38 protein-coding genes, 1 tRNA gene and 2 pseudogenes are annotated in these 46641 nt (G+C 41.1%); 21 read left to right on the forward strand and 20 right to left on the reverse strand.

Annotation, left to right across the window (positions count from 1 at the left end):
- Positions 1-66: 66 nt before the first annotated feature.
- The 3 genes from H6G86_RS30145 to btpA form a co-directional block, all read right to left on the reverse strand.
- Positions 67-279 carry a hypothetical protein gene (locus H6G86_RS30145; protein WP_520449338.1) on the reverse strand — a complete coding sequence of 71 codons (213 nt, stop codon included), beginning with the start codon at positions 277-279 and terminating at the stop codon, positions 67-69.
- A gap of 915 nt (positions 280-1194) precedes the next feature.
- The gene (locus H6G86_RS30150) at positions 1195-2178 is read right to left on the reverse strand and encodes a vitamin K epoxide reductase family protein (RefSeq protein WP_190937394.1); all 984 of its coding nucleotides are present in this window, start codon (positions 2176-2178) and stop codon (positions 1195-1197) included.
- A gap of 96 nt (positions 2179-2274) precedes the next feature.
- The gene (gene btpA, locus H6G86_RS30155) at positions 2275-3123 is read right to left on the reverse strand and encodes a photosystem I biogenesis protein BtpA (protein ID WP_012410840.1); all 849 of its coding nucleotides are present in this window, start codon (positions 3121-3123) and stop codon (positions 2275-2277) included.
- A 673-nt stretch (positions 3124-3796) separates the two neighbouring features.
- Between btpA and rimO the strand changes: the two genes are divergently transcribed.
- From rimO to H6G86_RS30170, 3 genes are all read left to right on the forward strand, one after another.
- Positions 3797-5116 (forward strand): 30S ribosomal protein S12 methylthiotransferase RimO, encoded by a 1320-nt coding sequence (rimO, locus tag H6G86_RS30160; protein ID WP_114082744.1) that lies wholly within the window; start codon positions 3797-3799, stop codon positions 5114-5116.
- 262 nt (positions 5117-5378) lie between these two features.
- Entirely contained in the window at positions 5379-6908 is a 1530-nt protein-coding gene (locus H6G86_RS30165; protein WP_190937395.1) for a DEAD/DEAH box helicase, read from the forward strand.
- A gap of 197 nt (positions 6909-7105) precedes the next feature.
- Positions 7106-7684 (forward strand): Uma2 family endonuclease, encoded by a 579-nt coding sequence (locus H6G86_RS30170; RefSeq protein ID WP_190937396.1) that lies wholly within the window; start codon positions 7106-7108, stop codon positions 7682-7684.
- 21 nt (positions 7685-7705) lie between these two features.
- On the opposite strand, the gene H6G86_RS30175 is transcribed toward H6G86_RS30170, so the two are convergent.
- From H6G86_RS30175 to H6G86_RS30195, 4 genes and pseudogenes are all read right to left on the reverse strand, one after another.
- Positions 7706-8653 (reverse strand): aldo/keto reductase, encoded by a 948-nt coding sequence (locus H6G86_RS30175; RefSeq protein WP_190937397.1) that lies wholly within the window; start codon positions 8651-8653, stop codon positions 7706-7708.
- A gap of 264 nt (positions 8654-8917) precedes the next feature.
- Positions 8918-9142 carry a hypothetical protein gene (locus tag H6G86_RS30180; RefSeq protein ID WP_100901136.1) on the reverse strand — a complete coding sequence of 75 codons (225 nt, stop codon included), beginning with the start codon at positions 9140-9142 and terminating at the stop codon, positions 8918-8920.
- Between the two features lie 596 nt (positions 9143-9738).
- A pseudogene (locus H6G86_RS40040) lies at positions 9739-11444 on the reverse strand (AIPR family protein).
- Between the two features lie 145 nt (positions 11445-11589).
- Positions 11590-13941 (reverse strand): hypothetical protein, encoded by a 2352-nt coding sequence (locus tag H6G86_RS30195; protein WP_190937399.1) that lies wholly within the window; start codon positions 13939-13941, stop codon positions 11590-11592.
- Between the two features lie 295 nt (positions 13942-14236).
- On the opposite strand from H6G86_RS30195, the gene H6G86_RS30200 reads away from it, so the two are divergent.
- Entirely contained in the window at positions 14237-14860 is a 624-nt protein-coding gene (locus tag H6G86_RS30200; RefSeq protein WP_190937400.1) for a hypothetical protein, read from the forward strand.
- A 484-nt stretch (positions 14861-15344) separates the two neighbouring features.
- On the opposite strand, the pseudogene H6G86_RS30205 reads toward H6G86_RS30200, so the two are convergent.
- Positions 15345-15605: pseudogene (locus tag H6G86_RS30205) on the reverse strand (DUF2887 domain-containing protein); the annotation flags it as partial.
- A gap of 243 nt (positions 15606-15848) precedes the next feature.
- Between H6G86_RS30205 and H6G86_RS30210 the strand changes: the two are divergent.
- The 4 genes from H6G86_RS30210 (at position 15849) to H6G86_RS30225 (ending at position 19991) form a co-directional block, all read left to right on the forward strand.
- On the forward strand, positions 15849-17282 hold the full coding sequence (locus H6G86_RS30210) for a BCD family MFS transporter (protein ID WP_190937401.1): 1434 nt from the start codon (positions 15849-15851) through the stop codon (positions 17280-17282).
- A gap of 75 nt (positions 17283-17357) precedes the next feature.
- On the forward strand, positions 17358-18164 hold the full coding sequence (locus H6G86_RS30215) for an inositol monophosphatase family protein (protein WP_190937402.1): 807 nt from the start codon (positions 17358-17360) through the stop codon (positions 18162-18164).
- 214 nt (positions 18165-18378) lie between these two features.
- A complete protein-coding gene (locus H6G86_RS30220) occupies positions 18379-18951 on the forward strand; it encodes a hypothetical protein (RefSeq protein ID WP_190937403.1) in 573 nt (190 codons plus the stop codon).
- A gap of 86 nt (positions 18952-19037) precedes the next feature.
- Complete coding sequence (locus H6G86_RS30225; protein ID WP_190937404.1) at positions 19038-19991, forward strand: MDR/zinc-dependent alcohol dehydrogenase-like family protein; 954 nt, start codon at positions 19038-19040, stop codon at positions 19989-19991.
- An 87-nt stretch (positions 19992-20078) separates the two neighbouring features.
- Here H6G86_RS30225 and H6G86_RS30230 read toward each other — a convergent pair whose 3' ends face one another.
- From H6G86_RS30230 to petP, 4 genes are all read right to left on the reverse strand, one after another.
- A complete protein-coding gene (locus tag H6G86_RS30230) occupies positions 20079-20366 on the reverse strand; it encodes a hypothetical protein (RefSeq protein WP_190937405.1) in 288 nt (95 codons plus the stop codon).
- A gap of 80 nt (positions 20367-20446) precedes the next feature.
- Positions 20447-21493: a chlorophyll synthase ChlG gene (gene chlG, locus H6G86_RS30235; RefSeq protein ID WP_190937406.1), complete on the reverse strand. Its 1047-nt coding sequence runs from the start codon at positions 21491-21493 to the stop codon at positions 20447-20449.
- A 191-nt stretch (positions 21494-21684) separates the two neighbouring features.
- Entirely contained in the window at positions 21685-22785 is a 1101-nt protein-coding gene (locus H6G86_RS30240) for a Get3/ArsA fold putative tail anchor-mediating ATPase NosAFP (RefSeq protein ID WP_190937407.1), read from the reverse strand.
- Positions 22786-22905: 120 nt separating this feature from the next.
- Entirely contained in the window at positions 22906-23094 is a 189-nt protein-coding gene (petP, locus tag H6G86_RS30245; RefSeq protein WP_114082757.1) for a cytochrome b6f subunit PetP, read from the reverse strand.
- Between the two features lie 448 nt (positions 23095-23542).
- Between petP and H6G86_RS39695 the strand changes: the two genes are divergently transcribed.
- From H6G86_RS39695 to rfbD, 11 genes are all read left to right on the forward strand, one after another.
- Positions 23543-23674 (forward strand): hypothetical protein, encoded by a 132-nt coding sequence (locus tag H6G86_RS39695; RefSeq protein WP_277883687.1) that lies wholly within the window; start codon positions 23543-23545, stop codon positions 23672-23674.
- Between the two features lie 236 nt (positions 23675-23910).
- The gene (locus H6G86_RS30250) at positions 23911-24756 is read left to right on the forward strand and encodes an ABC transporter permease (protein ID WP_190937422.1); all 846 of its coding nucleotides are present in this window, start codon (positions 23911-23913) and stop codon (positions 24754-24756) included.
- A gap of 156 nt (positions 24757-24912) precedes the next feature.
- A complete protein-coding gene (locus H6G86_RS30255; RefSeq protein ID WP_190937408.1) occupies positions 24913-26259 on the forward strand; it encodes an ABC transporter ATP-binding protein in 1347 nt (448 codons plus the stop codon).
- Positions 26260-26288: 29 nt separating this feature from the next.
- The gene (locus H6G86_RS39920; RefSeq protein WP_190937409.1) at positions 26289-29663 is read left to right on the forward strand and encodes a rhamnosyltransferase WsaF family glycosyltransferase; all 3375 of its coding nucleotides are present in this window, start codon (positions 26289-26291) and stop codon (positions 29661-29663) included.
- 64 nt (positions 29664-29727) lie between these two features.
- Positions 29728-30462, forward strand: coding sequence for a class I SAM-dependent methyltransferase (locus H6G86_RS30265; RefSeq protein WP_190937410.1), 735 nt, complete (start codon positions 29728-29730; stop codon positions 30460-30462).
- 130 nt (positions 30463-30592) lie between these two features.
- Positions 30593-31522, forward strand: coding sequence for a glycosyltransferase family 2 protein (locus H6G86_RS30270; RefSeq protein ID WP_190937411.1), 930 nt, complete (start codon positions 30593-30595; stop codon positions 31520-31522).
- A gap of 29 nt (positions 31523-31551) precedes the next feature.
- A complete protein-coding gene (locus H6G86_RS30275) occupies positions 31552-32439 on the forward strand; it encodes a glycosyltransferase family 2 protein (RefSeq protein ID WP_190937412.1) in 888 nt (295 codons plus the stop codon).
- Positions 32440-32441: 2 nt separating this feature from the next.
- On the forward strand, positions 32442-33509 hold the full coding sequence (locus H6G86_RS30280) for a glycosyltransferase family 4 protein (RefSeq protein WP_190937413.1): 1068 nt from the start codon (positions 32442-32444) through the stop codon (positions 33507-33509).
- 97 nt (positions 33510-33606) lie between these two features.
- Entirely contained in the window at positions 33607-34683 is a 1077-nt protein-coding gene (locus H6G86_RS30285) for a glucose-1-phosphate thymidylyltransferase (RefSeq protein WP_190937414.1), read from the forward strand.
- Positions 34684-34799: 116 nt separating this feature from the next.
- A complete protein-coding gene (rfbC, locus tag H6G86_RS30290; RefSeq protein ID WP_190937415.1) occupies positions 34800-35345 on the forward strand; it encodes a dTDP-4-dehydrorhamnose 3,5-epimerase in 546 nt (181 codons plus the stop codon).
- 165 nt (positions 35346-35510) lie between these two features.
- Positions 35511-36401, forward strand: coding sequence for a dTDP-4-dehydrorhamnose reductase (rfbD, locus tag H6G86_RS30295; RefSeq protein ID WP_190937416.1), 891 nt, complete (start codon positions 35511-35513; stop codon positions 36399-36401).
- 76 nt (positions 36402-36477) lie between these two features.
- Here rfbD and H6G86_RS30300 read toward each other — a convergent pair whose 3' ends face one another.
- A complete protein-coding gene (locus H6G86_RS30300; RefSeq protein ID WP_190937417.1) occupies positions 36478-37218 on the reverse strand; it encodes a 2-phosphosulfolactate phosphatase family protein in 741 nt (246 codons plus the stop codon).
- Positions 37219-37553: 335 nt separating this feature from the next.
- Between H6G86_RS30300 and H6G86_RS30305 the strand changes: the two genes are divergently transcribed.
- Both H6G86_RS30305 and H6G86_RS30310 read left to right on the forward strand, forming a co-directional pair.
- Positions 37554-37973 carry a BlaI/MecI/CopY family transcriptional regulator gene (locus tag H6G86_RS30305; protein WP_094329782.1) on the forward strand — a complete coding sequence of 140 codons (420 nt, stop codon included), beginning with the start codon at positions 37554-37556 and terminating at the stop codon, positions 37971-37973.
- Complete coding sequence (locus tag H6G86_RS30310; RefSeq protein ID WP_190937423.1) at positions 37973-38812, forward strand: M56 family metallopeptidase; 840 nt, start codon at positions 37973-37975, stop codon at positions 38810-38812. The genes H6G86_RS30305 and H6G86_RS30310 overlap by 1 nt, the downstream gene beginning before the upstream one ends.
- Positions 38813-39253: 441 nt before the next feature.
- On the opposite strand, the gene H6G86_RS30315 is transcribed toward H6G86_RS30310, so the two are convergent.
- The 7 genes from H6G86_RS30315 to H6G86_RS30345 form a co-directional block, all read right to left on the reverse strand.
- The gene (locus H6G86_RS30315) at positions 39254-41638 is read right to left on the reverse strand and encodes an ATP-binding protein (protein WP_190937418.1); all 2385 of its coding nucleotides are present in this window, start codon (positions 41636-41638) and stop codon (positions 39254-39256) included.
- Between the two features lie 2 nt (positions 41639-41640).
- Entirely contained in the window at positions 41641-42717 is a 1077-nt protein-coding gene (locus tag H6G86_RS30320) for an AAA family ATPase (RefSeq protein WP_190937419.1), read from the reverse strand.
- A gap of 275 nt (positions 42718-42992) precedes the next feature.
- Positions 42993-44168, reverse strand: a complete 1176-nt coding sequence (locus tag H6G86_RS30325; protein ID WP_199338476.1) for an aminotransferase class V-fold PLP-dependent enzyme — start codon at positions 44166-44168, stop codon at positions 42993-42995.
- A gap of 24 nt (positions 44169-44192) precedes the next feature.
- Positions 44193-44264: transfer RNA gene (locus H6G86_RS30330), tRNA-Asn, on the reverse strand.
- A gap of 145 nt (positions 44265-44409) precedes the next feature.
- Positions 44410-44961: an NYN domain-containing protein gene (locus tag H6G86_RS30335; protein WP_114082779.1), complete on the reverse strand. Its 552-nt coding sequence runs from the start codon at positions 44959-44961 to the stop codon at positions 44410-44412.
- Positions 44962-45230: 269 nt separating this feature from the next.
- Entirely contained in the window at positions 45231-45908 is a 678-nt protein-coding gene (locus tag H6G86_RS30340; RefSeq protein WP_114082780.1) for an ABC transporter ATP-binding protein, read from the reverse strand.
- A gap of 13 nt (positions 45909-45921) precedes the next feature.
- Positions 45922-46194 carry a UPF0367 protein family gene (locus H6G86_RS30345; RefSeq protein WP_012410874.1) on the reverse strand — a complete coding sequence of 91 codons (273 nt, stop codon included), beginning with the start codon at positions 46192-46194 and terminating at the stop codon, positions 45922-45924.
- Positions 46195-46641 lie beyond the last annotated feature (447 nt).

Below are 46641 nucleotides of genomic sequence, written 5' to 3' on the forward strand. Positions count from 1 at the left end.
CAGAGAAGGGAAAATATAGTACACAGCGTATAAGATTTAACTCCAATTCTTCTGCTTAATTTTTTGTTACATACTTATAAATTTTTCCCACGGCTTACTTAAACGAAACAATTGATCCAAAGCTGCAAACTCCAAAGATTGCAATAATCCAATGGAGTGCAACAGCACGACGCAGACTGCAACGCTGACGGCAGTAATCAATTCTCTGTGTCCTCGACTAAGCGATTGTTTTAGTCCAAAGATTAACTTTACAAAACGCTTGCCTAGCTGCTGATTCATTCCCATTACCTAGTAGGGAGAAATATTCTCTGTTTCCTATAGCTATTAACTATCGGACTAACATATTTTAAGGGGGAGCTAAATAGAGTTTCTAAGAGTTTTTTCAACTCAGCAAGTTTTTTCAAGACATTCTGGCATTTGTGAATGTAATAACATATATTGAGGCTGATTTTCTGACAAACGGCAACTGGGAGTTTTGTGGCTATCAGCACAGATTAATAAATCTGTTGAAAGGGAGTTTCAGGGAATTTAACACCCAAATGCTTGTCTGGCAGAGCTTATTCAATTCAAGTCGCACATTTGTAATTAATTAAGTATTTTACTTAGAATTCTGGTAACTTTTAACTTCTAACAGACACACCTTTAGGTTTGGTGCTGACATGATTACATCCCAAGTAGCCCACAAGTGCTGTAAAAAAATTAAAGTGTACATCAAATTAAAGTAAATATACTTGATTAATTTCCTTAAACTTTAAAATATTTTTGGACAAAAGCTACAGGAAAACTGGTAATTGGCTATTGGACAAGACCTATTATCTATTACCAAAAACAAAACAGGCAACTGGAAACAGACTTTGCTCTATTCATCCAGTTGACTATACTCGGCGCTGTAGCGGTAGTGGGGCGTTTATTCTATTTTGAGTGACAAAAAGCACCCCATAATTACGTGAACTCCACGTAGGTAAACCTCAAGTAAAACAAGTGGTGTGACAGTCTTTTAACTCAGCACTATTCATTCTTATGGGATATGTTACCACTAGTAGTCTGGCAACCCAAAAATGCTGCGTGATGGCTGGGGAAAGGTGAAGGGGTAAGGGGTAAGGGATTTGAAACCTTTCCCCCTTCCCCTTTACCCTTTACCCCGCCAAGTCACGAAAGCGAACTACTAGCTTGATCTAGCCTTCTTGAAGACAATTACTTGAAATATTTAAAGTTGCGAGGCCCTGTGTAACCAGAAACTTTTGCTAGTTCATTTAAGTTTTGGACTCCGCTATAACTTTGACCATTGATGATCCAAGTGGGGAAGCCTTCAATTTTTGCGGCTTTACACAGTTCTGTTTGAGCTTTGAGCCCATCGGGAGCGCACTCTACCTTAACATCTTTGTTAATTATTTCCTCGGCTTCTTTACCAAAAAGCTGCTTTTGTTCATGGCAGTGAGGACACCAGTAAGCGCTGTATTCCTTTGCGCCTACCTTTGCTAGATGGCTTGCTAAGGCTATTTCTGCCTCGCCAGAAGTAGTAGTAACTTCCCAACCAAAGGCTGGGTTCGGGTCTCCTTTGGAATTAAAGGTAATTTTAACGGGTTGTCCTGGAGTTCCAGATGTAACATCTGATTTATTTACGCCAGCATAAATGCCTAAAGTGCCAATGAGCGTTACCATACCCACAATTAGGGCAGTAAAGAAGATTTGTCCAATATCCTCCCAAGTGCGACCCATAATTGTTAGTACTAAAAGACTCACAGAAAACAAAGCTGAACCGATACAGTAAGGACAAATAGCTTTGATTTGAGATGTCAGCACATACATTAAGTAGCCGCTAAAGACAGACATCGCGATCGCACCCACCAGCAGCAACCACCACGTCAAATTTTCCAATTGTTTGCGGCTATTGTTTTCCCCTGAGTTGAATACCAAGGGAGCTAAAGCCAATATCACCATACTGATGTATGCCAAAAGCCCAAACAAAGCTAACGGCTGACCAAAAATTGTTGCCCAAGGACTGGAAAGCACATCATTACAACCCTTAGTGCCAGCCTCTGCCACACAAGCTGCACTTCCTCCTGTTAACTTTTCTATGGTGAGATAACCTGTGATCAGGGCACCACATCCAGCGATCGCGGCAATCAATGACCGTGACCATTTATGAATCCAAGGAGTAGAACGACGGCGAATCATAAATATTGGGGAATGGGGAATGGGGAATGGGGAATGAGGAATGGGGAATGGGAAATAATTGTTCGCTTGCTCCCCCTACTCCCCACTCCCTACTTTCTAAGAATGTAATTTTACTTGTTCTGCTGATTTGCTTTCACCTTTGGAGTTCCAACTGCGACGGGCGGCTTCGACAAATTGACTGACGCGAATTGGGTCAATTGGTTGCTCAATACGTCCGTGACGTTTCAGAGAACTGGAAACTATTACACCATCTGCTGCCTGCATCAATGTATCAATATTTTCCCAATTTGCCCCACTACCAATAAACACTGGCGTGCCAGATGCTGCATCACAAGCTAGTTCCAAATCTTCTAAGTTAGGTGGACTACCAGTAGCCCAGCCTGACAAAATCACCCCGTCTGCTAAACCCCTTTCAATGGTGTCTTTCACGGCGACTGTGAGATTTGGAGAACTCAAAGGACGGGCGTGCTTCACCAAAACATCGGCCAGAATTTTAACATCGCAGCCTAACTCCCGTCGATAGCGGAGTAGGTGATGGGCTTCTCCTTCAATTAATCCCTGATCGGTTGCCATTACTCCCGTGAGAACGTTGACGCGGATGAATTGCGCCTGCACACAGCTAGCGATCGCCATTGCACTTTTGCCGTCGTTTCGCAAAACATTTAAGCCTATTGGCAAAGTCACCAAGTTTTGTATCCGTTGCACCACAATGGTCATGGCACTCACAACCACGGGATCGACTTGGTTTTTGGTAAAGGGCGCGTCGAAAAAATTCTCCACAATCAGACCGTCAACCCCTCCGCTTGCAAGGGCCGCGGCTTCTTGTTCAGCTCGGTCAATCACCGCTTTTAGGCTACCTCCCCAACGGGGTGAGGTAGGTAGTGGTAGCAGGTGAACCACGCCAATAATCGGTGAGCGAGTTTTAAATAATTGATATAAGTCCACGTCTTTAATCCGCCTCGCGGAGTCCAGAGTCTAGAATTTTTTGACTATTGATTATATGACCCTTGACTCTTGACTTTTCATTAACTAGTCAAATGTGTTTTATGATAGTCGGTTTATTGCCTCCTTCCTCAGATGGAAATTGGCGTGAAACCTCCCATAAGATATGTTAAGATAAAACCTGGCTACAAGAGGAGTTTGCCACTCACTAGACGCAAGGCAGCTTTCCGTGGTTTAGGCATCTTGTCCGCGAACAGTCGTAGGACTTGCCAATCGCCAGGGTAGTATTACTGCTTTATAGGCGTAGTCGCTTTCGTCGATTTCCCTGAGGGTAGCGACTTCTCACAACAAGCCCTTTGGGCGGCTTCCCGATGGGTAGGTTAACAACGCACACGCTGTGGTAATGTAAAATACCAATAGGCGAATTGTTAAAAAAGATTACAAGTGTCAAAAGTACCCAAAGACACTTCAATTTACCCTGGGGAACAGATTGATAGGAATATCATAACATGACCTCTATTTTTATTTATTAATAGGGTTGTGAGTCCACGGACAGTTAAAAACAGTGGGAATTTGCCACTGTAGTGTTTCCATGAGGATGCTGATAGCAAAAAAGCGAAGTTAGCGCCGGAATGTTTGACAACAAGAAGAAAAAAAATGAAGATATTTTCAAAATATGGGTGACAAGCCAACAATTGCCATTTCTCACCTGGGCTGCGAGAAAAATCGAATTGATACAGAACACATGTTGGGAATGCTCGTAGAAGCAGGCTACGGTGTAGATACAAATGAAGAGTTAGCAGATTACGTTATTGTTAATACTTGTAGTTTTATTGAAGCAGCCCGGCAAGAATCTGTCAGAACTTTGGTAGAACTGGCAGAGGCAAATAAAAAGATCGTAATCACTGGCTGCATGGCGCAACACTTTCAAGAACAACTTTTGGAGGAGTTGCCCGAAGCAGTAGCCGTTGTCGGCACAGGCGATTATCACAAAATTGTTAATGTAATTGAGCGTGTTGAACTTGGCGAACGGGTTAAACAGGTTAGTATCGAACCAACCTATATTGCCGACGAAACTACACCGCGCTATCGCACTACAACCGAGGGCGTAGCTTACCTCAGGGTTGCCGAAGGTTGTGATTATCGTTGTGCATTTTGTATAATTCCTCATCTTCGAGGGAACCAGCGATCGCGTACTATTGAATCTATAGTCGCCGAAGCCGAGCAGTTAGTTAGTCAAGGGGTAAAGGAAATTATTCTAATTTCCCAAATCACTACTAATTACGGTTTGGATATTTATGGTAAGCCAAAATTAGCCGAATTACTTCGCGCTTTGGGGAAAGTAGATATACCGTGGATCAGAATGCATTACGCTTATCCCACGGGACTGACCCCAGATGTGATCGCGGCGATTCAAGAAACACCAAACGTCTTGCCTTATCTGGATTTGCCCTTACAGCATTCTCATCCAGATATTCTCCGCGCCATGAACCGTCCTTGGCAAGGGCGGGTAAATGATGGGATTATAGATCGCATCAAAACGGCGCTACCAACAGCCGTACTGCGGACAACATTTATTGTTGGTTTCCCAGGAGAAACACAAGAGCATTTTGAGCATCTACTAGAGTTCGTTCAACGGCATGAATTCGATCATGTTGGTGTCTTTACCTTTTCCTCTGAGGAAGGAACCCCAGCTTACAAGCTACCAAATCAGTTGGCCCAAGAAGTGATGGACGATCGCCGATACCAACTGATGGAACTCCAGCAACCGATTTCTCAAAAGAAAAATCAACAGGAAGTAGGCAAAATCGTCGATGTCCTGATTGAGCAAGAAAATCCTGAAAGTGGTGAATTAATAGGTCGTTCAGGTAGATTTTCCCCAGAGGTTGATGGCCTGGTGTATGTCAAAGGCCAGGCAAAGTTAGGAACCATCGTGCCAATAGCGATTCACCACGCTGATACATACGACCTCTATGGTCAAGTAGTCAATAACTAAATTGTCCTTTGTCTTTTGTCCTTTGTCCTTTGTTAAATGACCCTTACAGATTTACCCTTATTTTAAGGTCAACGCTGCATTAATGGCAGTTTTCATGAGGGTTTACCTGAAGTTCGCGGACTCTTTGGCATAGTCTCTCAAAGACTTGAGGCTTCGCTACCGCCCTTGGCTTACTAATAACTAATGACTAATGACTAATGACTAATGACTAATGACTAAATGGCTAATCCAAGAATCCTTACATAAAATTTAGGACGAATTAATGACTCTTTCATTCCAAGAATTAGGCATTTCCCAAGAACGTGTTGCACAACTAGAAAAAATTGGTTTTACCGAACCAACTAACATTCAAGTCCAAGCAATTCCCCAATTGCTGGGTGGTCGTGATGTAGTAGGTCAATCTCAAACTGGAACAGGCAAAACCGCAGCATTTTCACTGCCTATTTTAGAGCGGCTAGATATTAATCAAAAAGCCGTACAAGCCATAGTTTTAACACCAACTCGTGAATTAGCAATGCAGGTTCACGATGCGATCGCCCAATTCATCGGCGATGAAGGATTGCGGGTGTTAGCAATCTATGGTGGTCAATCAATTGACCGCCAAATGCTACAACTCAGACGTGGCGTTCACATGGTTGTGGGCACTCCAGGACGAGTAATTGATTTACTCGATCGCGGCTGTTTAAAGCTCGATCAAGTAAAGTGGTTTGTGTTGGATGAAGCCGATGAAATGTTGAGCATGGGCTTTATCGACGATGTGATAAAAATCCTCTCACAAGCGCCCGTAGATCGCCAAACAGCTTTATTCTCGGCAACAATGCCACCATCGATTCGGATGTTGGTAAACAAGTTTTTGCGATCGCCTGCAACTGTTACTGTTGAGCAACCAAAAGCCGCTCCCAACAAGATTAATCAAGTAGCTTACTTGATTCCACGCCACTGGACAAAAGCCAAAGCTTTACAGCCGATTCTGGAAATGGAAGATCCAGAAACAGCTTTAATCTTTGTTCGCACCAGACGCACAGCCGCCGAACTCACCAGTCAGTTACAAGGCGCTGGTCACAGTGTAGATGAATATCACGGTGACTTGTCGCAACAAGCACGGGAACGGTTATTAGTCAGATTCCGTAACCGTCAAGTCCGTTGGGTAGTAGCAACTGATATTGCAGCACGAGGGTTAGATGTCGATCAACTCTCCCACGTAATCAACTTCGACTTACCCGATAGCGTAGAAACCTACGTCCACCGTATTGGTCGTACTGGTCGTGCTGGTAAAGAAGGAACAGCAATTTCTTTAGTACAACCATTTGAGCGGCGCAAACAGCAAACATTTGAACGTCATAACCGTCAAAGTTGGCAATTGCTGACCATTCCCACACGCGCACAAATTGAAGCGCGGCACATCCTGAAACTGCAAGAACAGGTACGGGAAGCTTTGACTGGTGAGCGTTTAGCTTCATTCTTGCCAATTGTTAGCGAACTAATTGAAGAATATGATGCTCAAGCGATCGCCGCAGCCGCATTGCAAATCGCTTACGATCAAACCCGTCCCGCTTGGTTGAGTTCAGATGTAGAAATTCCCCAAGAGGAATCCTCTGCTCCCAAACCAAGATTGGGCAAACGTCGTGAATCTTCTAGCGATCGCCCCCGTTCTGCATGGAAATCAGATAGTAACAATGGTGAAGAAAGACATTCTTCTCCCAAGCCAAAACTGCGGACAAGTGGGAATGAGTCTTCTGCATCCCCCAGTAAAAAGATAGGTTCACCTACAGCTAGAGAATCAGCTTCTTAGTCAACAGTTAGAAGTTAATTAATTTTGGATTTTAGATTTTTAGATTTTTTCTTCAATCCAAAATCCAAATATAAAATTGGAGAGTTGAGAGTTAAGAGTCAAGATTTTGGCTTTGGCTCTTGACTTTTTGGCTTTTAGGTAATTTCTTCTACCTCTTTGTAGGAAGATAAATTCAAAGATGCATTCTTCGTGGTCTTATGTTCACTATCCCAGACTTAGAGCAACTACAAGCAGAGCATCCAGAATGGCAGATGGAGCTGGTAGACGGAAATATAGTTGTTATGGGCCCATCAGATTATGAGTCAGAGGAAATAGGCGCTGAGTTAGCTAGATTACTGGGTAACTGGGTACGCCCACAGAGGCTAGGACGGGTAACTGGTTCTAGCGCTGGTTTCATTTTGCCTACATTAGAGAGTGAAAACGGGAAAGAAGCTGATAACGAAAAGCGAAATCTTCGCGCTCCCGATGTATCTTTTGTGCGTGCTGATAGACTTAAAACAAGCAAGCGCGACTTTGTGGAACTTGTACCTGACTTGATGGTAGAGATAAAATCTAAGTCAGACCGGATTAAACCACTGGTAGAAAAGATTCAGCTATTTCTACAACTTGGATGTACGGTTGGTATTTTGATCGATCCTGACAAATTGACGCTTACAGTTTATCGACTTAATCAAGAACCAATAGTTTTGCAAGACAACGACAAACTGACACTACCAGACTTACTACCAGGTTGGGAGCTAGTAGTGTCAGAAATTTGGCCTCCTGTATTTGAGTAGAGACGTTGCATTGCAACGTCTCTACAGCCAAGGACGACTAACTAGTTCTAACTCTCCAATTTCATCGTTGCTCAATCTCCAGCCTAAAGCACCAGCATTCTGCCGTACTTGTTCGGCTGTCTTTACCCCAGCAATGGGAATAACGTCCCCCTGAGCAATTAACCAGTTGAGAGCAACTTGAGCAGGGGTGCGATCGTATTTTTCTCCAAACTTGCGTAGCAAAGATATGACTGGGGCAATTTTTTGCAAACCTTCTTTGTTAAATCGCGGGTCTATTTTTCTCGCACCAGTGGGGATTTCAGCATTATTAATACTGTACTTACCTGTAAGTAATCCCTGTGCTAAAGGACTATAAGCCAAAATAGTCACACCCAACTCACGGGCAGTTGCAATAACACCTTTGCTTTCAACTTGACGAGTAAGTAAAGAATAGCGCACTTGGTTCACAGCCAAAGGCACTCCCCGCGCCGCCAATATTTGATGCGCGTCTCGCATTTGCTCTGCTGAGTAATTGCTCACACCGACTGCGGCAATTCTGCCCCGCTTCACTTCATCGGCTAGGGCATTCATCAAAGTTTCTTGGCTTAAAAAGAAAGCAAAAGGCCAATGCACTTGATACAGTGCAATTCGCTCAAGTTGTAGCCGTTTGAGGCTGGCTGTTAAAGCATCCGAGACAGATTGGGCTGTAAATCGCCACGGTACGGGGCCAAATTTTGTGGCGATTTGTACAGGTTGTTGTGTCTGTTGCAGAAATTGCCCTAAAAATTCCTCGCTCTTTCCCATTCCATAGATTTCGGCAGTATCAAAGAAGGTAATACCAGCGTCTAGGGCTGCGGTAAAGGCTTCTTGTAACTGTTCTGGGCCGTAGCGATCACCATAATTCCAAAATAGTTTATCACCCCAAGCCCAAGTGCCTATGCACAAGGGTGTAACAAATGGGCCATTTTGCCCCAATGTGATGTTTTCCACGGTTGCAAAATTTAGTTTATTTACATTTCTTTACTTTTATAGTGTATCGTTACAGGCAAGATTGGGTGCGATCGTCACCACTTGGCTGCAAATCTTGTTGTAGGTAGGCGTAGCCCGTCGTAGACGCGCCTTGCATAAAAATTTAAAACCTGAATCAAACGCGCATAAACAAGATCCCCGACTTCTTCAAAAAGTCGGGGATCTGCGGGCTGCAATTCTCACAAATCAAATAGGATTGCTATAGTTGAGTGTATTTACTTGTAATTATGAATTAGATGGTTTCTCCTGCTTGACTTTTTTGATTAATTGCATGTAGACATTAATTTCACTAATTTCTACATCATGCTCAACTCTGGTTACTTTCCATTTCTCTTTTTTTAGGTAAACTTCCTCTCCTACTCTGGGAGTAAATTGGAGATCATAGAACTTTTTGAGAAAATCTTTTTGATTTTCTTCCCATAATATTACTTTGACTGGTTCTTGACTCATTGCTTATGCCTTTTTGATTACTAGATGAAGCTAAGTAGTTTGATGACATACATACGGCAAGTTTATCTTACTAATTCAATGGAATAGCGTAGTTAAAACCACATTTTCACATTGATATTTTTATTTGGTTTGATTGTGTCCGATAAAGTTACGGAACAATACCAGAACTTTAGTAAATATTACTATTAGGTTTACTATAAAATATTTTTTAGTGCTGTTTTTGCTGATATCAGGCTTGTATTAAATAGTCCTCATTAACTGGTACTTTCTTTGTAGTCGCTGGAGTGCGATAGTTCTTGATAAATGCTCTGATAAAGCTTTGTTCAAGCTTTTTGACTTTTATAATATATCATCACGGGCAAGACTGGGAATAAGGCATTGACATTAAAAATTTAGCCCGTCATTTTTGATAATTTTAATAAATCAAAACTAAGAAACGCTTGTGGTATCAAAGTTAAAAGTACGTTACCACAAGAGTTATTTGAACTAACCTTGCCTAAGTTCCTTGCTCGGTTGTAGCTTCAAGAGATTCCTTTGCTGGAAGACACAATATATTTGGTAGAGTTTATGTGTGGCCAGCTTTTAGAGAATTGGTATCACTTGCTCATTTTACCTTTATTCTCACCTTTAAAGGCTGTCCACTGCTCAGATATACTTTTTGCTTTTGCCCGTTTCAGGTCTTTTTCATAATCTTTTAAGAGTTCTACGCACAATTTTTGCAATTCTGTTGTGTTTTTAGATACTTTTTTGTAATCAAAATTAGAATTTATTTCGTCTTTCAAAAAGTAATTTAAATCTACAATAATATTATTTCTCAGGATATCAGTTATTATTCTCTTAAATTCATTTAAATCTTTAGAATCTAACACAAGTTTATTTGTATATACATCTTTACCAACTTTATCGTTTTGCATAATTTTAGAAATAACATATAGTAGAAAATACTTTGTTGCCGAATAATAAGCATATTGTTTATGGTCAATTTGATCTAGTTGTTCTTCAACAACAGATAAGATTTCATATACAAGAATTATTCTTTGGGCATTAACTGCTGGCCTACCGAATATTTTTGAATAATACTCATCAAAAATCTGCGATTTTTGGTGTGAGTTCCAAGGTTCATTCAGATCAAATGTTAATAGCATTCTTCCAGCATCTTCGTTGCTTATTACCTTACCTTCATCCAAGATTTCTCCCCTTTTTACGGCAAATTCATAACCATCAATGCTTTCAAATTCTTTTTTTAGCCTTTGTTGTATAGTTTGATTTGATTGTAAATCTCTAGGCTTGATAGCATTCTGATTATTGCTATTAGTCGTAATTTTTTTACAAGACTTACATCACTAGTATTAAGTTTAATGATCTTAGTAAGTATTTTTAAATTCTCAGTAATATTTTTCCTTTGATTATAGAGAGTAGTAATACTCTGAGCACCATTCACTACCACATAGTTATTTATAATAATTTTTTCATTTTCATGTTTAGCTGAGTCACAAATTATGGTAATTCCATTGTGATAAAGTTGAAATTTAACATGTTCATTTGGATCTAAGATACTTTTTTTAATTGCTTTGTTAACTTTTGTTGAGCCTAAAGCCAGTCGTACATTTTGTTGAAATAATGAAGCATCTTCAATTCCAGACATTTTTACTAAATCGCTTGCAAAAGCAGTAAATACCCATACCTCTGCGATGTTGTCGAGAGTAGAAAAGTTTAGAGGGGTTACGTGAGAACAGTCAAATACAAATTCATCATTAACTCCACCTTGTTTCTCAAAATCTATATGTACTTCTACTATCTTTTTCTTGTCAAAAAGCTTAATGCTCTCGTTAGAAGCCAAATATTGTGCTGCATTTTGATCGGCTGATGCATTAGTTATAAAAATACCTTTTACGATAAATCCATTTGTAACCTTGTTTTTCAACTTTAGGTCTACTACGAGCTTTTTTAGTATTTCATTAGCATTTCCCTTCTCTATAAGCTCAATGTTTTCAATAGTTGAAAGCTGGTTAAGAGTTCCTGCAAATTCTTTTAAATTTGTATCACCAATAGTTTTGTTTGCACTTTCAACAGTTTTGGATTGAAAAACTATAATTTCTTCATTTAATTCATCAACGTATATTGCATCTATACCTTTGTCCTGGCTACCATCACAAATTGCATCGTCAGCAGATGTATCATCCATGCCAAAAATATTTTCTAAAAACCAATTTAGAAATGATCTACTGACACTCCTTCCTTTTTTCCTGTAGGATGACAATAAGTCAGATAAATTTGAGTATTCCAGTTCTGACTCTTGCATAATAATTACTTATATTTTTACGGTTACTTGTGGTGTACTGTATCACATTTTGGCACGAGCGCTATTTTTTAGCTAATTCCTACTCAATCTTGATTACACTTCTTATAGGGGTTCTAAGTTGAGTAAGGTCATAGCAATCAAAGCACTAAATCAGTTTTGGTATTACTTTATAAACATGATATTTAGTAGTTTCCAAGACGCGAGTTTTTATATTTTTCCCCGTGTTTACATCAACAACTAATGAATCACCAGGAAGGTTAAAATTAAAGTTTTGGAAAGCCCAAATTACTTGGTAATCATTCCCACGATACATAACACCTTTCTCATCGGAAAGAATTTCGCGGTTAAGCATCAAATCATTAACTTGCTTAAACACCTTTAATAGAGAAAGATGCCATTCATTCGGCTGGTCGTAATCACCACGAATACTACCGTAGTTGAAGCTTAGTTCTTCGCGCTGAACATCCCAATAAATGAACCACATCATTCGATAAGCTAAAGCTTTGAAGAATATGTCGTCTGGTTCTGCTCCTGCTTTCTGTATAGCTGGCACATCGAACATGGCAAGACACTCTCCCCAAAGCGGCAAACTTTTGAGTCTGGTTTCGATGGGTGGGCCACTGCGGTGGATGCCAAATACGCCAATATCTTCACCACAGTAACGGTATCCCATCTTCTGCATCTGAGTCATTAATTCCAAATGGCTGCGGTACTGCGAGAGAATGGCTGATGGCGGTTCTTGTGCAGGGCGATAGTTACCAAAAGCACCGATCGCAGTATTCTTTAAACCAGCATCAGGAAAGTGAATGAAGTGGAACTTATCGCTGGAAAGGTTGGCTGAACTGTCGAGGAAGATGCCTTCTAGACCGATTTTATCGTGAGCATATTGCCAACGCTGGAGCCAGTATTGCCGTATTACTGGATCTCGCATATTAAGCACAGCAAAAACTGGCGCGTAGTGATCAGCTTCGATCGCATTTGAGGGATTACGGACAAACGGATCGTGCGATCGCTCTATAACTTCCATAATCGACCCGGCTTTTGGTAGATAATGGATACCGTTGGATGTACCATTGCGCTCCCATTGTTTCAAACCAAAGGTCGAAAGCGCTGTATTACCCCACATTTCCACCTTTGTACCATCTGCTTTAGCTCTGTTACAGAAAGCACGCACATTATCCTCACCCACTGAATCCGCTATTTTCCAGTCAACGGTGCAAGCCATGTTGCTAACCCCAAAGGTATTCATATTGTTCTGGAAATGGTTTGCCAGAAACACCGTTTTCACCCCTGCGGCCAGTAGCTTCGGTAATCCAAATTTCGTATAACGTTTGAAATCAGCGTTATCCCACTGCTCAATTACTCCGTAAGTAGTTATCCGCTCACGACGCATACCTAGTTCAGTATGCAGAGTTTGGTGTACCAATTCTCGCACCGCTTCGTAAGCATTGGCTCGTTCAACACGATCCAAGTCACCTGCTGCCCACAGTACCTCAACTGGTGATGTGACTAATTCTTTGCCCAGATCGTTACAGTGTTCGTGCCAGTGAACGATTTCATCTACACCGCGCGGTTTTTCAAATAGCGATCGGATATGGCTTACCTTCGTCGCCCAAGTTACCAGTGTTCCGGCTTTTGTAGTAGTGAACGTAAAACCTTGCAATGCAGTTTGTAGTGGCAGAAATTGAAACCCATTCGGATTTGCTGCCGAAGGCAAATACCATTCAGTGGAATAAAATTGTTCTATCGAATCAATCGGAGTTATAGACGGTACAAAAGGGTTACGCAGCCAAAACTCACTACCCACAGCCTGTCCGCTTGGTTCCCAAGTACCTCGATCAAGAATCTTGTAAATGGCAATGCTTTTACTTTGATAGCGGTACTGGTAGCTAAAACCAATATATTTAAGGTTGCCAATCTGACGTATAACTGGACGAATTTCAAGCCACAATTTAGTATCAGTAGCTGGTTTAGGTTCGGCAGTCCAATCAGCCGTGTTGTAACGATTCCGAACAGAATGAACCATCCAATCCATCAGTCCGCCTTCGTGGTAGTGCATGGAGAATTCGAGTAAAACCGAGTTGTCAGTAATCTGCTTGCTTGTGATGGTGTAATTGCAGAAAGTAATTCCGCTAGGATTACGGATTTCTAAAAACATTGGTCTTCGTCCATTACGTAACGGAACATTTCCAGCAGTAATCAGACCAAAGCCAAGAAATTCATTATTTTGCATTACCATCTCTAAAGAGATGCCGTTGGCTAACTTAATAACTTCCCCAGAAAACGAAGCGGGCTTGTTAGATTTAAAGGTGGTTGGTGCAGCAGATGTAAGCGGCGATCGGTTGAACATTCCTATCGCACTGCCAACAGTAGCCGAAAGTGTCCCAACTAGGAACCCACGACGACGAATATTGAATAAGAAGGAGCCAGGACGCTTGTTAGATTTACGGAATTTAAGTGCATGTAAGTGAGGTATTAGGAATTCAATTATTTTCATGTATCTTAGATTCCGCAGGTAAGTGAAGATATTGATGGTATTTTTGATGAATTACATTATTTTTATCAGAAATAAGAGTACAAGATATTGACCATTGTGGAATATTGTGTGGTTTTGACCATAATTGACCAAAAAGGTCAATTTATGGTTGACAACGTGGGTGGCCACATAACAACTGAAAAAATTTAAAGTCAAGTTATGGTAGAAAATTTTGACTTTTGTTCTGATCGTGATAATTCAACCTGATTTTACGGGAATACTTATAAATAGTTCTATCTTCTCTAAATAACTAAATATGGATGTATTTAACAAATTTGCAGCAACGTTTGAGGAGTCTAGACAATTTCTAAAAAGAAGTCTAGAAGAATACATAATGTTTAGCTCAGAATCTAAACAGTTGACTTTGACAAAAAAAATGGTTTTACTTCTCTGTCAGCAAGCCGAATCTAGAGTTGAACAATTAAAAAGCTTAGAACCACACTCTGAAGAGGGACTGATTGCGACAATAGAGTACAATAAAATTAAAGTAAAACTACATTTTACTCCTGAAAAAATAACTCTTAACAAAGATTACATTGAAGGGGAACTTCGCTTATTGAACCCCCCTGAGTTTGAGGCTGAATCGATAGTTTACTGTTACCTCATTGCAGGTTGGACAAGATTTTTGGGAGGTAAATTTCCCAATGGAACTTTACCAAAAGAGGTTAGAATTGAAAATAATAAGGTTTATTATACTCTTCCTCGAAATCAATTGCAGCTTTTAGATTCCCTTTTCCATAGTCTTGAAAATGGTTCTGCTTTGATGACTAAGCTTAAACAAGGAGAATTAACTATTGAAACTTCAGTAGCTTTAAGTTGGAATAATTTTAAGCTTAAAAATCTACTTCAAGTTCTGAATCTGAAATATGAAGGAAAATAGAGAATTAAAAGGAAAATAGAGAATTAATTTGTAATTTACTTTTAATAACAGGCACACCTGAGTAATAGAAATGCAACGTATTGGCTCAATACTTTATCCATAGGGACAATTCGTGAATTACCCCTAAAACGTGTAGTTTTACGTAAGTTCTAATGGTAATCAAAGTAAAAATTTTTGTGCGGTAGTTTCTTAATTTCGGGTTTTTCAAAGTATTTTTTAATTCTGCTGCTTTGAGGCGATCGCTCTCCTACCTCCTACAGAATCAAGTCTATAGACTAATACAATTTAGTTAAGGCTAAAACTCTTTGCCAAAGTCAATTTTTAACGAACCGCAAAGGACGCAAAGGACGCAAAGAGAAGAAAGAAATGCTTAACTCAAGCGTATTGGTCTATGGACCATAAAAGGGCAATCGAGGATTTTAATCAAGCTCTCGTCATTTTGCAAAAATCTGACAACAGACATGAAATGTCCATTCTATGTGTTTTACTGTGCGGCAATCTGGACAGCTTCTATATCAACATTGAGGTGTTGAGCAATCTGCTCCACACTCATCCCTGTTTGTAGTAACAGAGGTACGGTAAGTTTCAACATTTCAGCTTTCTGTTCTTCTCGACCCTCAGCTTTCGCTTCCTGATAAACCCTTGTTTGTTCCAAAGTAAGTCCTAACATAGCTTCAACTTCTTCTCTACTCAACGAAGAAAACTTATAAACGGCGATTGTGGTTATGATGTCCAGTATTTCGTGACATCGCGCATTACAACCAAGCCATAATGATTAATCCTAACTTGACTAAAGCTTATGCTAATCGAGGTGTATAATTGCTTGCCAAATAACTGCGATGCCTGTAGCGGGCGTTCGCGTAGCGTCTCGAAGAGAAGCCATCGCATCGCAACTTCCATTTTTCGTTCGCTGATTTTGAGCGGGTAGGGTTTATCTTTATTTAAATAGAGAGAGATTAAATTCTATAAAGCATACGAGAAAGTAGCTATGGCAAGCGGTGAAGTATTTGATACCAAAACAAAATCCCTATCTGTGCCAAGGGTAAACCTGCTGACCATGTTCCGGCTGGGTTTATTTCAGATGGGGTTGAGCATGATGTCCATTTTGACTCTGGGGGTACTTAACAGAGTCATGATTCAAGAAATAGCAATTCCGGCGACGCTGGTTTCAATAGTTCTAGCACTGCCTTTATTTGTTGCTCCTTCGCGTGTCTGGTTTGGACAGATTTCCGATGCCAAGCCGTTATGGGGATACCACCGCACAGCTTATGTTTGGGTGGGCGCGGCAATATTTGCGATCGCAGCATTTTTAGCTGTACAAGTAATGTGGCAGATGAATATGGCTGGAAATAGTGCAGGTACTTGGGTATGGACAACCCAAACAATCGGTTGGACAGCACTTTTGGCTTTAATTTTCGCTGTCTACGGTCTAGGAATTTGTGCTAGCGGTACTGCTTTTGCTGCTTTGTTGGTGGATATATCTGAAGAAGATAACCGTTCCAAAGTAGTCGGTGTGGTTTGGTCGATGCTAATGGTGGGGATTATTGTTGGCGCGATTATTAGTGCCAGCTTGCTGAAACAGTTAACGCCAGAAGCAACTGTAGAAACCTTGCAGCCAGCAATTAACCGATTGTTTTTGATTGTCCCAGCAATTGTATTTGGTTTAGCGATCGCAGCAACATTCGGCGTAGAAAAAAAATACTCTCAATACTTAACCCGTTCCACACTGGTAAACCGGGAAGACAGCATTACTCTAGGCAATGCTTGGAAAATCTTGACAGCTAGCCCACAAACAGGTATATTTTTCACTTTTTTATTGGTGATGACTATCAGTTTGTTTATGCAAGACCCGATTTTGGAACCTTATGCTGGTCAAGTTTTTAAAATGCCCCTAGCAGAAAGTACCAAATTAAATATTTTTTATGGAACCGGTCTACTGATTGCCTACGGCGTTACTGGCTTTTATATTGTCCCGCGTTTGGGTAAGCGCAGAACTGCCCGGCTAGGCTGTATGTTGGTAGCATTCTGTGCAATATTGCTCGGTATCTCAGGATTCACAGCTAATGCAGCAGTTCTCAAACTAGGTTTGTTCTTTTTCGGTTTAGCCGCAGGTTTCTTAACTACAGCAGCAATTAGCTTGATGTTGGATCTCACCGCAGCCGAAGCCGCAGGTACGTTTATTGGGGCATGGGGATTAGCGCAATCCCTCTCTAGAGGTGTGGCGGTAGTCATCGGAGGTACAGTTTTGGATATTGGACGCAAGCTGTTACCGAGTTTAGAGTTAGCTTATGGACTGGTATTTGCCCTAGAAGCACTAGGAATGGTTCTATCGATTTGGTTTCTAAATCGGGTAAACATCACAGAATTTCAAACAAGTACCAAGCAAGCGATCGCTTCAGTTTTAGAAAGCGATTTAGACTAAACTGTTAGGGCATTGGGCATGGGACAAATGACCAATGACCAATGACAAATGACAAATGACAAATGACTAATAACCATGAATGATTTTTGGACAACAATTCTAGATTTTGCCCAAACTACCACTACCAGGGTGGGCAAGCAGCTAATGCAAGATTTTGGGAAAGTACAGGCTTCCCAAAAAGCTGATGGAAGTTTGGTGACGCAAGCAGATAAGTGGGCAGATCAGGAAATTCGGGATGCGATCGCTTCTACTTTCTCTGGTTACGGCATTTTGAGCGAAGAAAGCGATCAGTCATTTCCTGGTACTGAGTGGTGTTGGGTAATTGATCCTCTTGATGGTACAACCAACTTCACACGCGGCATTCCCATCTGGACAATATCTCTGGGTTTACTGTATCGAGGCACGCCCATTTTTGGGTATGTTTACGCACCAACCTTGGATCAAGCTTTTCATGGTTTTTGGGCGGGTTCATCTGGTTTAGCAACACCAACAGGAGCATTTCTCAACCACCACCCCATCCACACCAGTGTTGATAGTCCCAGCAATAATCACTTTTTTAACCTTTGTTCTCGTAGTACCGCAGCTATCAAAAACGGCTTTCCCTGCAAAATTCGGATGTTGGGTGTAGCTAGCTATAATTTTTTGACAGTTGCTACTGGGGCTACTCTCGGTGGGATTGAAGCGACACCAAAAGTTTGGGACTTAGCCGGGGCTTGGGTAATTGTCCAGGCTGCTGGTGGAGTCTGGGCATCGCTGAAGTCAGAACCGTTTCCGTTGTCACCCGGAGAAGATTATAGCGATCGCTCTTTTCCCACTTTGGTTGTCAGTCGTCCCGAATTAGTTCCGGTATTTCAACCTTTTCTAGATGGCGTAAAAATCTAATCAGCTGCTCTCACACTTAAAACAGTTATTTTGTCAATCAGAGTAGTGAACGGCGACATCCCGACATCAAAGTTAATAAAGCCCTAGTCAGACAGAGAATTGAGTATAAATAAAACTAGTAATAATCCTGATTTCAGTGCAAAACCAATGTAGTTACTAATTTAAGTACCGTTGTGGCTTATATCACACTGCTTAATTTAGTATAAATAATTTTATGTTATCTAATCTAGATTTAATTCGAGAGTTTGTGCAAAACTCTATCCAGAAAAAAGAAATTTTGTTGTCAAATCCTGCTTTGACAGCGCAAACAGTGTATAAAACCAACCAATTGACAGCAAAAGGTGAAGGTGTGATTGCCACCTTCCAACTATCTAGTACACTATCTGAATTCTTGATTTCTCCAAAATCATCCCAGTGGGAATTGATAAATCAGGTATTAGCAGAATATAGTTATCTTCTCAAAGGAGAAGTAGATAGTCGGGGTTTCTATCAGTATCAATATAGCGAAGTTCCCAAAGGTTATGAGATGCACTGTACTAAATCTGTACTTTTATGGCGAGCTTGGTGGAAATATCGTAAGTATACTTCAAGACTAGGGATTCCCTTGGAACTTCTGATCAGGACGCGGGATTCATGGTACCCAATCCGAGATTTAATTATTAGTGATGGACTTCTTTATATCAAAACTTTAGGAAGCGAGATCGCACTTGATTCAGAAGATTTGGTTACTTGGTTAAGCAAAATTGATGTAACTAAAACTAAAGAAATACCTAGTACAGAGACGTAATTCGTAATTACTTTGCAAACGCAGTTTATACTCACCCTTTTAACTTTAAATTGACGCAAAGATTTTTGAAAATGGTGTGAAGAAAAATGAAAGGAATTTGGCTCGAAAATAATCAGTTGCAACTACGTACAGATATTCCAATTCCTGAACCGCCAGAGGGAGAAGCTTTGGTACGCGTCTTGCGTGCGGGTATCTGTAACACTGATTTGGAATTACTCAGAGGCTACTATCCTTACACTGGTATTTTGGGGCATGAATTTGTCGGCGTGGTGGAAAAAGGGCCAGAACACTTAGTTAACCAACGTGTAGTTGGAGAAATAAATGCTGTGTGTGGGCATTGTCGATTTTGTATCAGTGGACAACCAACTCACTGCGAAAATCGCACAGTTTTAGGTATTGTCAATCGGAATGGAGCCTTTGGTGAATATCTCTGTTTGCCGGTAGAGAACCTGCATTTAGTACCTGATAATGTGCCAACAGAAGTAGCAACATTTACTGAACCTATAGCAGCAGCTTTGGAAATTCAGCAGCAAGTACCATTGCATCCAAACGACAGGGTGCTAGTGGTTGGAGATGGCAAACTAGGGCAGTTGGTAGCACAGACACTAGCTTTAACTGGCTGTGAACTCTTGGCTGTGGGGCGACATCAAGAGAAACTTGCCAACTTAGAGGCACGGGGGATTAAAACTGGTTTAGCTGACGCTGTAAAAGATGGATATTTTGATATTTCCGTAGAATGTACTGGCAACCCAGAAGGATTTGCGATCGCCCGCCGCGCCCTCCGTCCTCGTGGTACGCTTGTTCTTAAAAGTACTTATGCTGGCAATCTCAGCTTAGATGTTTCTTCTTTAGTAGTGGATGAAATCACCCTCATCGGCTCCCGTTGTGGCCCCTTTACTCCAGCCCTCCAGCTACTAGCCACAGGACAAATTGACGTACAACCCCTGATTCATGCTACTTACCCCCTCATTGAAGGGCTTGCAGCTTTTGAACACGCCCAGAATCGCGGTGTTTTAAAAATATTGCTGGAAATTGGTTAATAGTCATTTGTCATTTGTCATTTGTCATTGGGTATGGGTTATTCCCCTTTTACCCTTGTCTCCCTCATTTTACACAGTCCCCAATCCCTAATACAGATAAGGATTAGTCTTCGGTTGATAGTCAAGACAATTGATCGCTTCTTCTGTATTGGCAATAGATGGGCGTACAGTACATTTCAGACGGTAATTGTCAGTAAAAAATTGGCAACCAGTACAGGGGATTTGATGCATTTGCTTGGCTGTAGCTACGCTATCTCGCGCTGCCGTCCAGAGACTCATGACAACGAGAATAGTTACAGTCCAAGCAGTGATAAAGCATATTGGGATTAAGAAAGGTTGAATCCCACGAAGGAGGAAAAATATCACTTCTAACACAGTATGTCCTGATACAAATTAGGAATTAGAAGTATATTAACTCCTAATTCCTAATTCCTAACTTCCAACTATAGAAGTATTTAAATACCAGCATGACCAAGAGCTAAACCTGTTACTAGCATTCCTAGCACAAGAAAAGGTTGGGCGCTGGCTTGGTACTTAACATCATTCTTCACAGGATCGCGCAAGAAATACATATCTTGCAAGGTGATTTGCGGAATGATTAACAGCACTAGTATCGTTGCATACAAATTCTCATGGATGCTGACAAGATAAGCTGCGATCAATCCTTGAAATACATCAATTGTCACTACACAAATCCATGCCGCAGTGGTGATACCAAACATTACGGGTAATGAATTTAATCCTAGCTGGCGATCGCCTTCTACACTCTTGAAGTCATTAACAATGGCAATACCCAATCCAGCCAAGCTGTAGAACATTGTCAAAATCACAATTGTGGAATTGAGATCGCCAAACAAAGCGTGTCCTGTAGACCAAGGTAGGGTAATGTAACTTGCACCCAAGGCATAACTTCCTAGCCAGCCGTTTTGCTTGAGTTTTAGGGGAGGTGCAGAATAAATATAGGCGATGAAAGAACCGATAATTGCGATCGCTGTAATTGTCGGGAATTCATGACCAGACCACACATCCAGCGCAAATGCCAAACCATAGCCAGCAATCAGTAATACCCAAATCTGAATAATTACCTGGGGTAAGGGAATTGCCCCAGAGGGAATCGGACGATAGGGTTCATTGATGGCATCGATCTCGCGATCGTAGTAATCATTGAGGATTTGGGTGTAACCTGTCATCAATGGCCCAGCCAGCAGCATACAGGTTAATACCTTCAACACATTTTCTAGCGTCCAAGTATAGTTACCCGAAGAAGCCGCACCACAGACTACGCCCCAAATTAGGGGAATCCAGGTAATCGGCTTCATTAGCTGCAAACGAATTTTCCAAATTGAAGTTTCTCCAGCAGCTGCACCTTTCATCCCCAGCAACTGCCTAGTTTTCGCATTGCGATCGGCGGATGCTATCGCTTGCTCATTGGGATTATTTACCACTGAGTCTAATGCCTCAGATGGGTTAGGGTCTGGGGTAATGGGAGTTGATTCTGACATAATTTTTACTGATTAATTAGGCATTGGGCATTGGGAAGGCAGTGCGGTCTTGGGGTCTCCCCAAGTGGAGCAACTGCCGTCATTGGGCATTGGGCACTGGGCATTGGGCATTGGGATTAAGTTTCTTCCCTATTCCCTATTCCCTATTCCCTATTCCCCATGCCCCATTCCCCATGCTCCATTCCCATAACTTAAAACGAAATTATCAAATAATTATTCTGAAACTTTGCTCCAGCCACAGGTCTGCCACTGAGAGCCGGGGGTAAGGGAATATTCCGTCGCTGGTCTCCTGCTTCTACCGTGACTTCTGGCCCATATTGGGTGAGTTTGACCTGCTTTTTGTCAAATCCTGGCAAGAATAAGCGTACTTGACGATTGTGAATGTCTATTTCAATTGGTTTAGGAGCCTGTAAAGCTTGTGCTTCAAAGTTGGGTAGTGCGTCTATCAGTGTTTGCCAGTCACCTGTTGGCGAGTCGGGAACAACGCTGACAGGTAGGGGTATAAATTCCTCTGGCAGATTGACGTTTGTCTCAGGAGACACAAGCAGAACACCACCGACAGTTAAACCAATTTGTTGAGCGCTACCCCATAAATAACGAGCATTTGCTACGTCAATTGGATCTCCTGTGGTCACTAAGAAAGCAGCAAGACGCTTCGGATCGGCAAGAGCGGCTCTCCCTTTTTCCAAGAAATTATTGACTTGGTTGGTAGGCCCTGCAAAGTTATCTGCTGTCCAGTTGATATTGAAAAAGCTGCTAATTAGCGGTTGGATTAAGGGCGATTCAGTAATAGTCTTACCCAAATCGGAGTTGACAAATAATTGCCGAAATCGCCGGACATACCAACTGAGGGATTCTGGTAAACCCAACATTCGCAACGTTAAAGAGTCACCTGTGCCATCGTAGACGATCGCATCATATTTGCCACTGGCATCATATTCGCGGATAGCATTGAGAGCTAGGGCGTTGTCCATCCCTGGCAATACTACCAGTTCTTGACCAAAAACGTCTTTGAAGATGGGCGTGCGGAGATATTGTGCCTCCAGTTTTTTCACTTCGTCCCAGTTGCGTTCAAGCAGTACAGATGCTTGAAACTGTACCGCCTGTAACTTGGGAGCGATTTCTTGAGGATCGGCAGCAATGGTAGTACCCAACAGGATTGACAATGTTGGTTCTGCTTGTCCTGCTAGGAGTACGCGCTTGCCTTGACTTGCCAATAATTTGGCTGCGGCGATCGCAATTTTGGTACGAGCGGTGCCGCCTTTGCCCAAAAATGTCAATATTAGAGCCATTACTTGATTCCTATTTTCACCGCCGATCTTTTCAATTCCAACTTAGCACTCAATAAAGATTCTCAACCTGTGCTGGAAATTTCAGATACCGAGAAAAACTCCGATCTGAGTTCTTTATTACTACACAGGTTTAATTTCATCTTCAAAAAACCAAGTGGAAGTATTGTCCTCAAACAGCACTACTACACCGATCCCACTATCAATGACTTTGTAGCCTTGAATGATACCCACTTGTCCTAGTTTTTTTACAATTGGGGGAGAAACGCGATCGCGCAAACGAAAGACTTTAACCTTTTGTCCGATTTCCATGCCTGATTACAATGCAACAAACCAAGTCTCAGTGTAGCGGAATCCGTGACTCAGCTTTCACAAATTCAGGGGAGATGAGGGAGAAAATTCTAAACTTCTAACCTCAGAACTTAAAATTAACCACAGATGCGATCGCAACGATTAGTCGTATTGGTGGAACATTTGCGATCGTTAGAGGTTCATCTACATAGCTTGAGTTAAGCAACCAAAGTAGTAGTTATGTATCAAACTATCCTCCGTCCACCACAAAAAACCATGCCTAGGATGGATGATTTACCCAGTGAATTAATATGAAAATTAGGTTTTACAGATAAATTTCACTGCATTCAGGCGGATTTTCTGAGTGAGACTTGTGAACCTCTAATCTTATCCATCTGAAGAAGTTTTGTTTGCTAACAACTTAAACCTTTACTACCATGCTCGCCATCTTTTGTAATATAAAGGATTTGTGGTTGCGTTGATATACTTCAGGGGGTTGGGTGGCAAAGCTAGGAGAAAAAGCAGAGCAAGACAGCCAACGGCAGAGCGATTAGCAGAGTGTCTGCGATCGCAAGGAATTGATCCAGATAGCTTGAGTTAAGCAAAAACTTGCGTCCTTAACAAGACAAGCAGTGTTGCCAACAGAATTTATATTGCTAAGAAAAATATACTTAGCACTAGCCGATTCATTGTATAATCACCAAGACAATTTGTGTAAGATTTTCTAGTAATAATGTATTCCCCAAGTAACACAGGATATTTTCATAGCTATTAAGCTTTATGGAGAAAAATTGGGTGTGTCGGTAGTGAACGAGGAAGCGGGAATTGTTGCGAGCAATACGAGGATTTGTACATAAGGCAGGGAGACTGAGGCGCATACTACCGATAAATGAACGGTTGTGGGCAAAGTTTGACTTGCTGAGAACTTTGGTGCGTCGGGATTTAGAAGCGAGGTATAAGGGTTCTGTTTTAGGCAATTTGTGGCCTTTGCTAAATCAGCTATCACAATTACTGATTTACACCTATGTGTTTTCGGTTGTGTTGAAGGTGAAGTTAAGTTTGAAAACTTTACCAGAAAATAACTTCACCTTTGGTTTGTGGCTATTTGCGGGTTTGCTTCCCTGGATTGCTTTTATGGGGGGTTTGATGCAGTCTGCTAATTCAGTCGTAGGACAGCCGAATTTAGTCAAGAAAGTTGTATTTCCCCTAACTTTGTTACCGCTCGTGCCAATTTTATCAACGTTCATTGAGAGTTCCTTGGGTTTAATGGCGTTGATTTTTTTTGTGGCGGTAACTTCTCATACTTTACATGCTACCTTGGCGCTATTACCCTTTGTATGGCTAACACAGTTATTGCTAACGGCAGGATTGGGCTATTTAGTGGCAGGACTAACAGTGTTTTTGCGAGATATCCCGCAGACTTTAGGGGTGATTTTAAATATTTGGTTTTATGCGACACCGCTTGTCTATCCAGCATCAGCAATTCCTGAGCAATGGCGGACTTTGGTATTCTGGTTAAATCCAATAGCAGCGATCGCTGAAGTTTATCGTGACATAGTTTTAGTTGGAGAAGTCAAACACTGGGGTGAGTGGGGAGTTTCTTCACTAATTGCAGTTGTAATCTTTTTTGGGGGGTTGTGGTGTTATCGCCGCCTGCGTCCAGCATTTGCCGATGTATTGTAAACTGACGGTTTGATAGCACGGAGTCATTTAGCTAGAGATGCCAGCATTGATTATGTAGTGACATCTGGCAAAGTAAAATGAGTACGTAGGCATAGCCCGTCGTAGAGATCGCATTTTAGCTTTAGTGTGTGAGTTTTTAGGATTGACAGCAAAAGTATGGGTGAAGAAATTGCTATTTCCCTTAAGAATGTATCGAAGCGTTTCAAACGGTATAGCCGACCTGTAGATAGGCTAAAAGAAGTTTTGCTACCTGGTAAGAGTAGAACAGATGAATTTTGGGCACTTCGGGATATCAACATTGAGATTCCCAAAGGACAGACAGTTGGAATCGTTGGACGCAACGGTTCTGGAAAAAGTACATTGCTACAAATTATAGTGGGAACCCTGACACCATCCAGTGGTGATGTGCGAGTCGTAGGTCGAGTTTCTGCTTTATTAGAATTAGGAAGTGGTTTTAATCCAGAGTTTACTGGAAGGCAAAATGTCTTTTTTAACGGACAATTGTTAGGATTAAGTCGAAAAGAAATCGAAGACAGATTTGATGATATTGCCGCTTTTGCCGATATCGGCGATTTCATCGATCAACCTGTTAAAACTTATTCTAGTGGTATGTATGTCCGCTTGGCATTTGCTGTTGCAGTCAATGTCGATCCAGAGATTTTAATTGTTGACGAAGCACTTGCTGTTGGAGATGTTGTATTTCAACATCGTTGTATGCGGCGAATGCGTGCAATGATGGATTCTGGAGTTACAACATTATTTGTTTCCCACGATGCAGGCGCAATTAAAACATTGTGCAATTCAGCGGTGATGATTCATGATGGAAAAATACATACGACAGGATTGCCAAATGCCGTTGTAATTGAATATTTAAAATTAATTACAGAACTTGAATTAGGTTTAGCACAAGATATTAAAGTTAACTCTCAACAGCAAGTAAATACCGTTGTAGATAACGCAATAGAAGCTTCAGATTCTCAAAATTTTGATATTGAATCTCCAAGTTCAAGTTTCAGCAAGGCAACACGCAGAGGAAGTGGAAAAGCCAGAATCGAAAACGTAAAAATCTTGAATCAATTAGGTCATTATGCTGGCGAAAGTCCAATCTTTGCATTTAATGAAGAAGTAACATTGATTGTCAATTTAAAAGTTTATTCTGTCATAAAAAGTTGTATTGTTGGCTTTCATCTGTGTGACAAAAATGGTAATGAGGTAATTGGTAGCAATACTTTAGAAGAAAATATAAAAATAGATAAATTAGAACCAGGAGAAGAAATAGAAATTAAGTTTAAATTTAATTTGCCTCTTAGACCTAGTTCTTATAGCTTAACAGTTGCTGGAGCTGAAAGCTATGAAGCTCTTAGCTTTGACTGGATTGATAATATAATGGTTTTTCAAATTTTACCCCCAGACACTGGAAAGCTCATTCATGCTTTAGTCCATCAACCGATGGTCGTGAAAGTAAACAAAAAAGTTTTACCAACAGTAGTTACACCAGCTTAATTAATACACATATTAAAGTTCTATATATTATGAATAAAGATTGGTCAAAGGATTATCCATCGGCTGAAAATCTTACAGAAGAAGGTTTGGGGGAAAACCACGTTTTAAGGAAAATGTTAAACCTCATTGGAGACAATCAGCGAGTAGTAGACTTTGGGTGTGCAACTGGTTACTTTGCTCAGTTACTTAGTAGAAAAGGCTGTATTGTCACAGGAGTAGAGATAAATCCAGATGCTGCTAAAGTTGCCGAACAGCACTGTAAAGAGGTAATAGTTGCCGATTTGGATTTTGTTTCTGTTACAGAAATATTGCCTAGCCAGGAGTTCGATGTTGCAGTGTTTGGAGATGTTTTAGAACATCTGCGAAACCCTTGGAAAATTTTGGAAGAAACCAAGCAGATATTAAAAAAAGATGGATATGTAGTTGCTTCTATTCCAAATATTGCTCACGGTGCAATTCGCTTATCTTTACTACAAGGTAAATTTGAATATACAGAATTAGGGATTTTAGATAATACTCACCTGAGGTTTTTTACCAGAAAAACGGTTGAGGAGTTATTTGAAATACCAGGATATTTAGTAAATATTGCTGATCGGACAAAACTAGAAGTTTTTTCAGATAGTTCTTTGATCCCTCAACATAAGAGAGAACAATTCAACAGTGATACTATTAAACAAATTGAAGAAGATAAAGATGCTGACACTTTACAGTTTATTATTCGGGCAGATCCTTGGACTATAGAAGGAGAATATGCTGCAATAAGCGAACGCTTCTCTAATCTGTTGGAAAAATCGGAGCAATTGAAATCTCAACTGCATTCAACACAAGTAGAACTGGAGCAAGCCCAAGCTCAAGTACAGGAGAATCAGCTTCAGTTGGAGCGATCGCAGTCTAATCTACAACAAACGCAGACAGAATTGGAGCGATCGCAGTCTAATCTACAGCAAACCCAGACAGAATTGGAGCGATCGCAGTCTAATCTACAGCAAACCCAGACAGAATTGGAGCGATCGCAATCTCAACTCCGACAAACTCAGGCGAAATTAGAGAAATCACAGTCTGAATTAATATATGCTCAAACTTCTATTACTGCAATGCAAACCAGTAAGTTCTGGAAGTTAAGGAAAACTTGGTTCAGAGTTAAGGGTTTCCTAAATTTGGTTCCCGCCTCAGAAATATTTACACATAATAAGGAGTTAAACATAGTTAATAAAACAGAAGACATCCTGAAAACTTCTAACTCTCTTCAAGAAGATTTATTCACTGATAACATGTTAAAAATGTTTGCTTTTATTAGTGGGTGCCCGGGAGATTCTTATCGTTATCGATGTCATCATCAAGCGGAAATCCTAAAGTACCTTGGCTATACAGTTGATGTATATGAACCAATGGTATTTTTATACAATGAACTTATCACTAAATATAAAATAATTATTGCTCATCGAGTTCCCCATACTAACGAATTTGAACAGTTTGTTTTCAATGCAAAAAAAGTAGACATAAAAGTTATTTTTGATACTGATGACTTAGTGTTTGATCCATCCCGTATTTCTCAAATTCATGCTTGTACGCTAATGGATCAACAAGAGAAGACTCTATACGAAAATGGAGTAAAGCGATATCGTAAATCCATGTCTTTATGTGACTACATAACAGTAAGTACAAACAAACTCCAGCAAGAAATACAACAAAGTTTTCCTGACAAAGTTTCGGTAATTTTACGTAATCGTATAAGTAATGAGATGGAACAAGGAGCGATCGAAGCTCGTAAGAGTTATGTTCCTAATGATGGGATGCTTCGGATTGCCTATTTTAGTGGTACTAAAACTCATGTTAAAGATTTTGCAGAATGTGTTTTAGCCTTAAAAAGCATTCTCACAGAATTTCCTTATGTCCGCCTCATGGTAGTTGGACATCTCGATATCCCAGAAGCATTACAGGAAGTTGCCTCACAAATAGAGTGTGTTCCATATATGCCTTGGAGGGATTTACCAGAACTGTACCGGAAAGTTGATATTAATCTTGCACCCTTGGAAAAAAATAATGACTTTACCGAATCAAAAAGTGAACTCAAATATTTTGAAGCAGCGCTTTTATCTGTCCCAACAATTGCTTCGGATACAAGTGCTTTTCGTGTCGCTATTCAAGATGGAGTTAATGGACTACTGTGTAATAATTTGGATGAATGGAAAGATGCTCTGTATCAATTGGTAACTAACCAGAAGTTGAGACAGGAAATGGGGCATAAAGCCTTTGAAGATGTAAATTCTCGCTATTTGACGCGGGTTGCAGCTACAGAAAGTATGGAGAAGTGGAAATATTTATTGGGGGGAAGTTTATCACCCAATAAACCTCTTTCCATTGCTTTTATTCTGCGAGCGCCGATTGCTCAAACGGGTGGAGGCTATAAGCATATTTTTAATTTAGCTTATTATCTGGCAGCTAAAGAACACACCGTCAATATCTATATTGAACCAATTGCTCATCTAACCAATTTTACTACTGAACAAGTAAGAGATTTTTGCGAGGAGAATTTTGGGAAGAGTAACGCTATCATTCATTGTGGTCATGCTGGAATTTTAGAATCAGATATAGCGATCGCTACAAATTGGCCTACAGCTTATGTTGTTGAGCAACTAGTTAATACCCGATTCAAAGCATACTATGTTCAAGATTATGAACCTTACTTTTATAAACCTGGAGAGTCTAACTTTACTCAAGCAGAAGCCACTTATAATTTACCTTTAAATATAATTACTTTAGGCAAGTATTTGGCAGAGATATTGAGCCAAAGAAATAAAATTGACTATCCGTATGTAGATTTTCCATTAGGTGAAGTATTTTTAGCTGAAAATCCTATTTTGGATCGTCATTTAAGTACAACGAAACCCTGTTCAATACTATTTTTTGCTCGTCCTCATATCCCCAGGCGTAATTTTGCTTTGGGAGTAGAATCATTAAATAAATTGCATCAGCACAATTCTGATGTGCAAATCAAATTGTATGGACTGGAAGAAGCTTTAGAACTTCCATTTCCTTACGAAAATTTGGGAGTTTTAACTCAAGCTGAAACAGCAGAAGCAATGCGCTCATCTGATATACATCTATCTTTTTCTATGACAAATATAAGCACAGTTGTTTTTGAAGCAATGGCTTGTGGCTGTGCCACAGTCGAAGTGGATGTACCTCCAGTACGATCAATGGTTAAGGAAGGAACTTGTCTATTATGTGAACCTAATTCACAAGCTGTTTTTAATGCATTAATGGATCTAATAAATAATGCTGGAATGCGGCAAAATATTGCAACGTCTGGCTATGAATCAGTGAAGGATCTAACGTTACAAAATATGTGTATGAAATTTGAGAAAATTCTTATGGAATATAGCTTTAGAATTAAAAGCTGAATTAAGTATAAATAAATAAGGAAGCAATTGATTTTAGGTTGAAAGATAGGAGTCAGTAGAAAACATGATTACTAGAGTAGATTATCAGTTAAATCGCTTGCAATTTTTAAATAAATTAGTGAATTTAGAAAATGCAGAAGGTTTAGAAATAGGAGCTTGCGATCTACCAACTGTTACCAAAGAGGTTGGCAAATGTGAGTTTGCCGATTTTCGTTCATCGGAAGAAATGATTGCTCTTTGGAACCTTCCTGCTGAAACAGTAATGCCGATCAAATATATTCTCCAAAGGGATATTAAAGTTCACCGTCAAATTCCCAAAAAGTTTGATTTTGTCATTCTCTGTCATGTAATTGAGCATATTCCTAATGTCATTAGTTATATTAAGGATTTACATAATTTGCTGAAACCAGGAGGATTTATAGTTATTGCCTGTCCAGATAAGAGAAGAACTTTTGATGCTTCAAGACCTTCAACAACAATAGAACATTTACTCGACGATTATTACAATAACTGTAATTATCCTTCATTAGAACATATCTTGGAATTTGCCAAAGTTATATCTGAAGATTTAAAGCAGAAAAGCATAGAATCACCTAAAGAGTTTTATAAATGGGGATGCGAAAATTTTGAATCTGGACTTGCAGATGCTCATTGCCACGTTTGGACAGATGAAGAGTTTTTCACTCAAATGAAATACTTGATCGATGGGGATATTATTGAAGGCTTGGGAATTGTTGATAAACAATACAATGATGGTGCTTATAATGAATTCCTTATCGCTTTCAAATCTTCTGAATAAATCCAGATATAATCAGAGAAATATCAATTTGTAATGAAATTAGTTTGTTATATTATCAATTTATTAAATATGTCACAATTGCCTTCCCTATGCATCGGTTTACTATATAAGTATTATAAGTATTACGCAAATGAAGTCTCAGTATAAGATAGCAGCTTATATAACTGCTTATGAAGATCCAAAAGCAGTTATGGATTGTCTTAATGCTATTGCTTGCCAATCCTCCTTTACGGTTGACAAGTTGCTGATATTAGATAACTCCACAAAAAAGCCTTTATTGCATCTCACAAATAAAGAAAATATTTTAATCAAGTTTCATCCAGAAAATATAGGAATTGCGGCAGGACTAACTTGGGCAATCAAATGGGCTATCGAACAAAAATATGACTTTTTATGGTCTTTTGATCAAGATAGTGTTCCGACTGCAAACTGTTTAGAAATTTTGCTAACCACTTATTATCAATTGTCTCAAAAAGATAATTATAAAATTGGCATTATTGCTCCTACTCCTTCTGATCCTAGAACTAATAAAGTTATAGAAGGTGCAGTTTTTTTTAACGATCATTTTCTAGCACTTAAACATAATAGTAGTGTTGATTTTTATGAATGTGATTCACCGATTACATCAGGATCTCTAATTTCATTAGCTGCCGCTAAAACCATTTCTCCTCCTTGTGCTGACCTATTTATTGATGGTATTGACCTTGATTATGGATTGCGGCTAAGACAAAAAGGCTTTCATAACCTGATTGCTACTAAAGCTAGTATGCACCACAATTTTGGTAGTCCTATTCAAGTAAAATTTATGAATAAATATCGCTATATACAACAATATTCAGCTTTACGTTATTACTATATCTGTCGTAATCATAGTTATTTGGAAACTCGCTTTTCTCAAGGTTACTATCACTTCACTAGCTTAATTCGACGAATAAAATATATGCTGCTTCAAATTCTTTTTATTATGCTATATGATTTAGAAGATAAACAATTAAAAATATGGGCTTGTTTATTAGGGACTTATCGGGGCTTGATTGGAAATATTAGTAAAACTTGGTAGTTGAGATTGTTATCTCACACACTGTAAGAATGAACACACAATTAATTAAATCAGTATCAATTATCTTAGTTAACTATAATGGTGCAGATGTTTTAATAAATTGTTTGAATTCTCTAGAAAAATTTATTCCTAAAGATAACTGTGAAATTATTTTAGTTGATAATAATTCTCAAGATAATAGTATAGATATTGTTGATAATAAATTTCCTGAAATCAAATTAATCAAACTACCAAGAAACGTTGGTTTTGGAGCAGGAAATAATGCTGGTGCAAAAGTAGCAAAAGGTGAGTTTTTATTATTATTAAATACTGATACAATACTTACAAATAACATCTTACCCCATCTCATAGAATTAATGTCTGGAAATCAAGATGTAGGTGTTATTGGTACTAAATTACTTTTTCCAGATGGAAGTTTTCAAATTTCTTTTTCACCTGAAATCGGAATTAGAGGAGAGTTTCAAGCACAAAAGATACATAAATATGCTGAGAATAAAAATGCTTTTAATATTATAGAGCAGGATTTTCAAGATATTAAAGAAGTAGATATTGTCGTCGGAGCAGCCTTTTTTATTAGGGCAAATTTATTTAATTTATTAGATGGTTTTGACGAAAAATTCTTCATGTATTTTGAAGATTCTGATTTGTGTCAAAGAGTCAGGAATGAAGGGTATAAAATTATTTATACTCCCCACATATCCCTAATTCATCTAAGAGGACATTCTGTAAAAAAAATATCCAATAAAATGTCTGTAGAATATAGACGCAGCCAGATTTACTACTATCATAAACATCGTCCGATGTGGGAAATTTTGACGTTAAGAGTATATTTAATATTTAAGTTTTTATATCAATACCTAAAAACATCCAATCCTTATAGTTGGGAAATTATAAAACTAAGTTTTATGTATAAATAATTATGTCTTTATTAATTAACCTTTCATTTATACTTACTAAACCCACAGGGACTACGACTTATGCTTTTAATCTTTTACCTCACTTAAAATCACTTCAACCAACCCTTTTAACTTCACAATATTTTCCTAACTATAATTCTTATCAAACTCCTGCTAATCAAACGTCAGAACAAGGTATTAAAGGTCATTTACGTCGCCTGAGATGGACGCAATTTAAACTACCAAAAATTTATAATAACCTCAAATCTAGTCTTTTATTCTCTCCACTTCCAGAAGCACCTCTTTATACCAACTGTCGTTTTATAATCACGTCTTTTGACATGATACCGTTGCGCTTTCCCAAGCGCTTTTCACCACTCATCCCTTACCACCGCTACTACACTCCCCAAGTTCTTAAACAAGCACAACACATTATTTGCATCTCCCAAACTACGGCTCAGGATATCACCAATTTTTACGGAATTCCTGCAAACAAAATTACCCCCATTCCCCTAGCCTACGATCACACTCACTTTCGCCCTCTCAATCTACCCACCCGCAACTACTTTCTCTACATTGGTCGCCAAGAGCCTTACAAAAATATCCAGCGACTGATTGCTGCTTTTGCTGCGTTACCCAACTCCAAAGAATATGAACTATGGTTAGTAGGGCCAACTGATTCGCGTTACACCCCTACTTTAAAAGCACAAGTTGCAGAACTATGTATAACTAATCAGGTGAAGTTTCTGGACTATGTTCCTTACAGCGAATTGCCAAAAATCGTCAATGAAGCGATCGCTCTGGTTTTCCCCAGTCTCTGGGAAGGCTTTGGTTTACCTGTCCTCGAAGCAATGGCTTGTGGCACTCCCGTCATTACCTCCAATCTCTCCTCCCTACCAGAGGTTGCTGGAGATGCGGCGATTCTGATCGATCCATACAAAACTGGAGAAATTACAGAGGCGATGCAGGCGATCGCAACTAATTTGGGTTTGCGATCGCACCTTTCTAGCCAGGGTATCACTCATTCCCAACAATTCAGTTGGGAAAAAACAGGAAAAGCAACCGTCGAAGTATTATCCCGTTACATATAAAAAATAACTAAAGCGAGAATTTAGATACCAAGATTTAGGATTTTGTCCAGATTTCAGATTATCTTGACTATTGACTCATAATTAATCCTCAATCCCTATGAAAGCACTAATTCTTTCTGGCGGTAAAGGTACACGCCTACGTCCCCTAACTTATAGCGGAGCCAAACAACTCGTACCAGTTGCTAATAAACCTGTTTTATGGTACGGCATTGAAGAAATGGTCGCTACTGGGATTACTGATATTGGTATTATCATCAGCCCGGAAACTGGAGCAGAAGTCCAAGGGAAAACCGGAAATGGAGAATACTTTGGAGCAAATATCACCTATATCGTCCAAGAGCAGCCACTCGGACTTGCTCACGCCGTTCAAATTGCCCATCCGTTTTTAGAAAATTCTCCCTTTGTCATGTATTTGGGCGATAATCTGATTCAACTAGGGGAGTTACGTTACTTTCTGCAACAATTTAGTCAACAACAGCCAGATGCTCTGATTCTCTTGCGTTCGGTTGCCAACCCTAGCGCCTTTGGTGTAGCTGAGGTAGATGATACAGGACGGGTATTACAGTTAATTGAAAAACCCAAAGTTCCTCCTTCAAATCTGGCATTGGTAGGGGTTTATTTCTTTTCTCACCTCATCTTTGATGCGATCGCAAATATCCAACCTTCTGCCAGAGGCGAGCTAGAAATCACTGATGCTATTCAATACCTAATTAATCAGAATAAGCAAGTTTTAGCATATAATCTTCAAGGCTGGTGGCTTGACACTGGTAAAAAAGATGACTTATTAGAAGCTAACCGATTGATTCTCGATACCTATCTGACAGTATCAGTTCTTGGCGAAATCGATGCCCAAAGTCAGATTATTGGACGAGTCCAAATCGGTGCAAAATCTAAAGTAATTAACTGCACAATTCGGGGGCCAGTAGTCATTGGTAGCAATTGTCATTTAGAAAACTGCTTTATTGGCCCTTATAGTAGCATTGCCAACAATGCGACACTTATTGATACTGATTTAGAACACAGCGTGATTTTAGAAGGTGCTAAAATTGCTGGAATTCATCAGCGCATTATTGATAGTGTGATTGGGCAACGGGCACAATTGACTCTTGCACCTCGCCGCCCTAAAGCCTTGCGATTTCTAATTGGCGATGACTGTCAAATTGAACTAACCTGATTTACTTGTTGAAAAGAGGAAAAGCCACGGTCGAAGTGTTACCTGCTAGCTGTAAAATACAAGCATTAAATTACTCTCACAATTAACACTGTGGTGGGTTACTCGAAATAATATTGATGAGTATTGTACATACCAAAATTCCCGAAGTTATACAACTCGAGCCCAAAGTATTTGCAGACGATCGCGGGTTCTTTTTTGAAGCCTACAACGACCGAAAATTTGCTCAAGAGACTGGTATTGTTACCAACTTCGTCCAGGATAACCACTCTTGCTCTAAACAAAATGTACTACGGGGATTGCACTACCAAATTCAACAACCCCAAGGTAAACTTGTTCGGGCCATTGTTGGCACTATCTTTGACGTAGCCGTAGATATTAGAAAAAGTTCGGCTACCTTCGGCAAATGGGTGGGTTATGAACTCAGTGCTGAGAACAAGCGCCTACTGTGGATACCACCAGGCTTTGCTCACGGGTTTTTTGTGCTTTCAGAAATAGCCGAAGTTCTCTATAAAGCTACAGATTACTACGCACCCCAAGGCGATCGCACAATTTTATGGAATGATCCAGATTTAGCGATAGATTGGCCTGTGAGTGCGCCACCGATTTTATCAGCTAAAGACCAAGCCGGGAAACCTTTGAGAACTGCTGAAGTATTTGATTAAGTAGTCATTGGTCATTGGTCATTAGTACATACCCCGTCTCTTGTGATACCCTAAGCTTACTTTTATGGTGTGGCGGAAAAACTTTGTCTTTCATCGGACTAATTCAAACCACGTTAAAGAGTAGGCGTGGCTTCTCTTGGACAAATGACAAAAGACAAATGACAAATGACTAAATCAATTTTGCTGATTGGTAGCAACGGTCAAGTGGGTAAGGAACTAGAACAAACCCTCTCAAGCTATGGCGATGTTACCTCAGTAGCACGCCCAATAGTAGACCTTGCCCAACCCGATAATCTCCGCAATTTTATCAGAGCAAAGCAGCCGCAAATCATTATTAATGCTGCTGCTTACACTGCTGTAGACAAAGCAGAAAGCGAACCCGAACTTGCTAACGCTATTAATGCTACTGCACCCCTAATTATTGCCCAAGAAAGCCAAAAATTAGGAGCTTTTCTAATTCATATTTCGACCGATTATGTTTTTGATGGTAATGGGTATCGCCCTTACCAGGAAACCGATGCAACTAATCCCTTGAGTGTTTATGGTAAAACCAAACTTGCTGGAGAAGAAGCAATTCGGGAAGCCTGCGCCCATCATCTCATCCTCCGTACTGCTTGGGTTTATGGAACCTTTGGCAAAAGTAATTTTGTCAAAACTATGCTGCGACTAGGAGCGGAACGCCAAGAACTCCGTGTTGTTGCCGATCAAATTGGTAGCCCGACTTGGGCGCAAGATATAGCCGCAGTCATCGCCCAGACTATTCCTCAGTTAACCCCAGAAATTAGTGGCACTTATCACTACACTAATAGCGGCGTTGCTAGCTGGTATGACTTTGCAGTTGCCATTTTTGAAGAAGCCCAACAGCTAGGCTTCCCTTTGAAAGTTGAACGTATTGTCCCCATTACAACTGCCGAATATCCAACACCAGCCAGTCGCCCAGCCTATTCTGTCCTTGCTTGTAAAAAAATTGCGGCAATTTTAGGGACTTATCCCCCTCATTGGCGGCAAAGACTCCGACAAATGCTTGCAGATTTTAAAATTGGGCATAAAGATTAAGGAATAGGGTACAGGTGACAGGTAATAAAAAATAATCTGTAACCTGTACCCTATTCCCTTCTTCACTACCCATTCCCTATTTCTTTTGACTTTTTAATACTCCCGTTTCATGTTGTATTGGCAAAACATCTAAAATATCAGTTTGGGAACAATATTTTAAATCATCTAAACAGTCAAGACGCAACAATCGTTGGCCGTGACTAGCTTGGTGGAATAATCCTAATAAATTATCTTGCCACTGAGAGTAAAGAGCGATCGCACCAGCTACTTCATCGTTACCAGCTAGTTCTTCTGGTGACAACTGTGTTTGTTGTAAAATACTGTGAGCGATCGCACCCGCACAAACTGTATCCTCTAAAGAAAAACTACCTTCCCAACCGGAACCGACAATCCACACTGTCTCTGGTTGCTTCTCCAAAAGAAATTGCACCACCGCCGCCCGGTTAATCAAGGCAACTGCTAAGAGATTTGGGGAGTCTTGTACCCGTTGTAAGGCACGAGTGCCATTTGTGGTACTGATAAACAACCGTCGCCCCTGCACTAATTCTGGTGTGCAATCGAGGGGAGAGTTACCCAACTCAAAGCCAGGTACTTTCGCGCCACCGCGTTCTCCAGCTCGCAGCCGTTTTTCAGCGGGCCATTTTTCGCTAACTTCAACTAACTTGTCTAAATCGCTGAATACTTGTACAGCTTCGCCTCCAGCTGCCAAAACTGTCGCTATTGTGCTAGTAGCCCGCAAAACATCGACTGCGATCGCACATTCTGGCACTTTACCTGTTGGAGTCAATTCAGGAGTGTGGTATACAAATAGCTTCACGTGCTGGATACACCTGCTTTAATACAACTTCCGCAAATAACATTCTACCCAGTTGGTGACACTAACTATAGTTACAATTACTCTCAGGGATTTTTTTAGCATCAGGATGCACTATGTAACCCATTCAATATATAAACATTCAAAAAGTCTACTTTTATGCTTATAGACTTTCAGACTTGCTGCATTATCCTGTAATGTAAAACAATAACAGACTTTCTCAAGCTGTATTTGGCATTCCAAGTTAGCACCACTACGCATACTGACTAACCTTGCCAAACAAAAACCGAAATTTTCACCTCCACTCCGCTTATCCAAAATCTCAAATCGAAATCGCTATGGCACCTTTACCCGACTACCGCCCTAAACAACTATCTTTAGGCCCCTTGGAAGCGGAAATTTTAAATATCATCTGGGAACTTGGTTCAGCCACAGTCAAGGATGTACACGATCGCATTTTGACCGATCCCAACCGCGAATTGGCCTATACTTCCGTCACCACCGTTTTACGTCGCCTCACTGATAAAGGTTGGTTAGCCTGCGATAAAAAAGAGCGGGCATTCTATTGGCGGCCAATGCTGAGTAAGCAGCAATCAGATGTCATCAAAGCTCATGAGCAGTTACAGCGATTTCTGGCAGTGGGGAACCCCGATGTTGTTGCAGCTTTTGCTGATAGTCTGGATGAAGCAGCTAGTGAGCAAATAGCAGCGATCGCCAAACGGATTCAATCTGCACGCCAAGCCAGGGAGGAAAAATGATGCATCTGATAATGATTTTGAATTCTTTGGCAGTTGCCTGGTGGTTAAGATCCGCTTGGAATCAACACCAAGGTAATTGGAATCTGCGGTGGCAGCGATCGCTATTTTTGTTTCTCTTCCCGCCCTTGCTAATTTTCATGACTGCGATCGCTGTGCTGTTCATGGGGCCTCAAGGACAAATGGGCGGAATGTATACAGGCTCAATTAGCTATTTACTAGCATTAATTTATTTGGCATTTTTTGCCATTTCCTGCATTAAACTTGCCTTCCAGGGTTGGCAGTCTGTAGAATCTGCCCGTAACTGTCCTTTAGTGAATGTTGGCGATAGACGAGCCAGACTGCTGCAAACAGGCGCGTTATTTGCAGGTCAAATCGGTTTTTGGCAACCAGAATTAGTGGTTAGCCAAGGATTAGTGCAAACTCTCTCACCGGCTCATTTAGAAAGCGTCTTAGCCCATGAGCAAGGGCATCACCATTACAGGGATACATTCTGGTTTTTCTGGCTGGGTTGGGTGCGTTCTTGCACTGCATGGTTGCCGAATACAGAGCCTTTGTGGGAAGAATTGTTAGCTTTGCGCGAACTCCGTGCTGACGGTTATGCAGCATTGCAGGTAGATCCTCTGGTGCTAGCAGAGTCACTTTTATTAGTAGTTAGTAGCGGCCCCGTCTTATCAGAAATTTGCTGTGCTGCATTAGGTTCCTCTGGTGCAGATCGTTTAGAACAAAGAGTAGAAGCTTTATTAGCACCACCAGAACCAACCCCAGAAGCTCAATTACAATCTTGGCATGGCTTTCTGTTGGCGTTCCTCCCTTTACTGACTGTGATATTTCATAGTTAAGTTGAATTTATAGCAGGGAATAGGCAATAGGCAACAGGCTTGCAAGTGTATTGATGTCGGCATTTTACGATCGGTTTATGTTCTAAACTATATTTCAACTGCTATAAAAAGCCACTACAGCCCAAAGCTACGACGGTAGCGACATCGGTCGTGTCTGTAGCAACTTCTGCCTTCCCTGTAGTAACTTCCGCCTTGACGTTTCCGTGTTTCGCGCAGGCTGTAGCAACTTCCGTCTTCCCTGTAGTAACTTCCGCCTTGACGTTTCCGTGTTTCGCGCAGGCTGTAGCAACTTCCGTCTTCCCTGTAGGAACTTCTGCCTTGACGTTTCCGTGTTTCGCGCAGGCTGTAGCAACTTCTGCCTTCCCTGTAGGAACATTGGTTATGTCTGTAGCGATGTCGGTTACAACGATAACAATGAAAACTTTATTCGCCCTTACACTATTACTCTTCTTCTAGTAACTGTTCTATATATTTTTGCACCAAAGGCACTTGGAAAGTATTGCCTTCTTGAGTCAAGATTTCTTTTCGCGTTAGTTTGCGAATAACACCTTTGTCTTGCTGCGTGGGAGTTTCCCCGTGGATTATCCGGCGCAGGAGAGAGCGATCGCTATCTGTTAAACTCTTCCATAATTCTCGAAAATACTGATCGCCTCGCTCAAGCACAACAGGTATAACTTCTTTAACATCCTGTGCAGTAGCTTTGGCTGTATCTGCTTCTCGCCTGTTTCTTCTGATATCGCGGTTTAGCAACTCCACCACCTCATAACACACCAACTGAACGAGATAAGGTTGACAGCGAGTAAGTTGGATAATTTCATCTACAGCAGTTGGTTCATAGATATCGCCGAAGTTCTCTACTGGCTGTTGAATCAAATCGCGGGCTTCTAACTCGTGCAGGTAAGTCATTCGCAAAGCACGGGTGTTAATTAGATAGTCACTCCAGTAATCATCAAGTTCAGATAAATCCTGTGAACCACTAAAAAGTAAAATCCACTGGTGTTGATGTTGCAGCAGGTTACGGATAAAATTTAGTGGCGCACGGCTGCTTGTTGCTTTCACTACCTCACTCAGGCGTTCATATTCATCCAAACAGAGGAGAAATTGCTTATCAGAGTTGCTGCGTTCTATTTCTGCTAACCAAGTTTGCAGGGCGGGAAATGGATCTTCAGCTAGTTTATTGGCATCTGGATTAGGCAAGTAGACTTTGCGGGGTAATCGCCGTGCAGCTTCGATAATTTGTTGAGCTAAATTTTCAGCCAATCCTTTTAACGTTGTAGCTGCTGCTGCTCCTTGTAAATCTACCAGCAAAGGTACAATATTTGCTTGTATTCTGTAAGGGAGATATTTCAACGCTGAGGTTTTCCCTGTCCTCCGCCCACCATAGAGTAACAACACTGGCGGTTGCTCAGAAAGCGCCAAAGATTCGATTTCCCGAAATATGTCAATTCGCCCTTTGAAACGATTCTTTGCTGTTTCGGGGTCTAGCGAATTACCAGCAATATAAACTTGCCGAATTTCTTTTGATTGCTGTGCCTGTTCGTTTAAAGTGCGCTGCGCCGTCTCTAGTATAGTCAGCCAGCTTTGTGCAGTGTTGCCAAAAGAGACAGCAACACGAGCATCTTTTGTCAAAGCTAGACTTTGCCCCAGTTCGCGTAATGCGTTGATGGGAATATTGAGTAACTCATATTTCCGATAAGGTGAAGTTGCTTCCTCTGATGCCCGTACATTCTGGCTGATTTCTAAAAATTGGGGTAGTACAGTGCCAAGTTCCTTTGGTGATGGTGAGGGAATCCAAGCTAGTTGGTTGGCAATCTCTACAATATCGCTCAACCTTTGACAACGGTTGACAATATCTACAGCAATACCAGAAATTGCCTGTGCTGCAACTTTTTGCTGATTGGTGGATGTAATTAGATAATTAATAGTCTCATGGGCAGCGATTGGGTTCTTTCGATAAGCCTCTACAATCATCGCATCCATGAAAGGCAGAGGCAAAATAATCAATTCATCAAAGCGAGGGGGCAGATATCGCAAACAATTTACCCGCTTTCCATTGCTAGACAACAAGAACAGGGTGAGTATCCATAGTAATTCTGGCAACCAAAAGTAAACCCGCAATACACCGAAAATCCATGCCACGCCTCCTGCCACGCCTCCCACCACGCCGAACGCCACGCCTCCCGCCACGCCGAACGCCACGCCTCGCATCACGTTTACCCCCACACCTCGCACCACGCCTACCGCCACGCCGAACGTCATGCCGAACGCCACGCCTCCCGCCACGCCTATCGCCATGCCTATCGCCACGCCGAACGCTACGCCGAACGTCACGCCTACCGCCACGCCGAACGTTACGCCGAACGTTACGCCGAACGCCACGCCGAACGCTACGCAGAACGCCACGCTTGATAAAAATTGATATGCCAAAAACATGCTAAGGACAGCAATAAGGAAAATAACTAGCCTATTTTTATTACTGCCACGGTCTACAACCCTTCCTATAAACCAGCCCACCAAAAAAACACAGCTTATAAACCAGTTAAATGATTCACCACTAACCAAAGTGTAAATTGGTGCCACCAGCAACACGGCAAACATCGGAACTACAGCAGTTAACCACCAAACTTGCCTAGCATAGCGACACAGGCACAGGTTAGTACGAAACTCAACTCGTTTATCAAAAGGGTTATCTCTCGGCTTCAATTCTGGATGTATATCGCGCAGCCAACGTTCAAAAGTAAAAGGCTTGAAGTAAATCCAATACAGCAGGCGCACACATTCAGCCACATAATTCCAAAAGCCTGATGCTGGAGACGTGTTACTCATTGCTACTTTATCCCCAGCTTGTCACGCACAAAATCCCAAACTTCATTCCAGTGCAGCACACCCACCCAAACCAAAACTGGTAAAAGCAGGATGACTAACCCAGTAATCCAGTTGCCTATATCACCTACGGTTTCACCGATGAATTTGGGCATCTTACCTAGACGCAGTGGCAAATCCCAAATTAACCAACGCAGCCATAATTGCCATCGTTGTCCCTTGGATGCGGATTTAGGATTTGCAAGCTGTTGGTCAAACTGCTGTTTCGCCCACTTGATTGCTTTGCCTTGTTGACGTGCTTCCCACAAATAGTAACCAGCCAATTGCAACTTGTAAGGATGACGACTACCCCATTGCTGGGCATGATTCTGTTCATCTACACTCAAAGCTGCACCATTTGTAGAGCGAGTTGGTAAGCGCGACAGTTCAATAGCCTCGTCTGTAGTTAGTTCTTTCAAAGAAATAGTGTGACCAATATTGAAAAAACTAGAGACAAACCGATGCTCGCTAGCATAAACATCCAGTTGTTTACGGGAAGCCACCACTAGCATCAAGGCGTTGCTATCCATCAGCGATCGCAAATTGTCATAAAATCCATTATCGAATTTATCGGGATATTTCAAAAGGCTTTCAAAATCATCCAAACAGAGAACGGGTAGCTTTCCTTGCTGTTTCCATTGCTTAACCGCATCTGAAAAAACTTGACGATTAAGCGGTTTAGTCTTCCAAGGATTTTGCAGACTGCGTTGTTGCCATCCCGGAACGTGACTCAGTAAACCTTCAGCTACAGCCTCATAAAAACCCGTTTCAGTTTGGCAATCTACACCCCGTAACGGTAGGTAAATTACCACATAACTACTGCTGTTGTTTAACACTCGCTGCTGCCAAGTCCGAAAAAAATAATGCAGCAACGAAGATTTACCAATGTGCTTCTCACCAACTATATTGATACTTGTAGGCTGATCGCCCTTCATCCGAGATGCGATCGCGTGTAATTCATCTTTACGACCGACAAACAGCCTGGGATCTTCAATCATCCCCGCAGCCACAAAAGGATTAGAAGACGGCGCTCCAGAAGTCATGTAAAGCGTTATCCTAGTTTCAGCAATTTTAAGTGCAATCACCTAAAAGAATACCACTAGCCCCATAATCTCTTTGCAGATCGCAAAGACGCGATAAATCACCGTACCGATTTGTAGAGACGGCGATTTATCACGTCTTTTGCCTTAGCCGATTCACCGCGTCTCCTGCCTTAAATGTGGTATCTGAGAAAATATCTATTTGGCAAATGGCCCAATGTTGACTGCTAATAGTGCAGAACAAAGCATTGAAGCGATCGCCAGTTTCCTAAACTAGATTAACAGCACAATCCCTTTAACACCTTTGCCAAATACTCATACTGCTCTAAAGTATTGTAAATCTGCGCCGAAATCCTTACCAACAGCCGAGGTTGTTCTTGCCACGGCATCACCTGCACTTGAATACCAAACTTATCAAACAACTCATCGTGTATAGACATGAAATCGCGGTTTTCCAAAGTCGTAGGCATTGGTACAACCGCCATTGAACCAATCATCTCCTCTGGACAAAGCGGCTGCACCTCCAGCGCTTCACAAAGTAGCTGTCTTCCCTGCAACACTAGCTGATGATTTTGCTGTCTCAATTCTGTCCATCCACCAGGTAGCAACGAACCCATAAAAGCGATCGCTTCCGGTACACACATATAAGCTGTAGGATCGTCTGTACCTGTCCAGTCAAATTCCAACTGAAAGCGGCTTTTATCAGTGCGTGGCGAATTTGTCCCGTGGCTAATTGTCAGAGGACGAATTTCTGACTGTTTATCTCGCCGCACATACAAAAATGCTGCCCCTTTGGGCGCACACAGCCATTTATGACAATTCCCTGTGTAATAAGTTGCCCCAATCTCTCGCAAATCGAGGGGAATCATTCCAGGCGCATGTGCCCCATCTACCAATGTATCTACACCCCGTTGTTGCAACTCCTTCGCCAACTCTTGAATCGGGAAGATTAACCCTGTCTGGCTGGTAACATGATCCAAAAGTGCTAATCGTGTTTTTGGTGAAACTCGCTCAATTACTGCTGCGATTACTTGCTGTGGCGAGTCAATAGGGAAAGGAACTTTTGCCACCACCACCCGCGCACCAGTGCGACTGGCGATAAAATCAAGTGCATTACGGCAAGCATTATATTCGTGGTTGGTTGTAAGTATTTCATCCTCTGGTGAAAACGTCAGCGACCTTAACACCGAATTAACGCCAGTCGTCGCATTGGGGACAAATACCAAATCCTGCACATCAGCACCCACAAACGCCGCCAGCTTACTTCTAGCATTGTCTAGCAGAGGTTCCCATTCCCTACCAAAAAAGCGTAGGGGTTCTTGTTCGAGCTGCGATCGCAAATGTTGTTGAAACTCCAGCACTTGTTTAGTACAAGCACCAAAAGACCCATGATTCAGAAAAGTCACAGTCGAGTCAAGTGACCATAACTCTCTGATGGATAATCTAGAATCCAAAATTTAAAATCCAAAACTGATAAACTCCCCAGGCTGGATTCGAACCAGCGACCAATCGATTAACAGTCGATCGCTCTACCACTGAGCTACTGAGGACCACTCACGATTTATAATAGTAGGGCTAAAAATAAGATTTGGCAAGTACTTTCGCCAATATTTTTTTTAGATGCTTAATTTAGATAATTTTTGCAGCCAAAATCCATTCAGTAACTTAAGCAGAGACTCTTAAATACTAGATAATCTACTGTAATCCCATTCGTAATTCAGCCAGACGCTGCCGTGCTTTAGCATCAATAGCATTAGCTAAAAACCTACTCTTCGATTGCTTGCGCGTATGATACTTTTGTCGCATCCGGCAGACAGTAGCTTCCACTTCCCCACAAAGTTGTTGCGCCGACAACCATTCAGCCCCATATCCCTGTATCATCAACTGCTGCGCCCGATCTGATGTAGCAACAATCACACGAGAAATTAAAGATTGGGCTATTTGGTGACGAAAAGAAGCACAGGATTTTTCAATGTAAGTATCCGCCGTCTGCCCAAAATCAGTGTAATAAACTGATAAAAGCTCAGTAATTATTTCTTTATTGCTAGAAGAATTCTGATATTGGGCATCAAAAACTATCTGAGTTGTATAACCTTGAAACGCACTATAACCAGTCATTGCTTCCACAAGTTCGCCCCGTGCGGCCTCTAATCCAACGCTATCACGCGTTTTTTTAAGGCAAGGCCAAGCGCCTATTATATTGTAGCCGTCCACTAACAAAACGGCTTGGAGTAAGGAACGGGGCATGGTTTTTAATCACAATTTTCTAGAGTTAACAAAATTCATTCATAAGTTTTATAATAATTGATGCATAGTCTGTAACACTATGCTACACAGAATAAAAAATACGGCAACCTCACAAAACTACAACCTAAGGTAGACGCACAGATAGACGCACCAACTTAAAACGCGCCTTTTAAATAAAGGCGCGTTACAGTTCTTTCTTAGTAGTATTCAGGAGTGCTAAGTACAATTCATTGTACTTATTCACTCAGCACTCATTACTCAGCACTCAATTAAGAGGCTTCGCTGTGTACCTCCATCAGACGTTGTTTAAGGCGTTGGGCTTCACCTTTATCTACCAGAGAGCCTTTTTCTAACAAAAAAGCGCCGTCACAGTAATTTAACTCGTCTAATCGATGTGTTACCCACAAGGCTGTGATCCCTCGACTTTTGACAAGACGACGGACACTAGCAACTAAATCTAACTGGCTATCTGGATCTAGTAAGGCAGTGGGTTCATCTAATAATAAGACTTCACAGCGACGGGCGATCGCACCTGCGATCGCCACTCGTTGTTTCTGTCCGCCAGAGAGTGCATAAATAGGTCGTCGTTGGAGAGTAAGCAAATTCACCGCTCCCAGCGCCTCCTCAACCCTGGCTCTAGTGGCAGCAGGTGGCAACTTTTCTTCCACCAATCCAAAAGCCACATCAGCACCAACCGTTGGCATCACTAGTTGATGGTCTGGATTTTGGAAAACAAAGCCAACGGGGTGCAAAACCCGAATTTCCCCAGATTCAGGAGCCAATAACCCCGCCAGCAGTCTAAGTAACGTTGATTTTCCACTGCCATTTGTACCCAAGAGCATCCAAAACTCACCCTTGGGTACTTCTAAAGAGCAAGATTTGATAACTTTCTCTCCATTTGGCCAACTGAAATTTAAATCCTTGACCTCAATGCCCACTTGAGCCATTTGTCAACCTTGGTTACTCAGCAGCTACAGCGAAAAATCCAGGTGGTCTGCCACCACCAGGGGTTGTACCATCTTTCTGAACAATCTGCACCCCAGAAATTTCACTAGCGCGGACAGCAATTTTTTTCTCTGTCTTGCCCTCACACTTGAGTTCCACAATGTCAGGATTCCCAGAACGGATTGCTGCCAAAATTAGCTGATAGACAGCCTCAGCATCCTCTGCTGACTTACGTTGTACCGAGATAGGGAAAGCAGTGTTTCTGATGCTTAAATCGATGGTAAACATTTAGCAATAATCAAATTTAACTGTGGACTCATTTTAGCGTCAGCTGAGTGATTCTAGGGAAATGGGCATTGGAAGAAGCAGAGGGGCAGGGAGCAAGGGGGAGAATTAAAATTACCTCTTTCTTCTCTGTTCCTCTGCTTTATCTACCTCATCTGGATAAAAAATTAATTTTTATTACAAAACCCCTAGAAAAATTAGCGATTTACACCTAATATGATTAAAGGTATGTAAAAAATTGTAAACTTGGTTAACAACCCGGTTAACTTTCTGCTTATGGAAGGCTTTTATTTAGCCATCTATAATACAGATACAACCTGTACTTATAAACATTTGGAGATTTGCTCTAATGACCATCGCAGTTGGACGTGCGCCCAGTAGAGGGTGGTTTGACGTTCTAGACGACTGGCTCAAGCGCGATCGCTTCGTATTCGTAGGTTGGTCAGGGAT

The sequence above is a fragment of the Nostoc sp. FACHB-133 genome, from assembly GCF_014698055.1.
GTDB lineage: Bacteria > Cyanobacteriota > Cyanobacteriia > Cyanobacteriales > Nostocaceae > Nostoc.

Coding starts and splice junctions, on each gene's coding strand:
- H6G86_RS30145 (WP_520449338.1), bottom strand. CDS start 279: ATGAATCAGCAGCTAGGCAAGCGTTTTGTAAAGTTAATCTTTGGACTA.
- H6G86_RS30150 (WP_190937394.1), bottom strand. CDS start 2,178: ATGATTCGCCGTCGTTCTACTCCTTGGATTCATAAATGGTCACGGTCA.
- rimO (WP_114082744.1), top strand. CDS start 3,797: ATGGGTGACAAGCCAACAATTGCCATTTCTCACCTGGGCTGCGAGAAA.
- H6G86_RS30165 (WP_190937395.1), top strand. CDS start 5,379: ATGACTCTTTCATTCCAAGAATTAGGCATTTCCCAAGAACGTGTTGCA.
- H6G86_RS30170 (WP_190937396.1), top strand. CDS start 7,106: ATGTTCACTATCCCAGACTTAGAGCAACTACAAGCAGAGCATCCAGAA.
- H6G86_RS30180 (WP_100901136.1), bottom strand. CDS start 9,142: ATGAGTCAAGAACCAGTCAAAGTAATATTATGGGAAGAAAATCAAAAA.
- H6G86_RS30195 (WP_190937399.1), bottom strand. CDS start 13,941: ATGAAAATAATTGAATTCCTAATACCTCACTTACATGCACTTAAATTC.
- H6G86_RS30200 (WP_190937400.1), top strand. CDS start 14,237: ATGGATGTATTTAACAAATTTGCAGCAACGTTTGAGGAGTCTAGACAA.
- H6G86_RS30210 (WP_190937401.1), top strand. CDS start 15,849: ATGGCAAGCGGTGAAGTATTTGATACCAAAACAAAATCCCTATCTGTG.
- H6G86_RS30215 (WP_190937402.1), top strand. CDS start 17,358: ATGAATGATTTTTGGACAACAATTCTAGATTTTGCCCAAACTACCACT.
- H6G86_RS30220 (WP_190937403.1), top strand. CDS start 18,379: ATGTTATCTAATCTAGATTTAATTCGAGAGTTTGTGCAAAACTCTATC.
- H6G86_RS30225 (WP_190937404.1), top strand. CDS start 19,038: ATGAAAGGAATTTGGCTCGAAAATAATCAGTTGCAACTACGTACAGAT.
- chlG (WP_190937406.1), bottom strand. CDS start 21,493: ATGTCAGAATCAACTCCCATTACCCCAGACCCTAACCCATCTGAGGCA.
- H6G86_RS30240 (WP_190937407.1), bottom strand. CDS start 22,785: ATGGCTCTAATATTGACATTTTTGGGCAAAGGCGGCACCGCTCGTACC.
- petP (WP_114082757.1), bottom strand. CDS start 23,094: ATGGAAATCGGACAAAAGGTTAAAGTCTTTCGTTTGCGCGATCGCGTT.
- H6G86_RS30255 (WP_190937408.1), top strand. CDS start 24,913: ATGGGTGAAGAAATTGCTATTTCCCTTAAGAATGTATCGAAGCGTTTC.
- H6G86_RS39920 (WP_190937409.1), top strand. CDS start 26,289: ATGAATAAAGATTGGTCAAAGGATTATCCATCGGCTGAAAATCTTACA.
- H6G86_RS30265 (WP_190937410.1), top strand. CDS start 29,728: ATGATTACTAGAGTAGATTATCAGTTAAATCGCTTGCAATTTTTAAAT.
- H6G86_RS30270 (WP_190937411.1), top strand. CDS start 30,593: ATGAAGTCTCAGTATAAGATAGCAGCTTATATAACTGCTTATGAAGAT.
- H6G86_RS30275 (WP_190937412.1), top strand. CDS start 31,552: ATGAACACACAATTAATTAAATCAGTATCAATTATCTTAGTTAACTAT.
- H6G86_RS30280 (WP_190937413.1), top strand. CDS start 32,442: ATGTCTTTATTAATTAACCTTTCATTTATACTTACTAAACCCACAGGG.
- H6G86_RS30285 (WP_190937414.1), top strand. CDS start 33,607: ATGAAAGCACTAATTCTTTCTGGCGGTAAAGGTACACGCCTACGTCCC.
- rfbC (WP_190937415.1), top strand. CDS start 34,800: ATGAGTATTGTACATACCAAAATTCCCGAAGTTATACAACTCGAGCCC.
- rfbD (WP_190937416.1), top strand. CDS start 35,511: ATGACTAAATCAATTTTGCTGATTGGTAGCAACGGTCAAGTGGGTAAG.
- H6G86_RS30305 (WP_094329782.1), top strand. CDS start 37,554: ATGGCACCTTTACCCGACTACCGCCCTAAACAACTATCTTTAGGCCCC.
- H6G86_RS30310 (WP_190937423.1), top strand. CDS start 37,973: ATGCATCTGATAATGATTTTGAATTCTTTGGCAGTTGCCTGGTGGTTA.
- H6G86_RS30315 (WP_190937418.1), bottom strand. CDS start 41,638: ATGAGTAACACGTCTCCAGCATCAGGCTTTTGGAATTATGTGGCTGAA.
- H6G86_RS30320 (WP_190937419.1), bottom strand. CDS start 42,717: ATGACTTCTGGAGCGCCGTCTTCTAATCCTTTTGTGGCTGCGGGGATG.
- H6G86_RS30335 (WP_114082779.1), bottom strand. CDS start 44,961: ATGCCCCGTTCCTTACTCCAAGCCGTTTTGTTAGTGGACGGCTACAAT.
- H6G86_RS30340 (WP_114082780.1), bottom strand. CDS start 45,908: ATGGCTCAAGTGGGCATTGAGGTCAAGGATTTAAATTTCAGTTGGCCA.
- H6G86_RS30345 (WP_012410874.1), bottom strand. CDS start 46,194: ATGTTTACCATCGATTTAAGCATCAGAAACACTGCTTTCCCTATCTCG.